This is a genomic window from Lysobacter antibioticus, from assembly GCF_000731095.1.
Classification (GTDB): Bacteria; Pseudomonadota; Gammaproteobacteria; order Xanthomonadales; family Xanthomonadaceae; genus Lysobacter; species Lysobacter antibioticus_B.
In genome coordinates, this window is the sequence record NZ_JMTZ01000030.1 from 53,950 (window position 1) to 111,062 (window position 57,113).

The window sequence follows — 57,113 nt, forward strand, 5'->3', positions numbered from 1 at the left end:
GCTGTCGTTGCCGACCAGGTCGACCCGATCGATGCCCAGGGCGTCGAGGAATTCGGCGAGCATCCGCGCATTGGCGGTGACCGACACGTCCTGGCCGGGCGCGATCTCGGTATCGCCGTGCGCCAACAAGTCGACGGCGATGCAGCGTCGCCGGTCGGACAAATGCGCGAGCTGGTGCCGCCACAGATGGCCGTTGAGCAACACACCGTGGACGAACAGCGCGACCGGGCCGGCGCCTTGCTCGCGGTAAGCGATGCGGCCCGACGGGGTCTGCACGCTGGCCTGGGTGGGGGAGGAAACGTTGCCGTCCATGATCAACCTTGATTCGGCGCTGCGGCGGAGCCGTAGGCTTCTTTGAGCTTGCGTGCGCAATCGTCGCAGCAGACTTCCACCGCCTTGCCGCCGATCTTGACCTGGTAGGAATTCTCGTCGAGCGGGCAATCGCAGGCCGCGCAGGTTTTTTCCGTCATGACAGCTTCTCCGAATCGCCCGAACGCCGGGCAGGTTCAGTAGGCCACGGGGGCCGGAAGGCCGCTGTCAGAATCTTTAGCGATTTGCCGCACCCGCTTGCCGAGCCCTTAGCGCTGCAGGGCCGATTGGCGGAATTCGGTCGGGCTGCGGCCGTAGGCCTGCTGGAACGCCGCGCTGAAATGGCTGTGGCTGGAGAAACCCAGTTCCAGGCTCAGCTGGGTCAAGTCGTCGTATTGCGCCAGCAGGTCCAGCGCGCGCGCCAGGCGCAGGCGCAGTTGGTAGCGATACAGCGGCAAACCTTCGACCTGCTTGAACACCTGGGTCAGGTACACCGGCGACACCCCGACCTCGGCGGCGATCTCATCCAACGCCCAGCGCCGCGACAGATCGCTGGCGAGGACCAGCTTGGTACGATCGACCAGGCGCTGCCGGCCGAGACTGGCGCCGGCCGCGTGCGAAGTGCGCGGCCCGAGCGAGCGCTGGACCAGGGTCAGGGCCAGGCTTTCGGCCTCCAGCGACTCGGCGATGCTCTCGCGCAGGCTGTGGCGCAGCAGCGCGACCAGCGCCTGCGCGCGCGGATCGATGCGCAAACGCGGCTGCCGGAACGCCAGCGCCGCGCCTGCGCGCAACAAAGCCGGCGGCGCCAGCTCGCGCAGCATCGCCTCGTCGACCCGCACCGCCAGGCTGGCGTCGCCGCCGGGCACCGGATGGACGATGCGGCCGTCCTCGCCGGCATTGAAGAACAAGACCTGCCCGGCCTCGGCCACCGCCGCATCCTCGCCGACCTGGCGCACGTACAGGCCGCGGTAGGGAAACATCAGGTGGGTGGCGCCCACGCAATCCTCGGCATGCGCATGCTCGCCGGTGCCGGGGCAGCACAAGTCCCAGACCGCGACGGTCGGCGTCTTCAGCAAGGGCGCTACGGTGAATTCGGACATGCCTGCGTCGTGATCCCGCCGGGAATCGATCCTCGCGCCCAACTTTTGGCTTCGTGGCGTGGATCGAGGCCGGTCAGGATAACGCCCGCAGCGGGCGAACAGGCTTCAGCGCGGGAATTCGATCACCGTGTTCGAGCCCGGCTGCTCGCCCTTGCGCTCGGCGACGAAACCTTCGGCAAGCGGTTGCCAGGGCTCCTTGCCGAGCCGGTCGAGGCGCTCGTAGCGTCCGAGCACGCGGAAGCCGCTCAGGCCGTAGGGTAGGCCTTCCGACGACAAGGGCGTGATGCCGTCGGCGACGTGGAAGTGCAGATGCGGCCCGGTCGCATCGCCGGTGAAGCCGAGCGCGGCGATGGTCTGGCCGCGGCGCACGCTATCGCCCACGCGCACTTTGAGGCTGCCCGGCTTCAGGTGTTCGTAAGCGACGTGGCGGCCGTCGGCCAGCGCCAGCACCACGTAGTTGCCGGGCGCTTCGTCGAAATCGTGTTTGGGGTTGGCGGAGACGCGTGCGGCCTCGACGGCGTCGTCGCGCACCGCCGCGACTCGCGCATCGGCCACCGCGAGCACCTCGGCGCCGTAACCCAGGTTGCTCGTCACCAGATCGGGGTCGCCGATGATGGTCTTCCCGGATGGGTCGACCTTCACCCAGTCGACCGCATGCCGGCCCGGCAGCCGCGCGCGCCCGTCCATCGTGTAGAACACGCGCCGATGGCCGCGCGGCCAGTCCGGCGAATGGATCGCGACCCAGGGGCCGCCGCGCAGGGGCGGCCCGAGCAATACCGGCGCAGGCTGGCCGACCTCGACACGCGCGCCTTCGACCGAGTTCGCCGTCGCCGCGGCGAGCCTGCGGAAGCCCAGCGCATGCCGCAGCTTGCGCGGCGCGCGCGTGCCGACGTCGAGTTCGAGATAGATCACGCCGCGCTCGCCCGGCCGCAAGGCCGCCAGGCTGGCGCCGGGGCGACCGATGACGCGGGAACGGTCGCTGAGATCCTTGCCGGCGAAACGCTGGATCACCGCGCCGCTGGCATCGTCGATCACGCGCAGCTCGTCCACCGCCAGTTCCGCTTCGTTGAAGCTGGTCAGGTGCAGTTCGTAATACAGCCGTTGCCGCCCTTCCTGGGTCACCGGTGTCGGCGCCTGCGGAACGGCCAGATCGAAGGAATCGACCAGGGCCGCATTCGCGGCGCGCGTGGTTGCCGGCAGCGCCAGCAGGGAAGACAGCGCAAGGCAAAGGGCGAGCGGTCGCAACATCGCAGGGAGTCCTGTCGAAAGCATGGGCGGTAGCGCTCGCACAGGCGGTAGCCGGTCGACGCGAGCGCAATGATCGAAGTCGCGACGCAGACGGCTGCTGCGCATCCGTCGTGTCGCGCGACCGGCATCATCCCATGCCGGATCGGCCGGCATGGGCATGACTCTCGACCTAGATTTGTACGCGTTGTGTTCGCGAGGAGGCGTGCCCTACCAGAGAACGCGCTTCGTCATCGGTCGCATTCGCCTCGCCGGCATCGCTTGCACAGCACGCCGTGGTTCGCGGTCGCGGCTCGCGCCGCTCCTACCCCAAAGCGGTACGCGGCTGCCGTTGCTTCAAACGGCTTGGCGTCGCGCCGAGCTCGCGAGAACGCCCGTAGACCCGGAGGGCGGCGCACAGGACGTGCGCCCGGCTGTGAAATGGAATGCAGCGATGAGACAGGGAGGTCCTATCGAAAAATACCGGCACGAGCTGCGGGCTCGCAGGGGAGCTTCGTCACAGCCACCGACGCCGCAGCGTGACACCGCGCGGTCGCGGCTTGCGCCGCTCCTACCCTAAAAGCATTTGTCGTTGCCGTTGCCGTTGCCGTGCCGTAAAGCTTGGCGTAGCGCCGAGCTCGCGAGAACGCCTAGAGACCCGGAGGGCGGCGCACAGGACGTGCGCCGTTTTCCGATAAGACAAGGATGTCTTATCGGAAAATCCCCGCGGACGCATCGAACTCGCATGGGAGCTTCGTCAAGGAAAGCCCTTTTCTTTGGTTACCTTTCTTTTGGGCTTAGCAAAAGAAAGTAACCCGGCCGCTTTAGCGGACGGAAGCTTTAGATTTTGATGTTGCTTCACCGATCTGCGGCCAGAGGCGCAACAATCGGCAACTGCGCGGTCGCGGCTTGTGACCTTAGGAAATCCAGCAGGACGCCGCTCCTGCCCTGGCTCAGCGAGCAGCCGCAGGCAGGTCGAGCTTGTAGACCTCCGGCCCGATCGCAAACACGCTGGTGCCCTTCGCGTCGCGCACGATGCGGAACTTGTTGCTGGTGGCGCCGAAGCGGCCGGGCGACCAGGTCTTGCCGCCGTCGCGGGTCTCGAAGCCGTTCGGCGTGGCGCCGACCCAGCCATGCAGTTCGTCGACGAAGCCGACACCGAATTCCCGGACCTTGTGATCGGCGACCAACGGCAGCTCGCTCCAGGTCTCGCCGCCGTCGACGGTCTTGGCCACGTAGCGTTGCACGACCGCGGTGTCGGGGTCGTAGTTCTGCACGGTGACGTAACCGACCTGCTCCGACGGGAACGACATCTTCCAGGTGATTTCGTACGGGCGCCGGCTCTCGTACACCGCGTGCCAGCTGCGTCCGCCATCGCGGGTCTTGAGAATGCGCGCATGCGACTGGGCGACATCGGAATGGCTGGCGCCTGCGATGAAGCCGACTTGTTCGTTGACGAACTTGACGTCGAGGATCATCGCCGTGTGCGCGCTCATGTCCACCGAGGTCCAGGTGCGCCCGAGATCGCGCGAGGTCGCCAGGAACGCCGGCCCGCCGACACGGCCGCCGGCGCGCAGGGTCGTGCGCCGGTCGAGCACGCCGGCGTTGATGTATTCGCTGTGCAGGACGTCGATCGCGCAGATGCCGACCGGCGCCGGGCCGTCGATGCGTTCGACCGGTGCCCAGCTCGCGCCGCCGTCGGTGGTGCGGTACAGCGGCAAGGGATCGGTCGCGCCCGGGAACGAATCCGGACCGATGTTGCCGAGAATGCCGACGTCGGCGTCGACGAAACCGAGCGCGCGCACGAAGGTGCCGGGCTGCTCCCACTGTTGGGTCCAGGTCTCGCCGCCATCGCGGGTCCGGTAAACCAGGCCCTTACCGTTGCCGTACCAGCCGATCGAACGATCGACGAAATAAATGTCGTCCTGCTTGCGCGCGAACGCTTCGGTGTTCAAACGCCGCCAGACCGGGGCAGTGTCCGGCGCAGTTGCTTTGAGCTGCGTTGCGGTGGCCGCCGGCGTCGGCGTGACGTCGGCTTGAGCCGTGTTCTGGCAGAGGGTCAATAACAACGCAGCCGCCAGCGCCTTACGCAGGCGGGCGATTTCGATTCCGGACATCGCAATGATCCTGTTCGCTGAGTGGACGCAGCCCCCCCGGCGCGGCGTCGGACGCCAAGTCTATCGATCGTCCTGCGCGAGTCGAGCCTGGCGACGACCGTGTCGATGCGGCCGAGAGCCGCGCATGATCGTCCGCCGCCGCGTCCGAAGCTGTAGCGAAACTGTGCGGGTGGCCAGCACAGGCCGTGTCGTATCTCGGCATGGAACCTGCCGGCCAAGGCGGCAGTGTTGTGACCGTCGCCACACTCTCCGCGGCGATAAAGCGCGCGATGGCCGCCGTGGACCGCGAGCCGCGTCTGTTGCTTATGTCGCCGCCGCAGCGCGCGACCGCTCGAATCGACCCGACCCGGGCGTCCCTCCCGCCATCCGCAAGCGCCACGAGGACGTCATGCCCCAGTCGCCTACCCCGCCTACCCCGCCCGGCCCGCCGAACCTGCTCGTCATTCTGGTCGACCAGTTGCGCTTCCCGCGCTTCGCTTATGGCCCCGATGGCGGCTTCGCGCCGGGCCTGAAGGAGATCGTGGGCTTCCAGGGCGAACCCGAAGCCGACAACGCCTATCGCGAATTCTTTCCCGGGCTGTGGTCGCTGCGCCAGCACTCGGTGGTGTTGCGCCGCCACACCATCGCGTCCTCGGCCTGCATTCCCAGCCGCACCGCGCTGATGACCGGACAATACGGCGCGCGCACCGGCGTGACCCAGACCGACGGTTTGTTCAAGAACGGCGATGCCGCCGCGTTTCCCTGGCTCGCCGCCGACGGCATTCCGACGCTCGGCCACTGGTTCCGCGGCGCCGGCTACAAGACCCATTACTTCGGCAAGTGGCACGTCAGCAATCCGCCCGGCCACAGCCTGCAGGAGTACGGATTCGACGACTGGGAGTTGTCCTGGCCGGAGCCGCACGGTTCCAGCATCAACAACCTCGGCGCCTACCGCGACATCGGCTTCTGCGACCTGGTCTGCGGCTTCCTGCGCGGCCAGGGACTGGGTCTGCCGTACAACCGCAGACTCGCGCAACACGATCAAAGCCATCCGCTATCGCCCGATCCGAGCACCGATCCGAAGCCCTGGCTCGCGGTCGCTTCGTTCGCCAATCCGCACGACATCGCCACCTATCCGGGTTTGCCGCGCGGGCTCGATCCGAACGCGCCGCCGCTCGGCCCGCTGCCGGTGCCGGCGCAAGGCACGCGCAGCAACCCGCCGACCGCCGGCAGCCTGCAGTTCGAGCTCAACCCGCAGGGCTTTCCGCAGGACAATGCCAACGTGCCGCCGAGCATGGACGAGGCGCTGCTCAACAAGCCGAGCTGCCAGTTCGACTACGCCTACAAGATGGGGCTGGCCCTCGCCGCCAAGAGCGGGCTCGCCGCGCAGGACCAGGCCGGCCTCGACGCGGTCAACGCCGCACTCGCCGCGGGCATTCCGTTCCAGCTCACCCGCGCCCCCGAACAGGCAGCGTTGCGCTTCGTCCAGTACTACGCCTGGCTGCAACACCTGGTCGACGGACACATCAAGCGGGTGCTGGATGCGCTCGACGAATCCGGACAGCGCGAGAACCCCATCGTCGTGTTCCTGGCCGACCATGGCGAGTACGGCGCCGCGCACGGCTACATGATCGAGAAATGGCATACGGCCTATCAGGAAGCCCTGCACGTGCCGGTGGTGATCCACTCGCCGCGGGTCAATGCGCAGGCCGACATGCGCCAGATCGATGTGCTGACCAGCCACGTCGACATCGTGCCGACCCTGCTCGGCCTGGCCGGTGTGGGCGAGGAAGAAGTCGCGAAGATCCGCGAAACCCTGCGCGAGACGCGCCCGGTGCCGCCGTTCCCCGGGGTCGACCTGAGCGCGGTGATCCACGGCCGCGAAACCGTGCCGAAGGAGCCCGACGGCCGTCCGCGCGAAGGCATCCTGTTCGCCACCGACGACGAGATCACCGAACGCCTGCGCGGCCATCTCGACCCGCATCAGCTGCATTCCGACCGCGAGTTCAAGACCTTCCTCGAGATGGTCGAGGTGGTACGCGACGGCAGCAGCCCGCTGCCCTACAACGGACCGGTGCCGCAGCTCGCCCCAGGGCCGGTGCGCCAGCCCAACCATGTGCGTTGCGTGCGCTCGGGCGAGTGGAAGCTGGCGCGCTATTGGGACCCGAGCGGTGTCGAAGCCGATCAATGGGAGCTTTACGATCTCGAACACGACGGCTGCGAGCTGACCAATCTGCTGGTCACCGATGCCCGCTTCCCGACGCCGATCCCGGCGCTGCCGCCGCCGTACACCGATGCGCAGATCGTCGACACCGCCGAGCGCTTGTACCGGCTGATGCAACGCTACGAAAAGGAAATGCTGTCCACGCCCGAGCAGGACACCGTGGCTGCAGCGGTCGCCTGAGCGCGCGCCCCAGCGTGGGTGTCATCGCCCCGACCCGGCGAACCGGGTCGGGAACTTACCCCGATCACTCCAATCCGGCGAACCGGATCGGGAACTTGCCCTGATCGCTCCAACCGGGCGAACCGGGTCGGTAGCCGGCCCTGATCACTCCGCCGCGGTGGCCCGGGCCGGAGCAGCGCCACGACAAGTCAGCCGCGGCCGCCTGCCCGCGCGCACGATGGCCCATCGGTTCGTCTACCCTGTGCCCAGCCCGCGCGGCCCCGGCTCGTGCCCGCAAGCGCGAGGCGCGCCCTCCCGCACTGCCTACGCGTCGACCGAGCCGCCGGCTCCGCGTCGCCGCGTTCCGATCGCTCAGCCCAAGGAAGCCGCATGACCGCTTACGTTCGCCCCGCACCGCGCGCCCGTCGTACCCGCACCGCGCTGGTCTGCGCGCTGGCCTTGCTGATCGGGCCGTGGTCGGCACAGGCGGCGACCGATATTCCGTCGCAGGCGCGGATCAAGGCCGCGGTCGATAAGGCCTATGCCGCGGCCAAGGACAACACCGCGGGCAAGAACGCCGACTACATCCCGGCCCTGGCCGAAGTGCCCTCGGGCCTGTTCGGCATCGCCGTGGTCACGGTGCAGGGCAAGGTCTACACGATCGGCGACGCCGGCGTCGAATTCGCCATCGAATCGGTGTCCAAGCCCTTCGCTGCCTCCTGGGTGATCGAGAAGAAAGGCGAGCAGTGGCTCGAAGACAAGATCGGCGTCAACCAGACCGGCATGCCGTTCAACTCCATCCTGGCGCTGGAAGCGCACGCCCAGACCAAGCCGGCGATGAACCCCTTGGTCAACGCCGGCGCGATCGCCATCGACAGTTGGATCGAACCGGCCGAACCGGCGCCGCGCTGGGCGACGATCTCGCAGCTGATGAACGACTACGCCGGCCGCACGCTCAGCCTCAATCAAGTGGTCTATGAATCCGAAGCCGGCAACAACGAACACAACCGCGCGATCGCGCGCCTGCTGAAAGGCTACGGCACGCTCGACGGCGATCCGGAAGTCGCGCTCGACCTCTACACCCGCCAGTGCTCGATCAACGTCACCGCTAAGGACCTGGCGGTGATGGGCGCGACCCTGGCCAACGGCGGCAGCAACCCGGTCACCGGCAAGCGCATCGTCGGCTCCGACACCGCCGAGCGGACGCTCGCGGTGATGTCCACCACCGGCCTGTACGAAACCACCGGCGCCTGGACCTGGAACGTAGGCCTGCCGGCCAAGTCCGGGGTCGGCGGCGGCATCGTCGCGGTCGCGCCCGGCAAGTTCGCCATCGCCACCTTCGCCCCGCCGCTCGACGAAGCCGGCAACTCGGTCAAAGGCCAACAGGCGATCGAATCCATCGTGCGCGAACTGATCGGCGCTGGCGTGTTCGAAACCGGGCATTGATCGGACGGCCGTCGAGCATTCGGCCGACGCGCCGAGCGCCGACTAGTCGACGACGCGCAAGGTGCCGCAGGCCCCTCGGCAAAACGAAGGGCTCCCGCGGGAGCCCTTCGTTCGTTCGATTCATCGATAGCCGATCTTCATCATCGGAAGGGTCGCGGCGGGATTAATTCTCCTTCGCCGCCGCCAGCTCCTCGAACACGCTCTTGCCGACCGAGGCCGACAGATGGTTTAGGCCCATGACGATGTTGGACGAGGTGTCGGAGACTTCGAACTCCTTGCCTGCATGGCGCACGCGCAGGCCGAGCCGATCGCGGCCGGCCATGATCCCGAACATCACCCGCACGCCGGGCGGGCGCTGGCGGATATCGATGATCGCGACGTCGGCCACGTCGGTCTCCGATACGTTCAGCCAACGCTCGTTCGCTTGTTCGACGTAGGCCTGCTCGATCAGCGGAGGCACCTTGTCGTTGTGCTCGCATTCGCCGCAGTCCCAGCGAATGTTCAACTTCGGCACAGTGCGGCGCGACGCCAAAACGTTGCTGGCGTCGGCAGCCGCGGTCGCGTGGGCCCTCGCGGCTTCGGCGGCTTCGGCCGCTGCCTCGGCGGCGGCCACAGCCGCCGATCGGCTCTCCGTCTCGGCGCCCTGCTGCGCCATCGCAAACGGCGACGCCGTCGCGGCAACGAACCACATCAAGGAAAACAGAACGTCCCTGCTCATACAGTCCCTCGTTCGAAGATTCGGCCCGGGGTCGGCCATGTCGCGGTCGGACTTACGCCTGTATTCGGCGTCCGATGCCCCCGCATCCCCGCGCGGATCATAGCAGCCGCTCCCAGGCCGGCAGAGATGCCGGACCCGCTCTCGGATGACTGCCCCGGCAGAGATGCCGAACCCGCTCTCGGATGACCGCCCCGGCGGAGATGCCGGACCCGCTCTCGGACGACTGCCCCGGATTCGCGAACGCATGCCATAAACATGCCGCTCGTCGATCGATTAGGCTCGCATCGTCGCCGCCTCGCTTCCCGCCGGAGGCGCCGCCGCCCGCCTTCGGCCTGCGTTCACTGACGGAGGCGCAAACCAGATGTCTGCTTCGATGGATGCCACGCCGTGACCAGAAAACTCGCCTGCCTGTGCCTGCTCGCGCTGCTGCTCGGCGGATGCCGCACCGGTCCGAATGAACGCACACCCGAGAAGACCCTGCCGATCGAAGCGCCGCTGCCGCCGAGCGTCACGCCCGGCGAGTTCCTGATCGAGGCCGACAAGCTCGACACCTGGAACGCGCTCGGCCAGATCGCGGTACGCACGCACGGCGTCGAGTACGAAGGCCGGGCGCAGATCATGGATCTCTACAGCCTGCGTTATCGCGGGGTCGCGTTCATGGCGCTGACCAAGTCGGTGCTGTTGTCGGACACGATCAAGCGCACCACCACCCGGGTCACCGCGACCACGCTGGACGGCAAGCCGATCGACAGCAAGCCGGTAACGGAGTTTCTCTCCCTGCTGCAGCGCGAGCTGCCGGCGGAGATCGAAAGCGTGCGCGCCAAACAGGCAGCGCAGAAGAAGGCCAAGGCTAAAGGCAAGGCGAAGGCGAAGAAGAAAAAGAAGAAGTGAAACGGGCGCGGGCCAAGCCCGGCCGGATCTGACCCAGGGGCGGGCATTCCAGTCGCGCCTTGATGCCCCGCGCGGTGCGCGGCTTGTTTCCGCTATCGTTGTTGCGGAGCCTTTGCAACACAACGCACCGCCCGAGTCATTACCGCCACGCAGGGGCTGCAGCGGCGCTGTCTACGCGGACGACCGTACTCGCTCAGGCCTGGTGGATCTCGATCTCGCCATCGAAGCCGTTCGCTTGCGCGGGCGGGACGTTGCCCGGGAGCGCGCCGAGCACGGCACCACCGGCGACCTTGCCCGGCGGCAGCGCCGCCTTGCCGTTCATCGCGCTCGGCAGTGACGGCACCACGAAACCCGCCGGAAAGGCCGCGACCGCGCTCATCAGGTAAGTACCGAGATTCGCTGCGGCCGTCGCGGTCGATACGTTGACCGGTTTCAAAATTCTCACCGCGCGCCAGAGGATGCGAATGAATTGGGGCGCGTAGGAATACAGGTTCTGCGTGTTGGTCGTAGCCGCATCCGAGAACGGATTCGCCGAGCTCTGCACGCAGCAATAGAGGCAGTACCAGGCGTCGCGCTGGCCGCCGATTTCGTAGTGATAACTCGCGGCAAGAAAGGCGTCCATATAGGCTTCGACGCTCGCCTTATTCGAGTGCGCCAGCGCAGTCAGCGGCACGAGGTTCTGCCAACTATTGCCGGCACCGCCCCAGCGCCCGTTGAGCATGTGCGCGCGGATCCAGGTGTTGAGGTTGTCCTGGGTAAACGTCAGCGGCGGCCCGCCGGCCAGCAACTGGTCCCAGGGCGCTCCGCCCGCGGTCGGCACGTTGTTGCCCTGCTGCCCGGGCATGATCAGATCGGGGCCGAGCACGGCCGTGGCCGACGTGGCGCCGAAAGTCGCGGCTTGGCGGATCGCGACCGGCCCGGTCCGATATTGCGTCGCGACGAAGATGGGCTGGTTGGTGCTCCAACGCGGGTTGTTGGGCGCACCGGTGTAGACGATCCTGCTCATGAGGGCTTCCTGTCGGTCATGGCCCCGGGGCATCGGACCCGGATACGCAACCGACACGTTACTCCCACGCTGGGCGACTGTCCGCAGCGCAGATCGCTTCAAGCCCCTTGCAGATGGACGCAAGGCCATCGCGAGGCGATGGCCTGCCCGGATACGCACCGCATCGGACGCGATGTCCTGATTCGGCTGCGCTTTGCGTTCACGAGATCGCCTTCGCAGGAAAGCGGAGTGGCCGCCGCCCTCGCACGCCGACCGACTCAGTTCTGGTGGACTTCGATGCCGCCGTCGAAACCGTTCCCTTGCGCGGCGGGGAAGTTGCCCGGCACCGCGCCAAGCACCGCGCCGCCGGCGGCATTGCCGGGAGGCAGCGTCGCCGTGCCGTTCATCGCGTTCGGCAGCGGCGGCACCGCGAAACCCGCCGGGAAAGCCGCCACAGCATTCATCGGATAAGCACCGATGTTCGCCGCGGCCGTCGCGGTCGATACGTTGACCGGTTTCAGAATCCTCACCGCGCGCCAAAGGATGCGGATGAACTCGGGCGCATAGGAATACAGGTTCTGGTTGTTGGTCGTGGTCGCATCCGAGAACGGATTCACCGAGCTTTGCACGCAGTAGTAGAGGCCGTACCAGGCGTCGCGTTGACCGCCGGTCTCGTAGGCGTAGCTCGCGGCGAGGAAGGCGTCCATATAGGCCTCGACCGTCGCGTGGTTGGCGTTCGCCCCGGTCGTGAGCGGCACCAGGTTCTGCCAGGTATTGCCCGGGCCGCCCCAACGCCCGTTGATCATGTGCCCGCGGATCCAGGTGTTGACGTTGTCCTGGGTGAAGGTCAGCGGCGGCCCGCCGGCCAATAACTGATCCCACGGCGCACCGCCGGCGGTCGGCACGTTGTTGCCCTGCTGCCCTGGCATGATCAGATCGGGTCCGAGGATCGCGGCCACCGCCGATGCGCCGAAGTTGGCGATCTGGCGGACCGCTACCGGTCCGGCCTGGTACTGCGCGCCGAGAAAAATCGGCTGGTTGGTGCTCCAGCGCGGATAGTTCGGCGCACCGGTGTAGATGATTCTGCTCATGATGGCTACCTGTCGGGTCGTGGAATCGGCGATCGAAACCGGATGCCGCACAGGGCACATCGCTCTCACGGTGCGCAGCGGTCCGAAGCGGCCGCCGTCGCACCGTCCCATCGTTGTGGGATTGGAATACGGAGTCGCGCGACGGCACGGGCTCGCTCGGTAGAAACGCAGAGGCCGTCGCGTTGTGAAATCAGCGCTGCGCAGCAGTTGCCGGGAAAGCTGCAGCGCGTATGCCCGAATCAGCGCAACACGATCAACAGCACGCCGGTGATGGCCAGGACTGCGGACCAGGCCCGGCTGGCCGCCGCTCCGCTCAGACGATGGGCCTGCGCGGCAATGCCGCGCGACACCGCAGCGGCGATGACGCCGGTGGTGGCCAGGGTCGCGGCCATGTGCGCCGCGACGGCGGCGAGCGCAAGAATCATCGAACCCGAGGCGGTGATCTCACGCGCCGGACTGCCGGACAAACACATCGGCACCAAGGCCGGCACCAGCATCAAGCCGCTGCCGTGCATGGTCGCCATCAGGAACGACCAGAGCGCGATGCCGGCGCCACCAACACGCACGTCGCGCGGCGCGCGCTGTCGGGCGCCGCGCAGCCACCGGTACGAGGCCACGCACAGCAGCAGGGCGCCGGCGACGCCCTGGACTTGCGCACGTTCCATCTTCAGCCCCTGCGCGAACGCACAGGCCACGATCGCGATCGACAGCGCGTGGCCGATCGCGATCGGCAACAGCGCGCGCCAGACCTGGGTCCTGTCGCGCACGCCGCAAGCGGCGGCGAACATCCAACCGGTCGCCGGGCTCAACCCGTGCAGGGCGCCGAGCCCGGCGACCACCATCCACGGCCACAGACTCGCCATGACGCCTTCCTCGAAACCAGATCGGCGGGCTCAGTCCGGCGGGTTCAGTCGTGCGTCCGGCAGCACGAACCGGGCGCGGCCGTCGGCGTTGCCGCGGATGCAGGCTCGTAGCGGTCGTGGTGCCGTACCCATTCCATCGGATAGCTCAACGCCTCTTCGTTGCGGCCCTTGGGCGTGAGATCGATCAGCGGATAGGCGCCCATCATCACCTCCACGCCGCGCCCGAACCGCGAGTAGGTATGGAAGACCTCGCCCGCCTCGTCCTTGTAGAACACGCTGACGCCGGGCGCTTCCACGTGCGGGAACGCTTGCACGGTGTAGTTGTAGGGCACCTCGCCGCTTGCGACTTCCTCGGCGGTGAAGCTGACGCCGAAGTCATGATTGAAATCGTTGCCGTGCGACGACACCCAGGAAAATTTCCAGCCCATGCGCTGACGGAAGCGTTCGATATCGGCCAGCGGCGCGCGCGAGACGACCACCAGGCTGACGTCGCGTTGCGCCAGGTGCGGGTTGGCGCCGTCGTTATGGTCGGCCATGTAGGAACAGCTCTTGCAGCCCTGCTCCCAACCCGGCGCGAACATGAAGTGCTGCACCAACAACTGACGGCGGCCGTCGAACAGTTCGGCGAGGCTGCGCGGGCCTTGCAAGGTATCGAAGACATAGTCCTTGTCGACGCGCACCCAGGGCAGCGCGCGTCGCGCGCCGGCGATCTCGTCGCCGAGGCGCGTCAGTTCTTTCTCGCGCGCTAGCAACTTCATGCGTTCGGCCGTCCAGCGATCCCTGGATACGACGGGGTGATGGAGGGCATTCAATTCGGCAGTGACGGTGTTCATGGCGTGCTCCCAGGCTCGATGAGCCGAATGATGTTGAAATGGCGTGGATTTCGATCGATGCACCGCTCACTCCGCGAGGCGTGGCGGTTGCGGGTACTCGATCGTCGAGGCGAACGCATCCATCGGCACAGGCGTGTTCGGCCTGTGCGCTGAGTTCGTCGGCAAGCTTCGCTTCGGCGTCGGCTGAAGAGCTCGGACGCTGCCCCGTGCTCGAGACAGGCCAAGCGAGCGATGTCGCTTCGCTGTCCGCCGCCTGTCGCGACGGCGGACGAGCGGCCTGCGATCAGGCCGCGGCGCGTCCCGGACGTCGCACGGCGCGGACTTTTCCGCTGCCTCCGCCGCCGCAATAGAACAGGTCCGCGCCATCGGATTCGAGCCCGCTGACGTTGACGCCCGGCGGCAGCTCCAGGCACTCCAGCACCGTGCCATCGGCAGGGTCGATGCGACGAAGCTCGCTGTCGTCGCCTTCCCAGGTGGCATGCCACAGCTCGCCGTCGACCCAGGTCACGCCGGTGACGAAGCGATTGGACTCGATCGAACGAATCACCGCACCGGTTTGCGGGTCGACCTGGTGGATCTTGCGATCGCGGTACTGGCCCACCCACAGGCTGCCCTCGGCCCAGGTGAGCCCGGAATCGCCGCCGTTGCCCGGCGCCGGAATCGAGGCGACGACCTTGCCGGTGGCGGGCTCGATCTTGTCGATGCGGGCCTCGGCGATCTGGTACAGGTAGGTGCCATCGAAGGCCGTGCCTGCATCGCAGGCGACGTCGAGCGAATCCATGGGCTCGCCGCTGGCCGGGTCGAAAGCGACCAACTTGGCCCCGGTCGCGGCCCATACCCGGCGGCCGTCGTAGGTCACGCCGCCTACCCGCTCGGTGCCGCCGAACGGCCCGTACTCGCGCACGACCTGCGCTGCACGCGTGGTGGCCGGGCGGCTGCCGGGTTTGTTTGCGTTGCTGCTCATCGCTGGCTCCTCGTGGCGCAAGTCGGGTCGGCGCCTGGAAACGACTCTATTCAATCGGCAGCGCGGCCGGGAGTAACAAGATCGTCGTGAATCCCGCCAAGGGCGGCGCCAACCAACGTTGCGCCCGCGCGCGGCCGATCGAACGCACCCGTCCGGCGGCTTCGAGCTCGGCCAGCGCACGCTGGACGGTGCGCTGACTGGCGCCCAGCGCCAGCGACAGGGCCGAAGTCGACCAGGCCGCGCCATCGGAAAGCAGCGCCACCAGCGAGGCCTGCTCGCCGTCGATCGGCGGCGCCAGCACGACGACGGCGCGCCCCTCATGCGGCTTGAGGACGAAGCCGCGCGCGCTCGCCTCGATCTGCGCGAAGCGGCCGATCAGCGAACGCAAGCGGCCGATCTCGACACGCAGCCGCGCGCGGTGGGTCTCGTCGGGACGGCGCGTGCGGAATGCACGCTCGATCAGGACTTCCCGCTCGACATCGCCCGGCCAGGCCTCGGCGAGTGCGAGCGCCAAGGCGAACAACACCGGCCGCCGCGTCAACGCTTGCCACGACCCGCCGGCGTGTATGCCGCGGCGGCAAGCGTCGACCACCATCGCATCCGAATCCATCAGCGCGGCCACTTCGTCGAGGCGCAGCGCCTGCTCGCCATCGGCGGAAAGCCGGCGGGCGGCGGGACGGTCGAGCGCCCGCCGCGCGGGCGGCGGGACGGTCGAGCGCCCGCCGCGCCTCGGCCACCTCGGCCGACAACGCCGGCACGCCGGCGCGAGCTGCGGCCGCCTGCGCGCGATCGAGCGCCGCGCGCGCGACCTCGGTATGCAACGAACGCAGCGACAACTCGGCGGAAGTCAGCTCTGCCATCGCCACAAGCGACGCCGGCAAAGGCTGCGCATCGAGCTTCGCCAACGCAGCCGCGGCCTCATCGAGCCGACCGAGCAACAACAGGCGGCGCGCCGCGATCAACCACGCCTGCAGCGCATTGGCGCGATCGGCCCGCGCCTCCAAGGTCGCTGCCGCGGCGGTCAAGGCCCGCGGCGAACCGCCGAGATCGCGCATCGCCAACGCCACCTCGGCCTCGGCCACGACGCAACGCGCCCGCGCCAATTCCTCGTGACTGCCGAAACCGCGCACCGCACGCCGCAACAGCTCGCGGGCGCGCGGATGATCCCCGAGCTGAGCCATGGCGATGCCGCGCAAGGCCAAGGCCGGCGGATCGTCGCGCAGCGCGACCCGCTTGAGCGCACCTAGCGCATCGCCGGCGGCGAGTGCGCGTGCGGAGGCGGCGATCAGGGAATCCATGGGGACAGGCTACCTCGCGGCAGTCTCCGGCGTTTGTGACTGTTTCGGTGCGGGGCGCCGGCAGTTCGAAATTCGCCGTATGACCACGCCAGCAGCGGGCTGCACCATGAATCTGCGACTGGTGCGCCGCCACGGCATCAACACTGATCCATCAGACGCTATTGGCAAGCTTCGGCAACAGAAAGAACCCGACCGCCACGGCCCCGAGCAGGAAAAAGCCGACGTGGTAGTTGACGATGGCGAGCGACGAAACCCAGTACAGCTTGGACTCGGGCGACTTGGCGCGAAGCACTGTCGATAGCGCCAGCGCGGCAGACACCAGCAGCGCGCCGAAGCACAACAGCGCGCTGTTCTGCATCAGCGAGACGGTCGTGACCGAGAACGCGGGCGTATGACCTCCCAGAGAGGCTGGATAGGCCGAGGTATAGCTGGCCAGTACGTCGGTAGCGATCGTATGCGCCGCAAACAGGACGGCACAGCTGGCGAGGTAGAAGAGCGTGGTCAGGACTACCTTGATCATTCCATTGCACCTCGTGTCCAAATCGAGCCACGGATAGCGCGATCCTGCCAGACGCCTGCGACCTCGTCGATCGACGGCTACCGCGCCTGCGGATGGTACCCGGGCGGAGGCCATCGCAGACGGCGGAGTCCTGATGGCACGCCGGGGTCGTCGGCATCGGTCGTCAGCCAGAGCCTGCCTTGTTCATCGAAAGCGATTCCCTCCACCTTGAAGCCGCCGTCCAACTGGCCCGTCCACGCCACCTTGCCGCTCGGGTCGCAGGCTACCAACACCGCCCCGGCGCATCGACCGTCGTCGTAGGCATTCGAGGTATTTTCCGCCACGGCGCTGAGCAACCAGCCGCCGTCCTTGAGAGGAGTCGCATCGGTAATGCCGATAGGCACCTCGCCTATCCGGCCCAGATCGAGTTCGGCGAAACGCACCGGCGGCACCTCTGCCGCGCCCTCATCGGTCAGTAGAAAATCGATCACCAGGCCCAGGTCGAGGCGAAAACATCCGTTCACCGGCGCGCTCCGGTTCGCCCGGCTGAACAAGCACAAGTCGTCGCCCTGCACGAGCCCGGCCTCGATGTTCAACTCTCCGACATGACGGCGCAGCACCTCATGCAGTCGCGCCAGGGAAACCGCTCGCACGGCGCCCTCAACGCTACCGCTCGCGGCAAGGCCGACGACATAGGCGAAGTCGCGTTGCGCGCGCGAACCGGAGCCCCAGGCAATCAACATCGGCGCACGACCCTTGTCCCCCGGCACATGGAAGAGCGCCTCCAGGTCTCTCTTATGGCGCTTCCGCTCCGCGGGATCCGTCGGCAGCGGCGCGTCCAGCAGCGGCAACATCCGCAACGCTCCGGCCTCTACATCGGCGCTTCGCAACGCGACCAGGTGATGCTCGTCGTCGGCGACGATGTAGAACCAATCGCCCACGATCGTCAGGCCGCTGGCCGAGCTGATATGCGGCTGTCCCCGGGGATGCGAGGCCGGGTCGATTTCCAGGGAGCGAACTAGCGTCGAGAGGATCATTGCTGGAGGGAATACGAGATTTCGCATTATGTCCACTCAGGGTCGTGGGCGGCCCTGGTTGGCCAATGCCCCGCTGCGTAACGGCCATGATACGTCGCTGGACCGACGCACCCGCTTCTCTCACCCGGCAATGAGGCGGCTAGGAAGACAGGCACCGTCGGTTCTGCGGTACGCCTTAGCCACGCTCCAGCCTATGGGGATCTGAGCAATCCGGAATCTACTTCGGTTGCCGAATGATGCCTTCGACATGGCGGGACAAACCGGGGCTTGCGAAGCTGCTCTCGGCCGCAAGCCGTGTGCCGGAAAAGGAAATGGGGCTCCATAGAGCCCCATCTGGTTACCAACAACGGCCGTGCGCCCAATTAGCGCCTACAGGGGCCATCCACAGCTATGGGCTTTCCCAGAAGCCCCTCCTCCGCATCGGGCGAGAGGGGCTGTTCCTGATGCTGCCGTCGAAGCCGGCGATTTCGAGCGGCAGTTTACTGATAGCGCGCAACGACGAAGGTCGCTGGCGAGTTGCCATAGCCCGCTACTACGATTTTGCCGTCGCCTTGCAGGGCGAGCCCTTGAACAGCGGCATTCGCGCTGCCGACGCTGGTGGCGACGGGCCCGAAGCCGGTGTCCTGGTTGCCGTACTGGTCGTAACGATTCAAGGTCAACTGGCGGTAGCTGCCCGCCTTGGAGTAGCCGCCGACAATGATTCCCCCGTTGGCGTCGATGGCGACATCGCTGCCGATCGCATCGCCGCTGCCGATAGCGGTAAGGACCTTGCCGGTGCCGGATCCAAAGTAGCTGTCCAGCGCGCCGGTGCTCGTGTAACGAACGGCAGCAAATCGGTAGTAGCCGGCGCTCGTGCTTTTCGCGTAACCAGCAGCGACGATGTTGCCATCGCTTTGAATCGCCAGCGAAGTGGCGATGGCGGAGTTGCCGGTGGAAGTGCCGTCCACATTGGTCAGGACTTTACCGCCGGTGCCGAACGTGGTGTCCAGCGCGCCATTCGTGGTGTACCGCGTCAACGCGAAGACGGTGCCGCCGCTCGACGCGTAGCCGGCCAACACGGGTTTGCCATCCGCCTGGACGACCAGGCTGTTGGCGAAGGCAGAGCTGGTACCCACCGTCGAGGTGACGGTGCCGGAACCGCTGCCGAAGCTGTAATCCAAGGTCCCGCCGCTGGTAAGACGCGCCAGCGCAAAGCCGGAACCGGCATAGCCCGCAACCCAGATCGAGCTGCCCTGTACGGCAACGGCGTTGGCTTCCGAAGCGCCCGCGTAGAAATTGACGGTCGCCTTGCCCGAGCTGCCGAAAGTGGTGTCCAGCGAACCGTCCGTGTTGTAGCGATAAACGGTGAAGTTGCGGGTGGAGGTGAAGTTCGGGCACGAGGTGCCTGCGACGACGATCTTGCCGTCCGCCTGCAGGGCGAGTGCGCGCGCCTGTCCCGAGCAACTGCCCGATGGCGTGGTGGTGACCTTGCCGGTGCCGTTGAAGCTCGTATCCAGCGCGCCACTGGTCGTATAACGCGCGAGTGCGAACTCGCCGAGGGCGGTCTGGCCGGCGGTGACGATCCGTCCGTCCGGCTGGATGACCACCCGGGCGGCAGCGCCGTAGTTGCCGAATGCCGCGGAGGTGATGCCTGCCGAACCGAACGTCGGGTCCAGCGAGGCGGCCTGTGCGGGTGTTGCAAGTGCGCTGATGGCGCTGATGGCGATGCCAAACGATATCTTCATCGTGTCGCTGATCACTGCTGACTCTCCTTGTTGACTGCGATTGAATCCATTCTTGGCTCGACTCATACACCGCCGCCTGCCGTACAGCGGCGGTGTGACGAGTGCGCAAGATATTGCAGGCGGCTGCGAGGCGGCGCTGCTTGCCAAAGGTATCCGTGTTTGATTACGGCTATCGCGCAAGTAGCCGTGCAGCGCGGTGTGGATTGATCTCTCGCATTGACGGTCCGTTCCCGTAGTCGCACTGCCCTTTTACTGCCCCTGTTTCCCGGTTCAGAACATGCTTATGTATGCGATGCCGAACTGGCTCCAGGCTCTGCGCGACATTCACTGGATACCCCGTTGCTAAGTGTGCCCCAGGCAAGTCTCCGTCGTTGAGACGTTCCGGAGACAGCGACCACCCAACGCTTGGGTGCACTGAACCCAATCTTTCGTAGCCACCGTAGTCCGCTTTAGGCAGAAGCAGTTCGTCAAAAAAGAGTGGGGCTCCGGAGAGCCCCACAGGTACTGGCAACTTCTAGGCAACCGTATTAGCGACTTCTGGGTCCCCACAGCGGCTTAAGGCTCGCGCATATCAGATGCACTTCGTCGCGAGCCAGGCCACCCTCACCCGCACTTCGAATACCCGCAATTCAAGCAGGTCGCGCAGCCGTCCATCAGGACCAGGGCCTTGGTGCTGCACTTGTGGCACAGGGTCGCGGTCGGCGGGAAGGAGGCGCCTTCGCCGGTCACGGCGACGTCTTCGCTGCGCGACTCGACGGCCGCGGATGCGGCGGCCGGGGTTACGTCAGAGTTTTTTTTTGAGCCGCGCTGCTCGTAGGCGGCGCGCTTTTCGGCGATGAGGGCGCGCTGGGCGTCGCTCATTTCCGGGTCGTGGATCATGCCGATCGACTTGAGGTGGTCCTCGACGATGGCGCCCATCTCGGCGACCAGAGACGGCATGTAGACGCCGCCGGCCTTGAAATAACCGCCGCGGGGGTCGAACACGGCCTTCATTTCGTCGACCAGGAAGGTCACGTCGCCGCCCTTGCGGAACACGGCGGACATGATGCGGGTCAGCGCGACGATCCACTGGAAGTGGTCCATGTTCTTCGAGTTGATGAAGATCTCGAAGGGACGGCGCGACTCGTGCTCGGTGCCGGCGTTGAGGACGATGTCGTTGATGGTGACGTACAAGGCGTGCTCGAACAGCGGCGATTTGATCTTGTAGGTGGAGCCGATCAGGATCTCGGGGCGCTCGATGCGCTCGTGCATCTGGATGACGTCGGCGACCGGCAGTTCGTCGGCCTTGGCGGCCGCGGCGGCGCTGGCTGCGGAGGCCTTCGCGGCTTCCTTGGTCTTGTCTTCCAGGCTGACGACGCTGTAGCCCTTGATTTTCTTTTCGATCTTGACGGCCATGGGCCCGACTCCTGGTGCTTCGTGCTTGTTCTTGTGTGGTGGCGCTGAACGGGTGACGCGGATACCTCAGGGGACCGGACGGTTCCGGCCGGCGGCCGTCGCCCCGACCCTCTCCCGCGACGCGGGAGAGGGCGGAAACGCGAGGCGCCTATCGATCAACGCTTCTTCGCGGCTTTCTTGGCGGCCTTCTTCGCCGGCGCCTTCTTCGCGGTCTTCTTTACCGCAGCCTTCTTGGCGGCCTTCTTCACTGCAGCTTTCTTGGCGGGCGCCTTCTTGGCCGCGGCCTTCTTCGCCGGAGCCTTCTTGGCGGTCGCCTTCTTGACGGCCTTGGCCGCCTTCTTCGCTACCTTCTTGACCGCCTTGGTCGCCTTCTTCGCGGCCTTCTTCACGGCTTTCTTGGCCGTGGCTTTCTTGGTCGCTTTCTTGGCGGCCTTCTTCGCAGCCTTCTTGGCCGGCTTCTTGCCGGTGGCCTTGGCCTTCAGCGCGGTCGCTTCCTTCTTCGCCTTGGCGCTGGCGGTCGCGAGCTTCTTCTTGGCCGTACCGACGGCCTTCTTGGCGGCCTTGCGGGCCTTGGTCGCGGTCTTCTTGACCGAAGCCACGGCTTCCTCGGCGCGGTTGGCGATGGCGCTGCCGATGTTGGACGCCGTTTCTTTGACGTTCTCGGCGGCCTGGGTCAGGGTCGCCGTCACTCCATTACCGTTGCTCATGGTGCCCTCCTCGTGGGCGTTTTTTCTAATGGGCGGTACGTACGCGGTACGTGTAATCGGGGTCTTGCCGGAGCGATGCTATACCTGCTGCGCGGGCGTAGACAGGGGTCGGTCTTCAGCGCCCGAGGCCGTCGCGGCGAAACCTGGCGGATGAACGCGGAATCGGCCTGAATTCCGCGTCCGGCGTAACGGCCGCCGTGCCCGTACTGCGTGATCGTACTGACTTGCCGCGCGCGCCCGGCGGACCGGGCGGGCGCTCAAGTGCGCCGATCAGAACTTGCCGTAATAGCCTTCCTTGAGCGCGTCGAACAGGTTCGCGGCGGTGTGCATCTCGCCGTCGTACTCGATCTGCTCGTTGCCCTTGACCTCCAGCACGCTGCCGTCTTCGAGCTCGAAGCGGTAGGTGGTGTTTTCCAGGTCGGCTTCCTTGACCAGCACGCCCTGGAAGGCGGCCGGGTTGAAGCGGAAGGTGGTGCAGCCCTTGAGGCCCTGCTCGTGGGCGTAGCGGTAGATGTCCTTGAAGTCCTCGTACGGGTAGTCCGTGGGGACGTTCGCGGTCTTGGAAATCGAGCTGTCGACCCACTTCTGCGCGGCCGCCTGGACGTCGACGTGCTCCTTCGGGGTGATGTCGTCGGCGGAAATGAAGTAGTCGGGCAGCTTGGCCTCGGCTTCCTCGCTGAACGGCATCGCCTTGGCGTTGATCAGCTCGCGGTAGGCCAGCAGCTCGAAGGAATAGACGTCGACCTTTTCCTTGGACTTCTTGCCTTCGCGGATGACGTTGCGGCTGTAGTGGTGGGCGAACGAGGGCTCGATGCCGTTGGAGGCGTTGTTGGCCAGCGACAGGGAAATGGTGCCGGTCGGGGCGATCGAGCTGTGGTGGGTGAAGCGGGCGCCGATGTCGGCCAGTTCCTCGACCAGCTCCGGGGCCACACCGGCCACCCGCTGCATATAGCGCGAGTACTTGGCGTGCAGGACCTTGCCCGGGATCTCCTGGCCGATCTTCCAGCCGTCGGCCTTCATCTCCGGGCGCTTGCGCAGCATCTCGGCGGTGACGGCGAAGCGCTCTTCCATGATCGGGGCCGGGCCCTTCTCCTTGGACAGGGCCAGGCCCATTTCCCAACCGGCCACGGCCATTTCGCGGGCGATGCGGTCGGTGAACTCGCAGGACTCGGCCGAACCGTACTTCATGCACAGCATGGTCACGGTGCTGCCCAGGCCGAGGAAGCCCATGCCGTGGCGGCGCTTGCGCATGATCTCGGCGCGCTGCTGTTCCAGCGGCAGGCCGTTGACCTCGACCACGTTGTCGAGCATGCGGGTGAACACGCGCACGACTTCCTTGTATTCCTCCCAATCGAACTCGGCCCGGTCGGTGAAGGCGTTGCGGACGAATTTGGTCAGATTGACCGAGCCCAGCAGGCAGGCGCCGTACGGCGGCAGCGGTTGCTCGCCGCAGGGGTTGGTCGCGCGGATGGTCTCGCACCACCAGTTGTTGTTCATCTCGTTGACGCGGTCGATCAGGATGAACCCGGGCTCGGCGTAGTCGTACGTCGAGACCATGATCATGTCCCACAGGTGGCGCGCGCGGATGTGGCCGTAGATCTTGCACGCGACCAGGCCGTCCTCGCGGACCACGTAGTTGCGGGTAGTCGGCCAGTCGCGCCAGACGACCTGGTTCGGGTCTTCCAGGTCGACGTCGCCCTGTTCCTTGATGTTGACCGGGAACACCAGCGGCCAGTCGGCGTCGGTCTTGACCGCCTCCATGAAGCCGTCGGTGATCAGCAGCGACAGGTTGAACTGGCGCAGGCGGCCGTCTTCGCGCTTGGCGCGGATGAAGTCCTTCACGTCCGGGTGGCTGACGTCGAAGGTGCCCATCTGCGCACCGCGGCGGCCGCCGGCCGAGGACACGGTGAAACACATCTTGTCGTAGATATCCATGAAGGACATCGGACCGGAGGTATAGGCGCCGGCGCCGGCGACGAAGGCGCCGCGCGGACGCAGGGTGCTGAATTCGTAGCCGATGCCGCAGCCCGCCTTGAGGGTCAGGCCGGCTTCGTGGACCTTCTCGAGGATGCCGTCCATCGAGTCTTCGATGGTGCCCGAGACGGTGCAGTTGATCGTCGAGGTGGCGGGCTTGTGCTCCAGCGCGCCGGCGTTGGAGGTGATGCGGCCGGCCGGGATGGCGCCGCGGCGCAGCGCCCAGACGAAACGCTCGTACCAGTACTGTTGCTTCTCGGCGCTGGGCTCGGCGTCGGCCAGGGCGCGCGCGACGCGCTGGTAGGTGGCGTCGATATCGCTATCGACCGCTTCGCCGCTCTTGGTCTTGAGGCGGTATTTCTTGTCCCAGATATCCTGGGACGCGGGTTGCAGGGCGATGTCTTTATCTGCCACCGCGTTCTTGACCGCCTCGAGGCGCACCGTGCTCATGCCTGTTTCGTCTCCTGAATCTTGACGGCGGGCCGTTCGGTTGCGCCCGCCATCGGTGGTTTCTTTTTGTACGTGGTAACCGGGGTTTATCTAAAGCCGGTGTCTGTCTGAGGTGGTGCGTGTTGCGGGTGGAACGGGTCTTCGTCGAGACCTGGGTCGAATCGGTAACCGGGGCGTTGCGTTCGCTCTACTGCCGTCAGCTGATCCATGTATCTATCGAGTCGCGCGTGTACAGCGTGTTGCGGGATGTAGCGGTTATTGCCGCCTGGCGCCGGCAGGCCGGAACCGGGTGTCGGAGCCGCCGCCCGCCCCCCGCCGACGGCGACGCACGCGTTCGCGTTGATTACGCGCCACGTGCGGTATTTGGCTGGTCTTTGCGGTTCGCGCCTGTTCCCGTCATGCGCCCGCTCGCTATCAAGGCTACGCACCGACCGACCCAAGCTGAACCCCTATGCTTGGGCTCCTTCCACGAAGCCGACCACTAGATGTTGTGGCGCCGCAGAGACTTCAAGCTACGCCCGGTGTTTCTGGAAGTCAACGGCTTTTTGATGGCTATCACGCTTTGTCGGTGTTGGCGCGGTCACGCATTCCAATTTCGGCGCGACCCGGTGCGGCGTCCGCGCGGACGCCGTGGCGACACGATACGCGCGGGTACTTCATCGGCTATTTATTCGCATTCTCCGACACTGGCCGCGACACTGAACAAGATCGCTCCGACGCGGTCCAAGCTCCTGCCGGCGCCCCCTGCCGGCGCGCGGGCTTGATCGCCCGCGGCAGCGCCACGATCTGGGTTCTGCCCTCTTTCCCTTCCACCGTTGACCGGAACAGCGACTCGATGCGCCCCTTGCCGACCCTGCTGACCCTTGCCCTCGCCGCCGCCTTCGGCGGCTTCGCCGCCACCGCGATCCGCGAGGGGCTGCAAACGCCGGCCCAGGCGTCGCCGGCCGCCGCGGCCCTGCCGCTGCCGACCGCGGGCGCGTTGCCGGCCTCGGTCGGCGGCCAGCCGGTGCCGTCGCTGGCGCCGATGCTGCAGCGGGTCACCCCGGCGGTGGTCAGCGTGCACACCAAACAGACCGTGCGCATCCGCAACCCCTTCGCCAACGACCCGTTCTTCCGCCGCATGTTCCCGAACATCCCACAGGAGCGGATCAACGAATCGCTGGGCTCGGGCGTGATCATCGACGCCAAGAACGGCTACGTGCTGACCAACCATCACGTCATCGAAGGCGCCGACGAGGTCTCGGTGACCTTGGCCGACGGCCGCACCATCAAGGCCGACTTCGTCGGTTCCGACCCCGACACCGACATCGCCCTGATGCGGGTGCCGGCGCAGAACCTCAGCGCGATCAGCCTGGCCGACTCGGACGCGCTGCGGGTCGGCGATTTCGTGGTCGCGGTCGGCAACCCCTTCGGCATCGGCCAGACCGTGACCTCGGGCATCGTCTCGGCGGTCGGCCGCAGCGGCCTGCGCGGCCTGGGCTACCAGAACTTCATCCAGACCGACGCCTCGATCAACCCGGGCAATTCGGGCGGCGCGCTGGTCAACCTCAACGGCGAGCTGATCGGCATCAACACCGCCAGCTTCAACCCGCAAGGCAGCATGGCCGGCAACATCGGCCTGGGCTTCGCGATCCCGGCCAACCTGGCGCGCAACATCAAGGACCAGCTGATCGCCAACAACGGCGTCGTGCGCCGCGGCAGCCTCGGCCTGGAATCGCAGGACGTGACCCCGCAGCTCGCCGCCGGCCTCAAGCTCGGCGAACCGCGCGGCGCTCTGGTCTCGCGCGTGTTCGCCGGCAGCGCCGCGGCCGCGGCGGGCCTCAAGCCCGGCGACGTCATCCTGACCGCCAACGGCCAGCGCGTCGACGGCCGCGACGCCTTGCGCAATTTCGAAGGCCTGCAGGCGATCGGCAGCAAGATCGCCTTGGAAGTGCTGCGCGACGGCCAGCCGCTGCAGCTCACCGCAAGCCTGCGCGAACAGGCCAAGGCGCTCGCCGGCGCCGAACTCGATCCGCGCCTGGGCGGCGCGACCTTCGCCGAGCTGCCCGAACGCCTGCGCCAGTCCGGTTTCTCCGGGGTGGTGGTCGAAAGCGTGGCCCGCGGCAGCCGCGCCGAAAAGAACGATCTGCGCAAGGATGACGTCATCGTGGCCGCCACCAGCGGTCAGTTCGACGATCTTCCGGGTTTCCGCGCGAGCTTCACGCGGGCTCCGGCACAGTTGGTATTGCGAATCGTGCGCGGCAATCGTCGCGGCGATCTGCAGATGCAGTAACGTCGCGGGGCATCCTGCGCCGTTGCCATCGGCATGAATGCGCGTCGCACCGCGGCGCGATCCGATCAATGCCGCCGAGGGCCGGGACCGCCCGGCACGTCGACGGCCCGCTCGAACCCTGGACTCGTTCAGCGGTTCATCCATGCAGCACGGAGGAACACCACGATGACCCCCACTTCGACCGACGCCATCAAGACCAACCTCGGCCAGGCCGGCACCCACCTCAAGCAGGCCGCCAGCGACGCAGGCGAAGCCATCCGCAGCGCCGCCGGCGTCGCGGGCGAGGAGCTCAAGCTCGGCAAGGCCAATGTGAAGTCCGACCTCGCCGACAGCGCGCTGGCCGGCATCGCCGCCGCCGAACATGCCGGCGGCGCCGCGCGCGAGCAGGTCGACGCACTCATGGACAAGGGCCGCGACCTGATCGAAAGCGCCGCCGAACTCGTGCGCGAACGGCCGCTGGCTTCGTTCGGCGTCGCCTTCGCGGCCGGCTTCATCATCGCCAAGCTCGCCCGCGGCAGCGACAAGTAAGCGTGAGCGACCCCAGCCGCAGCGGTCCGGACTCCGCTTCGGGCGGCGACGACAGCCCCGACGCTGCCGGGCGGGGCCGGGGGCCGTCGATCGAGGACTCGTACCGCGAGATCCGCGACGCCGGCCGCGAAGGTCTGTCGGCGGCGATCGACACCGGCCGCGCCCTGCGCGGTCTGTTGATCGCCGACTTCGCCCTCGCCCGCAGCGCGCTCGGCCGCGCCTTGCTCTGGGTCAGCGTGGCGATCGTGTTCGGCGCCTCGTCCTGGCTGCTGTTGATGGCGGCGCTGATCGCGCTGCTGCAGGGCGTGCTGGGCTGGTCGTGGTTGGCCTCGATGTTGGCCGCGGCCGGTTTGAGCCTGGTGGTGACCGCAGTCGGGGTCTGGCAGGCGCTGCATTACTTCGAGTTCACCCGCCTGCACGCCACCCGGCGCCAATTGCGGCGCCTGGGGATGGGCGACCTCGACGACGAGGAACTGCAGGCGCATCTGGCCGCCGACGCCGGTCACGCGGCCCGCTATCACGGCAAGGACGACGGGAAGGCGCCATGAGCCGGTTCGAACGACTGCAACGACGCGTGCACAAACGCGAACACCTGCTCGAAGGCCGCTACGAGCAGGCGCTCGAACGCAAGGCCTTGCTCAAGGCGCGTTGGCACGAGGCCTGGACGCCCGGGCGGATCGTCGTCGCCGGCCTGGTCAGCGGCTTTTTGATGGGGCGCGCCGAGCCGGCCAAGATCGCGGCCAAGAGCAGCAACCTGATGCAGATCGTCACCATGCTGTCGGGCCTGTTCGCCGGCAGCAGCGCACAGAGCGCGGCCGACCAGGCAGCCAGGGCCGCCGGTGAGGCCGGGCATGCCGCCGGCCAGGCCGGACACGCCGCCGACAACGCCGAGGCCGTCGCCGAAGCCAGCGGCGCGGTCGCGCCCGGGCTGACGACAGTGGCGCCGCCGCGGACGACGGCGCACAGTGCGCGCAACGACCGCACCGAATCGATCGAGCCTTGAGCACCTCCGCACCGCAACCGCCTGCCGCGCCCATCGAGCCGGATTCGGCCGAACCTCCGCCGGGCGATAGCGCGCCCGAGCCCGAACCCGCCGCAGCGGCGACACCCGCCGCAGCGACGCGCCCGAAGGCGCCGGTGCCGCTGTACGTACTCGCCGTGCTCGCGGTCGGCTTCACCCTGTGGGCCGCCCAGGAACTGATCCTGCCGATCCTGTTGGCGGCCTTCTTCGCCCTGGTCGGCAACCCGATCCTGCGCCTGCTGCAGAAGCTCTATCTGCCGCGCGTGATCGGCGCGGTGGCGGTGATCGTCGGCGGACTGGCGATTTCCGGCGTGCTCGCCCTGCAACTGGTCGAGCCGGCCAGCGAGTGGGTGCGCCAGGTGCCGCGCGAGATGAAACAACTGGCGCCGAAACTGCGCGAGATGACCAAGCCGATGCAGGAAGCCAATCGCGCCGCGCAGAACATCGCGCGCGCCGCCGGCGGCGAAAGCACCAGCAAGCCGGTGCAGGTGATCAAGACCGAACTCAACGATCCCTACCGCGCGCTGACCTCGACGCCGAAATACATCGCCCAGGTGCTGGCAGTGGTGCTGCTGACCTTCTTCTTCATGGTTTATGGCGAGTCCCTGCAACGCAACGCGATCGCGCTGCTGCCGGGGCCGCAGCAGAAAAGACTGACCATCGACATCCTGCATTCGATCGAGCACGAGATCTCGCGCTACGTGCTCACCATCACCCTGATCAACAGCGGTCTCGGCCTGGCCCTGGCCGGCGCGCTGTACGCGCTCGGGGTGCCGCTGCAGGAGTCGTTGCTGTGGGGCACGATGGCGGCGATCCTCAACTTCGCCCCCTTCGTCGGCCCGCTGATCGGCATGCTGATCATGCTGATGACCGGCCTGGTGGCGTTCGACGAATTGCTGCCGTCGCTCTTGCCGGCCGGCGTCTATCTGCTGCTGCACGCGATCGAGTCGCAGGCGGTCACCCCGATCGTGCTCGGCCGCAGCATGCGCCTGTCGCCGCTGGTGCTGATCCTGGCGCTGATGTTCTTCGGCTGGCTGTGGGGCATCATCGGCCTGCTGCTCGCCGTGCCTATGCTGGTCTGCGTGAAACTGGTGCTGGCGCGCATCGAGGGCATGGAAGGCTGGTCGAAGCTGCTGGAGTGACGCGACGGCGATCCGCGCGCCGCTCCGCCAGGGCCGGCCTTGGCGTACGTTCCTGAATACCGCAGCACGACGGCAGCCGCCCGTCCGCGGCCTCGTGCAGCACATTATCCCGCCCCGATCCGCCCACCCCTGTCGGCGTTTCCTGCGCGGCATCGCCCAAACCCCGGACCGCGGCGCGCTAAAATGCCGCCATGAGCTTTCCCGTACGCGCCATCACCCTCGACCTCGACGACACCATCTGGCCGATCGGCCCGGTCATGATCCGGGCCGAAAGCGTCCTCGACGCCTGGCTGCGCCAGCACGCGCCGCGCGCCGCCGAGCGTTTCCCGATCGAAGCCATGCGCGAGCTGCGCGACCGCATCGCCGCCGAGCGCCCTGACCTGGCCCACGATTTCACCCAGCAGCGCCGCCTGACTCTGGAGCACATGCTGCGCGAGACCGGCGAAGACCTCGCCCTGGTCGCGCCGGCCTTCGACGTGTTCTTCGCCGCGCGCTGCGAGGTCGAGCACTACGCCGACAGCGAGGAAGCACTCGCGCGCCTGGCCGCACGCGTGCCGCTGGCCGCGTTGAGCAATGGCAACGCCGACCTGCAACGCATCGGCCTGATGCCGCTGTTCCGCTTCCAGCTTGGCGCGCGCGAGCACGGCCGCGCCAAGCCCGACGCCAGCATCTTCCACGCCGCCTGCAGCCGCCTCGAAGTCGAGCCGGCGCAGGTGCTGCATGTCGGCGACGACATCGAGATGGACATCGTCGGCGGCGCCCGCGCCGGCCTGCGCACCTGCTGGATCAACCGCGAAGGCCGGCAATGGCCGCACGCCGAACTGCGCCCCGATCTCGAATTCACCACCCTTGCCGCCCTGGCCGACTGGCTGGACACGGCGCATCGCACGGATACCGCTGCCGCATGACTTTGCCCCTGGGTTTCACCGACGACGCCAGCGACGCCCTGCCGCTGGTCCTGGTCAGCCGCGCCTCGCTCAAGACCTGGCGCGAAACGCTGGCCGATTCGGCCGTGGCCTGGCTCGACGCGCAAGGCTTCGACGGCACGCCCGGCAGCACCGTGGTGGTTCCGGGCGGCGACGGCCGCATCGCCGCCGGCGTGCTCGGGGTCGGCGATCCGCTCGATCCGTATTCCTACGGCCATGCGCCATTCGCGCTGCCGGCGCGCACCTGGCGCATCGAAGGCCAGCACGACGCCGCCACCCTGGACGCACTGCGCCTGGGTTGGGGCATCGGCAGCTATCGCTTCAGCCGCTACAAGGCGCCGCCGCGCGCGCCGGCGCAGCTGCTGGTCGACGCGCCCCCGGAAGGCGGCAACGAAATCTTCGACCTGGTCGCCGCGAGCTGGCGCGTGCGCGACCTGATCAACACCCCGACCGAGCACATGGGCCCGGCCGAGCTGGAAGCGATCGCGCGCGAGATCGCCGCGCGCCACGGCGCCGACATCGAGGTCGTAACCGGCGACGAGCTGATCGCGCAGAACTTCCCGGCGATCCACGCGGTCGGCCGCGCCTCGCACCGCGCGCCGCGGCTGATCGCACTGCGCTGGGGTAACCCGGCGCATCCGCACATCGCCCTGGTCGGCAAGGGCGTGTGCTTCGACACCGGCGGCCTCGACCTCAAGCCCGCCGAAGGCATGCGCTGGATGAAGAAGGACATGGGCGGCGCGGCGCACGCGATCGCCCTGGCCGAGTTGATCATGGCGCGCAAGCTGCCGCTGCGGATCACCCTGCTGGTGCCGGCGGTCGAGAACGCGGTCGGCCCGGACGCGTTCCGCCCCGGCGAAGTCATCGCTACGCGCCAGGGCGTCAGCGTCGAGATCGACAACACCGACGCCGAAGGCCGGGTGATCCTGTGCGACGCCCTCACCTATGCCGGCGAGCAAGCGCCGGAGCTGCTGCTGGATTTCGCCACCCTGACCGGCGCGGCGCGCATCGCGCTCGGCCCGGACCTGCCGGCGCTGTTCGCCAATCGCGACGAACTCGCGGCCGAATGGCTCGATGCCGGCATCCAGCAGCGCGACCCGCTGTGGCGCATGCCGTTGTGGCGCCCCTACCTGCGTTACCTGACCAGCCACATCGCCGACCTCGCCAACGGCGGCCCGTCGAAGATGGCCGGCTCGGTGACGGCCGCGTTGTACCTCGAGCGTTTCGTCCCGGCCGAGCTGCCCTGGGCGCATCTGGACGTTTACAGCTGGAACGACGCCGACCGCCCCGGTCGCCCGGCCGGCGGCGAGGCCCAGGGCCTGCGCGCGGCTTACGCCATGCTCAAGGCGCGCTCGGCGCGCTGACCGCCCGGCAATGCGGCGGGGGCGTCCCGCCGCATCCAGTTGCTTGGCCAGGGACCGCACACACACCGCAACCTCGCACGCAGCGCTCGTCCCGGCGCGAATCCGCAAGCCCTGCACAAAACGGATGGCGCCCGCGAATTGGCGCGGAAGTCGTGTATCGCCGCGCGCAAAGAGCGTGAAACCATGACGTTTGTCATGAAAAACCGCCGACACCGGCGCTGACAAAAACTGACTTTCTGCACGTTGGCGCGCAAGGGCTACCGCAGTCACACTAGCCAATATCTGGCGTCTTGGTTGTGACCATGAGTGCATCCGCTGATCTGCTGAAAGAGCTCCGCATCGACCGCAATCGTCCGCCCGAGCGCTCCGGCCCGGGTCGTGGCCTGTTCATCGGCATCGCCGTGCTGATTCTCGTCGTACTCGGCATCGCCGCCTGGGCGATGTTCGGCCGCAACGGCGGCCCCCGCGTGGAAACCGCCACGGTCACCGCGATCGGCGGCGGCAACGGCGCCGGCGCCTCGGTGCTCGATGCCTCCGGCTATGTGGTCGCGCGGCGCATGGCCACGGTCTCGGCCAAGATCACCGGCAAGGTCCGCGAGGTCATGATCGAGGAAGGCCAGCGCGTCGAGGAAGGCCAGATCATGGCGACGCTCGACCCGATCGACGCCAACGCCCAGCGCGAGCTCAGCGCCGCCCAGCTCGGCGCGGCGCAGAGCGAGACCGCGCGCGTGCAGGCGCAGCTCACCGAGGCCGAAGCCAACGCCAGGCGCCTGGCGACGCTCGCCGGCCAGCAGCTCGTGTCCAAGTCGCAATACGACCAGGCCGTGGCCACGCGCGATGCACTGCGTGCGCAACTGCTGACCGCGCAGCGCAACGTCAAGGTCTCCGGTGACGGCTTGCGCATCGCCGACATCGGCGTCGACAACACCATCGTGCGCGCGCCGTTCTCCGGCGTGGTCACCGCCAAGGCCGCCCAGCCCGGCGAAATCGTATCGCCGCTGTCGGCCGGCGGCGGCTTCACCCGCACCGGCATCGGCACCATCGTCGACATGGATTCGCTGGAGATCGAGGTCGACGTCGGCGAAGCCTTCATCGGCCGCGTGCAGCCCAAGATGCCGGTCGAGGCCGTGCTCAACGCCTACCCCGATTGGAAGATCCCGGCCGAGGTGATCGCGATCATCCCGACCGCCGACCGCGGCAAGGCCACGGTCAAGGTGCGCGTGGCGATCAAGAACCGCGACCCGCGCATCGTCCCGGACATGGGCGTGCGGGTGAGCTTCCTGGAGGCGGCCAAGCCGGCCCAGGCCGTCGCGCGCAAACCCAGCGCGATGGTGCCGGCCGCGGCCATCGTCCAACGCGACGGCAAGGACAACGTGTTCGTCGTCGCCGACGGCAAGGTCGCGCAGACCGCGGTGACCCTGGGCCGCAAGCTCGGCGAAGACCAGGAAGTGACCCAGGGCCTGAGCGGCGGCGAGACCGTCGTGCTCGCCCCGCCGGATTCGCTCGCCGACGGCGGCCCGGTGCGTGTCGAAAACGACGCCCCCGGTTCGTCGGATAGCAAAGACTGAGCGAGCGCGAGCCGCTCGCCTGCCGAATCCGCCTGCCAAATCCGCGAGCGGCGCCGCCTCCGGCGCCCTCGCTCCTTCACCGATCCACGTTCGAGGAAGTCGAAGATGGACACCCTGGTTTCGATCAACAACCTCACCAAGACCTATCAGCGCGGCCCGGAAAAGGTCGAAGTGCTGCACGGCATCAACCTGGACATCGCCAAGGGCGATTTCGTCGCCCTGATGGGACCGTCGGGTTCGGGCAAGACCACCTTGCTCAATCTGATCGGCGGCCTCGACAACCCCAGCGGCGGCGAGATCTCGATCGAAGGCGAGCGCATCGACCGCATGAGCTCCGGCCAGCTGTCGCAGTGGCGCAGCCGCCACGTCGGCTTCGTGTTCCAGTTCTACAACCTGATGCCGGCCTTGAGCGCGCAGAAGAACGTCGAATTGCCGTTGCTGCTGACCCCGCTCAACGGCGCCCAGCGCAAGCGCAACGCCGAGATCGCCCTGACCCTGGTCGGCCTGGCCGACCGCGGCAAGCACCGCCCGAACGAACTGTCCGGCGGCCAGCAGCAGCGCGTGGCGATCGCACGCGCGATCGTCTCCGACCCGACCTTGCTGATCTGCGACGAACCGACCGGCGACCTCGACCGGCATGCGGCCGAGGAGATCCTCAATCTGCTGCAGCTGCTCAACCGCGAACACGGCAAGACCATCGTGATGGTGACCCACGATCCGAAGGCGGCCGAATATGCCACCCACACCCTGCATCTCGACAAGGGCACCCTGGTCGAGCAGCAGTCGCACGCGGCCTGAGCCGGGAGCGGCCCTCATGAAATATTTCCATCTGATCTGGGCGGAGCTGATGCGTCGCAAGACGCGCACGCTGCTGACCCTGCTGTCGATCATCGCCGCGTTCCTGCTGTTCGGCCTGCTCGACGGCGTGCGCGAGAGTTTCGAGCAAGCCGGCAACAGCGCCAACGGCGCCAAGCGCCTGCAGACCGGCTCGCGCCTGTCCTTCATCCAACCGCTGCCGATGTCGCTCAACGACCGCATCGGGCTGGTGCCGGGCGTCAGCCAGGTGTCGTACGCGAACTGGTTCGGCGGCGCCTACCAGGACCCGCACAACCAGATCTTCAGCTTCGCGGTGGCGCCGAACTACCTCGACCTGTATCCGGAAATCGCCGTCGACAAGGCGCAGCGCAAAGCCTTCGAGGCCACCCGCACCGGCGTGCTGGTCGGCGAAGGCCTGATGAAGCGCTTCAACTGGAAGGTCGGGCAAAAACTGCCGCTGCAATCGACGATCTTCCCGAATCGCGACGGCAGCAAGAACTGGATCTTCGACATCTCCGGGGTGATCTCGGCCACCGACAAGAAATCCGGGGCCTGGTTCGACCAGATGATCCTGCTGCACTGGAAGTACTTCGACGATTCCACGCCGTACAACACCGGCCAGGTCGGCTGGTACGTCACCGAGGTCAAGGACGTCAACCAGGCCGACCGTATCGCCAAGGCCATCGACGCGATCTCGGCCAACTCCGATCACGAGTCCAAGACCCAGACCGAAGCCGCAGCCTCGGCCAGCTGGATGAAGCAGATGGCCGACATCGGCCTGATCGTCGGTTCGATCATGGGCGCGGTGTTCTTCACCTTGGTTCTGCTGACCGGCAACACCATGGCCCAGGCGGTGCGCGAGCGCACCTCCGAGCTGGCGGTGTTGAAGACGATCGGCTTTTCCAGCCACAGCGTGCTGTGGCTGGTGTTGGCCGAATCGGTGCTGCTGATGTTGATCGGCGGCGTCGTCGGCGTGGCCATCGCCGGCGTGCTCGGCCCGATCGTCAGCACCGCCAGCGGCGGCGCGATCAGCGTGCCGCCGATCGGCCTCAACAGTTGGTCGCTGGGCCTTGGCCTGATGATCGCCATCGGCCTGCTGGTCGGCGCCTTGCCGGCGATCCGGGCGATGCGCCTGAACATCGTCGATGCATTGGCCGGACGCTGAGGAGACTACTGAAATGATCAACAGATTCTTGCGCTTCCTCATGCGCTTCGCGCTTCGGGCCATGCGCTGGCTCGTCTGCTCGCTGGTCGGCCTGGCCCTATTCGCACCGCCGTTCGCGATCGACCAGATGTCGGTGAAGCTGACCAAAGGCGCGTTAAACACCCATGGACTGGTCTATCCGGCCATCTACATCGTCATCGCCGCCTTGTGGAACATCCTCGCTCCCGAAGCGGCGGAAAGTTTTCGCAAATGGCGCAATGGCTCCGGATTTGTGCGGCAATTGGCCCGTTATCCGATACGTATCGCCTCTTTCCTGGCGGGCACGGCGGCAATCCTGTTCGTGCTGCGCTACAACAGCATGTTCGCCAATCTCGTGTTAGCTGCGATCGCCCTCGTGTTCCTACTGTGGCTGGTGTTGTTCGAGCGAGGCCGTCAGGCCATAGCGGTAGCGAAAATCGGCATCAGCACGCTAACGCAACGTTTGGGTTCGTCTTCCGTCGTCGTGATCGGCATCGCCGGCGTCACTGCGGTGCTGATCGCGATGTTGTCGATGGCCGAGGGCTATCAGCAGACGCTGCGCCGCACCGGCAGCGACGACAGCGTCATCGTGCTGCGCGGTGCGTCGGCGGCCGAGGTGATGTCTACCCTCAGCCTGGACAGCATCAACGTCATCGCGCAGGCGCCGGGCATCGCCCGCAGCGCCGACGGCCGCCCGCTGGCTTCGGCCGAGACGGTGGTCGCGGCGAACCTGCCGATCAAGGGCGGTGCGCCCGACGAGGACGGCAGCGTGCAGTTGCGCGGCGTCGGCGACCGCGCCTTCGACGTGCGCCCGCAGCTGAAGATCGTGGAAGGCCGCAAGTTCGAATCCGGCAAACGCGAAGTCGTGGTCGGCAGCGGCGCGGTGCGCCAGTTCACCGGCATGCAGGTCGGCAAGCAGATCCGTCTCGGCAGCGAACTGTGGACCGTGGTCGGCGTGTTCCGTTCCGGCGACGCGATGGATTCGGAGCTGTGGGCCGATGCGGAAATGGTCGCCTCGACCTACCGCCGCGGCGCTTCGCGCAATTCGGTCATCGCCAAGCTCAGCGACGCCAAACAGTTCAAGAGCTTCAAGGCGGCCCTGGCCGGCGATCCGCGCTTGCAGGTCGACACCACGACCACCGCCGAATACTTCGCCAAGCAATCCGAAACCATGACCAAGGTGATCCGGGTGATCGGCATCGTGGTCGGCTCGATCATGGCGATCGGCGCCGTGTTCGGCGCGCTCAACACCATGTTCGCCACCGTGGCGACGCGGGCGCGCGAGATCGCGACCCTGCGCGCGATCGGCTTCCGCGGCGTGCCGGTGGTGGTGGCGGTGATGCTGGAAACGATGTTGCTGGCCTTGCTCGGCGGAGTGATCGGCGGCGCCTTGGCGTGGCTGATCTTCAACGGCTACACCGCCTCGACCATCGCCGGCGGCGTCGGCCAGCTGACCTTCGATTTCCGCGTCACCGGCGAACTGCTGTGGAGCGGCCTGAAGTGGGCGCTGGCGATCGGCTTCGTCGGCGGCCTGTTCCCGGCGTTGCGCGCCGCCAACCTGCCGGTGACTTCGGCCCTGCGCGCACTGTGAGGGATCGCACGGCGGGCCCCTCGGCGACGATGGGCCCGCCGCTTTTGCCGGATTGACCGGTGCGCTAGCGTAGGCGCCGGCGCATGGAAGCCGAGCCGTAATGAACGCAACGATCCGCCGACGTTTTTACCGTGTCCTCAGCATCGTGCTCGGCGCGATCGCCCTGCCGCTCGCCTTCAACGAGCAAGGCCTGTCGCCGCAGCACCCGCCCTGGCTCACTCTGGCGCTGTTGCTGGCATGCCTGGCCGGCCTCTGCGCCAGCGTCGTTGCGGTATATCGCATCGACCGTCGCGAAGACGATCACCTGCACCGTTCGACCCGCGAGGCACTGGGCACTGGTTCGGTGCGCGGTATCGCCCATCATCCACGCACGACCTTGTGGTGGCTGACCGGGGCGAGTGCGGCGACGGCTCTGCTCGCCTGGGTAGCCTGGGGCCCCGGCCATTACGGCGCATCGGCAATGCTCGGCGCGCTCGCGGCGCTGCTGGCGGGCAGTGCGTTCGTGCTGCGGCGTATCAACCGGGCCGAGCTCGAGTTGCGCATCGACGCCGCCGGCATCCATTGCCCCGATTTCGGCCTGATCGTCTGGCACGACGTAGTCGGATTGCGGCGCTATCGCGACGACCGGTTCGAGGTGCCGCGCGAAGGCCTGCAGGTCTGCCTGAGCGCGCCCGGCCGCTACCTCGCCCGGCTGCCGGCCTGGCAACAGGATCTGCTTTCCTTCGACGGCGCCTCGGCGCGGCGCTACGCACCAGTGCTGCTGTTTCTCGATCGCTATCGAATGCCGGTCGACACCGCCTATACGACGGCCTTGTCGCTGCGCCGGCGGGTGCCGGCGCCGTTCGTCGACGACTGGGAACCGCAGATGGACGATGCCGAGGTCGCCGAGTACCTGCTCGCGCGCGCTCCGGCCCTCGCATCGACGCACCAGGCGAATGCGCCTGCGTTTACGCCTGCGCTGATCGATGCCAACGGCGATGCGACGGCCGCCGCGCCCGACTTCGCGCGACGTCTGCAGGCGCAGCAAGAGGCCGCCGCGCTCGCGACGGTTTCGCAGCGCCGCCAGCAGGTTCGCCAGCGCACGCGCCAACGGCGCTGGCATGAAGGCGCGCTCGGCCGCGGCCTGCTCGCAACCGCAATAGTGACGGCGTACGTACTGGCGAAGGCGTTCTCGGAGGGTTTGATCGGCTGAGAGCGGGCGCACGGCGGCGGCGCTGTCCGTGGGTTGCTCGCGACTCAGAAGCGAGGGAGGGCGATGTGTGCACTGTCGGCTTCGCAAGGCGCTGTCGCTGAAGAGACTGCCCGCATCCAGCGAACTGGGATCGCCTCGCACATCTCAAGCTGTTGCAGCGACCCCCACCCGCCGCGAGCGCAGCACGCCCTCGCCGGCGAAGATCATCAGACCGACCCAGATGATGACGAAACCGATCGCGCGCTCGGCGTTGAACGGTTCGCGCAGGATCAGCACGCCGATCAGGAACTGCAGGGTCGGGGCGACGTACTGCAGCAGGCCGATCGCGGTCAGCGACACGCGCCGCACCGCATAGGCGAAGCCGATCAGCGGCAGCGCGGTCAGCGCACCGGCGACCACCAGCAGCAGCGCGGTACCGAGCCCCCAGCCGCCGATGAAGCTGCCTTGCCCGTGGGTTTCGCCCCAGAACATCAGGGCCAGCGCCGGCAAGAACAGATAGACGTTCTCGACGCCGAGGCCGGTCACCGCCTCGACCGCGACCAGCTTGCGGATCAATCCGTACAAGGCGAACGACACCGCCAGGCCGATGGCGATCAGCGGCGGCCGGCCGTACTCGAAGGTCAGCCAGGCCACGCCGGCGAAGGCGAAGGCGATTGCGATCCACTGCGCCGTGCGCAGGCGCTCGCCGAGGAAGACCACGCCGAGCATCACGCTGACCAGCGGGCCGATGAAATACCCCAGGCTGGTCTCGATCACATGCCCGGCGTTGACCGCCCAGATGTAGAGGCCCCAGTTGAAGGCGATTAAGGCGCCGCTGACGCCGAGCATGGCGGCCTTGCGCGGCTGGCGCAGGACCTCGCGCAGCCAATGCCGGCCCAAGGTCCAGCCGAGCCAGGCGGCGACCAGCAAGGTGCTCCAGACGACGCGATGGGCGACGATCTGCAGCGACGGCACCGCCTTGAGCAGATGCCAGTACAGCGGCATCAGGCCCCACAGGACGAACGAGGCGACCGCGATCCACAGTCCGCGGCGGTCGGTGGCAGCATTCATGCGCGTGTTTCCTTTTCCGCCGGTGCGCCGGGCTCGATCGCATCGATCGCGTCGATTCTGCTTTCCACGAGCTTGGGCACGGCCGGCTTGGCCGCGCGGGCGCGGGCCAGGGTGATGATGACGACGCCGACCAGGATCACCGCCATGGCGCCGAGGTCGTGCGAGGTGAAACGTTCGCCGGCGAGCAAGGCGCCGAACAGCACCGCGATCGGCGGGTTGACGTAGGCGTAGCTGGTCGCCAGCGCCGGGCGCACGTGGTGCAGCAGCCAGATGTAAGCGGTGAAACCGAAGATCGAACCGGCGACGACCAGGTACAGCATCGCGCCGGTGGCGGCCCAGGTCGGCATCGCGGTGATGCGCTCGCCGGTCACGACCGCGGCACCGAGCATCCAGATGCTGCCGGTCAGCATCTGCGCGCTCGCGGCCATGAACGGCGACGGCAGGTCCTGGTCGCGGCTCCAGATCGAACCCCAGGCCCAGGCGATCGGCGCGACGGTCAGGCACACCAAGCCGAGGATCGAGGCCGACAGCTTGCTGCCGGCGTTGAGCCAGATCACCCCGAGGAAACCGATCGCCAGGCCGATCCACTCGATCTTCGAGGGATGGCGCCCGCGCAACATGGCGAACACGCCGGCGAACAACGGCATCGAGGCGACCGCGATCGCGGCCAAGCCGGAATCGACCTCGGTCTCGGCCAGGTTCACCAAACCGTTGGACAACAGCACCATCCAGATCGACAGCAGCCATAGGGTGCGCCACTGCTTGCGGCTCGGCGGGGCGACGCCGCGCCAACGCAAGACCGCATACATGATCGCGCCGGCGAGGAACATGCGGCCGGCGCCGAGCAGGAACGGCGGATAGCTTTCGAGGGCGAAACGGATCGCCAGGTAGGTCGATCCCCACAGCACATAGACCGACCCCAAAGCGAAGGCGACCGCGAGGGCGCCAGGGGCCAGTCGTTCAGCGGTCGGTGAAACGGCGCTCATGACGCGGATTCCGGGGGAAGAGCAACAGCGGAGGGACGGACGACGCGGGTCGGCCGGTGGTGACGTGCATTCGGGTCGAAACGGCGAGGAGCGAAAACACCGGCGTCGCGATCTCGACGATCGCGCCGCCTTCGATCAGGGATGCGGCCCGTAACGCGACACCGCCGTCCTGCGGCTGCCTACGTCGCGGCGACGCGGATCGTCGAATACGTCGATCACCACGAAGCCGGCCTTGCGCATCATTCCGGCCGAACCTTGGTTTTCCTCGTGGCGCTCGACGTAGATCTCGATCAAACCCATTTGCAACAGGCGCGAGACCGCCGCCTTCAACAATCGAGTGCCGAGTCCTTGTCCGCGATGACCGCGGTGCACTACGACTTCGCCGACATGACCCTGCCATTCGATCTCGCGACCGGACGGCTGGTAGCGATGAAAGGCATCGCTCGGCTCAAATGTGACGACGGCCACGATTTCTCCGTCGTGCAAAGCGACGACCGCCTGCGTTCTTCCTCGCCGGATCGCCGACAGATGTGCGGCGAGCTCGACGTCGGGCAGGAAATTCCAGGGATTGGGGCCGTGTTCGCGGATCAGCGCGAGAATCTCGCCGACCTGCTCGGGCATAGCGGCTTGCATCACGTACCGGGACATCCCGGGGGCGTCCGTATCGAATAGGTCGGGGGAGCGATCCCGCACATAAAAATTCCTCATGCGACGGGATCGTGAATAGCGTATCGATGTCAGTCAAATTGCGGTTGAATATTTGCCCGCATCAACGCAAAAATCTTGCATGAGCACCCCACCCCTGGTTTTGGACGAGTTCGACCACAAGCTGCTCGAACTGCTGCAGCGCGACGCTTCGGCGACCCTGAGCGAGCTCGGCGACGCCATCGGGCTGTCGCCGAGCGCGGTACAGCGGCGCATGACCCGCTACCGCCAGGAAGGCCTGATGCGCCAGGTGGCGGTGCTCGACCCGCTGTCGCTCGGCAGCACCCTGGCCGCGGTCTGGGTCACGATGGAGCGCGAGTCGGCCGAACGCCATGCGGCCTTCCACGCCCGCGTGCGCGCCGCGCCCGAGGTCCAGCAGTGCTACACCCTGGCCGGCGAGTGGGATTACCTGGTGATCCTGGCCACGACCGGGGTCTCGCACTGCCGCCAGGTGGTCGACCGCCTGTTCCTCGACGAAGGCAACATCAAGCGCTACGACACCCACCTGGTGTTCGACGTGGTCAAGCACGGCCTGGAACTACCGACGCGCGATGCGCCGCGGGCCGCACGCAAGCGGAGGGGCTGAGCCCAGCGGCGGCGCCGCTGGGCGGGAATCGGGAATGGGGAGTCGGGAATCGTAGAGGCACGAGCTCGGCAATCGCTTTTTACGATTCCCGACTCCCCATTCCCGATTCCCGCTTCTCAGGCCGCCCGCTCGCGCTGCAGCAGGCGCTCCTTGAGCGGCAGGCCCCAGCGGTAGCCGCCGAGCGAACCGTCGCCGCGCACCACGCGGTGGCAGGGCACGACCACGGCGACGCGGTTGTTGGCGCAAGCCTGCGCCACCGCGCGCGCGCCACGCGGCGCACCGACCTGTTCGGCGATCTGCGCATAGCTGCGGGTCTGCCCGGCCGGAATCTTCATCAGCGCGTCCCAGACCTTCTTCTGGAAGGCGGTGCCGATCAGGTCCAGCGGCACGGCATGGCCCTGCCCGCCCAGGGTATCGGCGACCGCGCGCAAACGCGGGGCCAGGAATTCGTCGCGGCCGGCATCGACGCGCTCCAACAGCGCCTGCGGGAACTCGCTGCGCAATTTGGCCTCCAGCGCCTGCGGGTCGTCGCCGAGCTCGACCATGCAGATGCCGCGCGCGGTGGTGGCAACCAGGGCGGTGCCGATCGCGGTCGGCGCCAGGCTCCAGCGGATCTGCTCGCCGGCGCCGCCGGCGCGGTAACGCCCCGGGGTCATGCCGAGCTTGGCCGCGCCGCTTTCGTAGACCCGCGACGGCGAGCCGTAGCCGGCGTCGTACAAGGCGGCGCTGACGTCGTGGCCTTCGCGCAACGCCGAACGCAGGCTGCCGAGCTTGCGTTGCGCCAGGTACTCGGCCGGGCTCAGGCCGAAGCGCGCGCTGAAACGCCGCTGCAGGTGCGAGGGGCTGAGGCCGACGGTCTCGGCCAGTTCGGTCAGGGAAGGCTCGCCGCCATCGAGCAGCGCGCGGGCCTGTTCGAGCTTGTCGTTGTGGGGTTTGCTGTTCATAGCCGACAGACTAGGCCTCGTGCCGCGGCCTCGCTATCCGGATCTTGCGCGGCGCCGGGTCGGATTTTCGGCCGTGGTTCATCGGGGCGGAAGAAGCAGCCGATGACCCGGCCTGGCGCGGCGAGACGAGACGGTCGCTACGCGGTCGCGGCACGTGAGCGAAGGAAATCCCGCTGAGACGCCGCTCCTGCCCTTCAGCTTCGGGGGCTATCGCTTTACCCGCGACACAAAGAAAAAGCGCGCCACACGGGCGCGCTTTTCGTTTCGCGATGCGGAACCCGGCTCAGTCGGCCCAGTGCCCCGGCATGGTCGCGGTCGGCAATACCTGCGCCGACAGCTGGCGGTCGTTGTTGAGCAGGCGCACCGCGTCGGCCAGGATCGAAGCCGACTCGCGCAACAGCGGGTCCGGACGCTTCTCGGCCAGCTTCTCGCGCGCCGCATCCTTGGCGATATCGCGCTCGGCGGCGGCCAGGCCGTCGTCGTTGGCGTCGTCGGCCAGCGGATCGAGCTCCAGGCCCAGTTGCTTGCGTTCGGCCTGGCGCTGCTTACGCTTGGCGTCGTCGCGGTCGCGCTCGGCGCGGCGCTCGGCCTCGTTGAGCGAGATCCACTTCTTGGCGCGCTCTTCGCGGAACTGAGCGACGTCCTGCGACCACCACTGGAACTCCTTGTCGCCGGCGATACGGCTGCTGTGCAGCGTCTCCAGCTTGGGCAGCAGCGGTGCGAAGTTGCCGTAGCTGGTGTGCGGCACGGCGGCGATCTTGGTCCACGGCAGGGCGTTGTCGTAGGTGCTCTCGCCGTACTCGGTGGCGTCGACCGACACCGGGAACGCCAGGTCGGGCACCACGCCCTTGTTCTGGGTCGAGCCGCCGCTGACGCGGAAGAATTGGGCGATGGTCAGCTTGACCTGGCCGAAGCGCGGACCTTCGTTGGCCGGCCAGCGGTCGAGATCGACCAGGTTCTGCACCGTGCCCTTGCCGAAGGTGGTCTCGCCGATGACCAGGCCACGGCCGTAGTCCTGGATCGCGCCGGCGAAGATCTCCGAGGCCGAAGCCGAGCCGCGGTTGATCAACACCGCGAGCGGGCCTTCCCAGGCGATGCCGGTGTCGCTGTCGCCTTCGACGCTGACGCGGCCGCCGGATTCGCGCACCTGCACCACCGGGCCGCGGTCGATGAACAGACCGGTGAGTTCGATCGCTTCGTTGAGCGAACCGCCGCCGTTGTTGCGCAGGTCGAGGACCACGCCGTCGACCTTGTCGCCGCGCAGCTTGGTCAGCAGCTTGGCGACGTCGCGGGTGGCCGAGGCGTAGTCGTTGGCGTTCTTGCGGCGGCCTTCGAAGTCCTGGTAGAAGCCCGGCAGCTTGATCACGCCGATGCGCTTGGCCGGTGCGTCGCCGGCGGCGGGGATGTCGATGACCTCGGACTTGGCGGCCTGGTCTTCCAGGCGCACCTTGTCGCGCACCAGCACGATGCGGTTGGGCTTGCTGTCCAGGCCCGACTCGGCCGGCACCACGTCCAGGCGCACCTTGGTGCCCTTGGCGCCGCGGATCTTGGCGACCACATCGTCGATGCGCCAGCCGATCACGTCTTCCATCGCACCGCTGTCGCCCTGGCCCACGCCGACGATGCGGTCGCCGGCCTTGAGCAGGTTGCTGCGCGCGGCCGGGCCGCCCGGGATCACTTCGCGGATCGCGACCACGTCGTCCTGCTTCTGCAGTTGCGCGCCGATGCCGTCGAGCGACAACGACATGGTCATGTTGAAGTTGTCGGCCGACTTCGGCGTCAGGTAATCGGTATGCGGATCGATCGCGTTGGCGTAGCTGTTGACGAAGGTCTGGAAGACGTCTTCGCCCTTGAGCTCGGCGATGCCCTTGGCCATGTTGGCGTAGCGCTTGTCGAGGGTCTTGGCGATGTCTTCGGGCTTCTTGCCGGCCAGCTTCAGGCGCAGCCAGTCGTTGCGCACCGACTGCTTCCACAGCGCATCGAGCGCGGCGGTGTCGGCGACCCAGGGCGCGTCCTTGCGGTCGTAGTCGTAGCGGTCGTTGCCGGTGAACTCGAAACCGGCGGGCTGCTTGAGCAGGCCGCGCGCGTAGGCGACGCGTTCGTCGACGCGCTGCTTGTAGGTGGCGAAGATCGCGTAGGCCGGCGACAGGTCGCCGCTCTTGATCGCGTCGTCGAGCTTGTTCTTGCTGGCGTCGAAGCGGGCGATGTCGACGGCGCTGAAGAACTGCTTGCCGCCGTCCAGCGATTCGAGATAGCGCTTGTACATATCGGCCGACAGCGCATCGTCGAGCGCGCGCGGCCGGTAGGCGTAGCGGCTGTCGGACAACAAACCGTAGACGAGTTTCGCCGCCGTGGTCTGGTCCGCGGTCGGCGCGCTCGGCAATGCCGTGGACGCCTTGGGAGCGCTGACTGCGTCGGGCCGCGCCAGCAGCGCCAGCGGAGCGGTCAGCAGGAAGCCTGCTAGCAGGGTAACGGCACGCTTGTTCTTGAGGGTCATCGCGAAGTCTTCTCGGCCAAGAGGGCCGATATCTAGGATGTAGCGGCTTTGGACAAGACCACAGTGCCGAAAGTTGCCGGCCCTGTCACGTCCGCAACGCGCGATTAAGCGTTACCGGCGTGAAAGCGGTTCAGTTTGAGCGTGATCGGCGTTAGCGAGTCGTTATCGCGGCCGGCAAACGCCTGTTTCGGCGTTCATGTCGGGCCGTCCCGGCCGTCGCGGCGGGACGAGACCGTGCCACTGGAGCAGCCTTGCGCGAAGCAACGGCGCCGGTCGCTGCGACCGGATACCAGCCGCCGGCGATGTCGGCCGGCCGGCTTTGCGCGGGCCGGCGTTCGAGGCGGCCCTGCGGCTGCCATGCGGCTCGGGCGAGCCGGGAAGGATCAGACCGCGGCGCGGTCGGTCCAGTCGTTCGAGGTCTCGGCGAAGCCGGCTTCGATCGCCTGGCGGTCGGCATGGTACGAGGAACGCACCAGCGGGCCCGAAGCGACGTGGGTGAAGCCCAGCGACAGACCGTAGACCTCGAGTTCCTTGAACTCTTCCGGGGTCCAGTAACGCAGCACCGGGTGGTGGTGCGCGGTCGGCTGCAGGTACTGGCCGATGGTGATCATGTCGACGTCGTGCGCGCGCAAGTCGCGCAGGGTCGACTGCACCTGCTCCATGGTCTCGCCGAGGCCGAGCATGATCCCGGACTTGGTCGCGACCTGCGGATGCTGGGCCTTGAACTTCTGCAGCAGGGTCAGCGACCACTGGTAGTCGGCGCCGGGGCGGACATTGGTGTACAGGTCCGGCACCGTCTCGACGTTGTGGTTGAACACGTCCGGCGGATTGGTGTCGAGGATGTCCAGCGCGCGCTCCATGCGGCCCTTGCCGCGGAAGTCGGGCGTGAGGATCTCGATCTTGGTGCGCGGGCTCTCGCTGCGGACCGCGGCGATGCAGTCGACGAAATGCTGGGCGCCGCCGTCGCGCAGGTCGTCGCGGTCGACGCTGGTGATGACCACGTATTTCAGGCCCATGTCGGCGACGGTGCGCGCCAGGTTGGCCGGCTCGCTCGCATCCGGCGGCTTCGGCCGGCCGTGGGCGACGTCGCAGAACGAGCAGCGGCGCGTGCAGACCTCGCCGAGGATCATGAAGGTCGCAGTGCCGTGGCTGAAGCACTCGTGGATGTTCGGGCAGCTGGCTTCTTCGCAGACAGTGACCAGGCGGTTCTCGCGCAGCTTCGCCTTGAGCTGGGCGACCGAATTGCCCGAGGGGATACGCACCCGGATCCACGAGGGCTTGCGCAGCGCCGGCACGTCGGCGAACTGCACCGGCGAGCGGCTGATCTTGTCGCTGCCGATCTGCTTGGCGCCGGGCGTCATGGTGGTCGACTCCAGCACCGCCGGCACGAGCGCCTCGGGCGCGCCGCCGCTGACGACGGTGAGCGGGATGGACTTGGAGACGGGGTTGGTCATGACGTTGCTTCGACTCTTGGCTGTTGAATCCCTCGCCCGCGAGCGAGAGAAGGCTGGGGCGAGGGCATGGCTACCGCGAGTCGCGGCGGCTGGCGGATAGGCGCGCCCTCATCCGCCCTGCGGAAATCAAAAGCTCAACGGCGCCGCATCCTCGACGGTCAGTCCGAACTGGCGCGCAAGCTGCGCGACCAGCACCGGCTTGACCTGATCCAGGCCCGAGGGGCCGCCCAAGTCTACCACCGAGGTCACCTGCAACCCCTGGTAACCACAGGGATTGATGCGCCGATACGGCTCCAGGTCCATGGCGATATTGAAGGCCAGGCCGTGGAAGGTGCAGCCGCGGCGGACCCGGATGCCCAGGGCCATGACCTTGGCCCCGGCCACGTAGACGCCGGGGGCGCCGTCGCGGCGGGCGCCCTCGATGTTCCACTCGGCCAGGGTGTCGATCACCGCCTGCTCGATGCGGTCGACGTACTCGCGTACGCCCACCTTGAGGCGGCGCAGGTCCAACAGCGGGTACAGCACGATCTGGCCGGGGCCGTGATAGGTCACCTGGCCGCCGCGATCTACGTGGATCACCGGGATATCGCCCGGCATCAGCACGTGTTCGTCCTTGCCGGCCTGGCCGAGGGTGAACACCGGCTCGTGCTCGACCAGCCACAGTTCGTCGGGGGTGTCGGCGTCGCGGGCGTCGGTGAAGGCCTGCATCGCGCGCCAGACCGGTTCGTAGGGCTGGCGGCCGAGGTCGCGCAACTGTGCGCGCGGCGGCGCGCCTACGCCGCCGAGCACGGCGGCGACGGCGTCGATTACAGCGTCCACTTCACTTCCGGATGCTCGCGCAGGACCTGATGGGCCAGGTCGTACTGCTCGCGATTCTCGGCGCGAAAGCTCAACCGTACCGACACGTATTTGCCGGTCGAGGAATGCTTCCACTGGATGGTTTCGGTTTCCACGCTGATCCCGGCCTGGAACAACAGCTGCGGCAGTTCGCGCTCCAGGCCGGCGTCGGCCGCTCCCATCGCGCTGAGCTCGAACGAGCCGGGAAACTGGAAGCCGTGGTCGGGGTTGTCGGAATGAATGTCCATGGGCGCCATTATGGGTCCGCTGGCGGGGCAACCCAAGCGCAGGGATGGGACGGCGGCGTGCCGGGGGTGGAACGGCTGGCGCGGCCTGAATCGGGCCTGGCGATGCGAGGTGGCCCGCATGGAAACCCATGCGTCCACCTTGCTGTGGCGCCATCCGGGCTGCCAAATTCAGCAAGGCCGCTGCAACGACAGTGCATGGCCCGCTACTGCTCCGCAGCCGCTCGCTCCCCTCGTCCCCGCGATGCGGCCCTGCCCCCGAACGGATTCACGACACGACATGCCAGCGCCTCACGCCACGCAGGAAGCCTCGACCGATCGCCTGCTCCTGGTCCTCGATCTCGACGAAACCCTGGTCCATGCCAGCGAAGTCGAACTCGATCGCGCCGCGGATTTTCGCGCACTGAGCTACCACGTCTATCGGCGTCCGCACGCCGAGCGCTTCATCGCGTATGCCCTGGCGAACTTCGACGTCGGCGTGTGGACGTCGTCCGGGCGCTTTTATGCCGAAGCGGTCGTCGCGGCCTTGTTCCCGCCGCAGTCGCTGCGCTTCGTCTGGTCGAGCGAACGCTGCTCGATCAGCCGCGACTGGACCACCGGCGAATACCTCAACCGCAAACGGCTGAAGAAGCTCAAGCGCGACGGCTATCGCCTCGAACGCATGCTGGCCATCGACGACACCGCGAGCAAGCACGCCTATAACTACGGCAACCTGGTCTGCGTACGCGAGTACCTGGGCGAGGACGAGAGCGATGACGAGTTGCTGCGGCTGATGGCTTACCTGGATCGCCTGGCGCACGAGCCGAACGTGCGCACGATCGAGAAGCGGCGTTGGCGCGAGCGGCTGTCGCTGGCGATGCCCTAGCCGCAACGCAGCCGCGTGTCGGCGATGATGAACTGAACAGGGATTCCGAGCCCGGCCGAACCGTGGACAATGACCGCGAATCGCGCGCGCCGTCGTTCTCACCCGATGAGTGTCGAGTGGGTTATCAAAGCAATTGCAGTCGAAAAAATCAGGAAGGACGCGCCATGCCCGCCAGCCAATCCGTCGCCCTGCCCTTGCGGGGCCAGTTCCGCAGTCTTTACACCTCGCTCAAGCGCGCTCGTCTGTTGGAACGCACGCCGGTGATCTTCTGTGAAGGCGATTCGTGGTTCTCCACGCCTCTGGCGATGAACCTGCTCGACTGGATCGTCTCGCCGGCCCCGGAGGACGAGGAGCGCGGCATACCGCTGCTCGGCCAGGGCGGCCTGTTCTTCCGCGCCGAGCACAGCGGCGACCACGCCTCGCGCAACGAGGACCATCCCAAGCGCTCGATGTTCGTGCCCGAGAACATCGAGGACATCATCGGCTGGTACGGCAGATTCGAGTTCGACCTGATCCTGCTCAGCGCCGGCGGCAACGATTTCGTCGACCAGTTTCTCAAGCGCACCTTCGCCGGCCAACAGAATCTCTCCGCCGAAGCCGCGTTCCAGCGCGTGCTCGACACCGGCAAATACGAGAAGGTCCGCCAGGCCTATGCGCTGTTCGTGCAGGCGGCGCTGGCGGCCCGGCCGAATGCGCCGATCCTCGCCCATAGCTACGACTATCCGCAGCTGGTCGGGCGGCCCGGTGCGCTGACGCCGGGCAATATCGGCGTCGCCGCGCTGCTCAAGAAGAGCGTCGGGCCCTGGATCGGGCCGCACATCAACGCCATCGTCCATGCCGACCCGGCCAAGACCCCGGACGAGCGCCGGCGCTTCGGACGCATGCTCATCGACGGCTTCGAGAAGCACGTGCTGCGCGAGCTCAAGCACGATGCGCGCTTCGCCGGGCGCTTCGATTACGTCGACCTGCGCGGCACGCTGTCCGCCGAAAGCCAGTGGTTCGACGAAATGCATCCCAGCGAAGCCGGCTTCCACGCCTTGGCGACGAAGTTCCGCAGCGCGATCATCGCCAAGCTGCCGCTCGCCAAGCGATAGCTTTCGATCCTGCGGCGCCGCCTCCGTGGCGCCCCAGCGCGCACCGATGCCTAACGCTCGAGACCGCGCGGGCCGCGACCTCGCGGCCCCGCCCGTCTTCACAAATCCCCCTGCGAAACGCTTAACACGGTGCCGCACCGGCATGGGCCGGTGCACGCGATCCCGTGTGGCGAGGGCCGGACGACTCGCCTCGACGTCACCCGCTATGTTCGCAGGAAGATTGCTCATGAAGAACGTGTTCTTTGGCCTCGGTCTCGAGTACGAAAAAGGCATCCATGCCCGTGTCGCCTTGGGCCGCGACGGTCGCATCATCGAAGTCCACGAATCGGCCGACGCCAACGGCCTGAACTATTGCAGCGGCCGGCTCAGGCAGATGGCGATCGAATGGGACGACAGCGTGGCGTTCGGCGAAGGCGCCGAGCCGGGCATCGCCATCGAGGGCCGGGTCATGGTCGAGGTGCATCGCGCGGCCGGCGGATCGGACCTGTATTGCCGCATCGGCGTATGGGACGAGGACGGCATCGTCTTCGGCGAGAGCGTCAAATACGCCAGCGGCGAAGCCCCCTGCGTGGCGATGAACCGGCAGGCCATCGTCGAGGTTCACGAATCGTCCTGGAACGCCAAGATCTGGTGCAACCTGGGCCGGCTGGACGAGGACACCGACTCGATCGTCTGGCAGGGCAATACCTATCTGGATGCCGGCATCCAGCCCGGCATCGCGATCAACGCCCAGAACGACGTGGTGATGGTGCGCGGCAACACCTCGGACTCCGATCTGCACTACCGCGTCGGCAAACTCGGCCTCAACGGAATCAGCTGGGGGCCACCGACTCTCTATGGCGCCGGCAGCCACGCCTCGGTCGCGCTGACCCCGGAAGGCGAGGTCATCGTCGTCTACGAAAACACCGACGAGAAGACCGTGCTGCAGCGGTTCGGCAGGATCCGCGGCAAGAGCATCGACTGGGCCGGCGAAGCGGTGTACTTCGACGACGGCGCCCGGCCCAGCGTCGCCTGCAACGGCGGCATGGCGATCCAGGTGCACCAATCGGAAAACTTCAATGCGTTGTGGGCGTCGACCTCGCGCGTCGCCGACCGCTCGCGCTGGATGCAGGACAATCTGCGCGTGCTCGGCGATCTCACCCTGCCGTGGCTGACCACCGGCGCCTCGCACGACGCCGGCATGTACCAGCACGGCCTGCTGATGTCGCTCGGCAAGACCCAGAACCTCGATCTGTACCAACAGCTCAGCAACGGCATCCGCTACTTCGACCTGCGGCCCAAGTGGGACGGCAGCGCGCTCTACGTCAGCCACGGACCGATCACCGGGCCGGCCTTGGCGGAAATCGTCGACGACGTCAGGCGCTTCATGAACGAAGGCAACCGCGAGCTGGTCATCCTGAAGTTCTCGCACTACGCCAAGTTCACCGACGGGATCTACGAGCAACTCGTCGAGATGCTGCAGGACAAGCTCGGCCGCTGGCTGTTCCAGAACCTCCCGCAGGGCGCACGCCTGTCGGATATCCCGCTGGGCGAGTACCTGCGCCAGTCCGGCGTGGTCCTGGTCGTCTGCGACGAGGACTATCCCGTCGACATCCCCGCCGCCGGCATCTGGGTGTATCGCGATTCCGACTCGCCCACGGCCGAGCTCGGCGATCTGCGCATGTACGACAAGTACTCGAACACGACCAGCTACGACACCATGAGCACCGACCAGATCGCCAAGTTCCAGGCCTACGACGGCACCTGCGTCGACCGCCCCGAACTGCCCTGCGATCAGTTCCTGTTGTCGTGGACGCTGACGCCGCCGACCGGCGTGTGGCTGCTGTCGAAGGAGGCCAACCGCAACCTGGGCGCGGCGATGGCCGCCCTGCCCCGCGAGAACGCCAGCGGCCGCGTGATCAATCAGCTCTACGTCGATTACGCCGAGTATTCGCGCGCCACCGACGTGGCGATGTCGATGAACAGGATCCCGTGATCGGCGCAACCGCGCGTCGCAGCACCAGGCCCCAAACGCGACGAGCCGGCAATGCCGGCTCGTCGTTTCAACTCGTGCGGGATCGCTGGAAGCGATCGGTCACTCCGACTCCCACCACATCCAGAACTCGTCCCACAGGCGCTTGAAGAAACCGCCTTCCTCGACCGCGGCGATGGCGACCAGCGGCCGCTGGGCGACGACCTTGCCGTCGAGCATGACCTTGACCGTGCCGAGGGCCTGGCCCTTCTTGATCGGCGCGACCAGCGTCTTGGGCACGTCGATACTCGGCTTGAGCTGGGCGTACTTGCCGCGCGGCACGCTGACCAGCATCGGCTCGGCGACGCCGAACTGCACCTCGTCGGCCTGGCCCTTCCAGACCTTCTGCTTGGCGATCACCTTGCCGGTGTCGTAAAGCTTGTGGGTTTCGTAGAAACGGAAGCCCCAGTTGAGCAGCGCCTGGCTGTCGGTCGCGCGCTGGGCTTCGGAGGTCGAGCCCATCACCACCGAGATCAGGCGCTGGTCGCCGCGCTGGGCCGAGGCCATCAGGCAGTAACCGGCCTTGGAATGGTGACCGGTCTTGATGCCGTCGACCGTGGAATCGCGCCACAGCAGCAGGTTGCGGTTGGGCTGGGTGATCGGCCCGACCTTGAGTTCCTTGATCTTGTTGTACGAGTACGCGACCGGGAAATCGTGAATCAGGGCGCGGCCGAGCAAGGCCAGGTCGTGCGCGGTCGAGTAATGGTTCGGATCCGACAGGCCGTGCGGATTGACGAAGTGCGAGCCCTTCAGGCCGATGCGCGCGGCGTACTGGTTCATCAGCGCGGCGAAGGCGTCTTCGCTGCCGGCGACGTGTTCGGCCAGGGCGATCGCGGCGTCGTTGCCGGACTGCACCACCATGCCCTTTTCCATGTCGACCAGCGCCGCGGTCTTGTTGACTTCGAAGCCGGAGTAGCTGCCGTCGGTGGCCGCGCCGCCCTTGCGCCAGGCGTTCTCGGTCATCATCACCTGGTCGGTGTCCTTGACCTTGCCGCCGGCCATTTCGGCGGCAATCACATAACTGGTCATGACCTTGGTGATGCTGGCCGGCTCGACCCGGACGTCGGCGTCCTTGCTGGCCAGGATGTTGCCGCTGGCGGCATCCATGAGCACCCAGGCGGTGCCCTGGATCGCCGGCGGCGGCGGCACCGGCAAGGCGTCGCTGGCCGGTCGCGCGGCAGCCGGCGCGGCGGTCGCGGCGGCGGGCGTCTGCGCCCAGGCCGAGGCGGCGCCGACGGCGGTGGTGACCAGGAAGGCCGAGGTCAGCGCGGCGAAGGCGGCGGCGCGCGGGGTGAAGCGGACTTTCATCGTTGAACTACTCCGGGAGCCGGCGCTGCGCCGGTCAAGGTGTTGGGTGGTCTCCGGCGCGGCCGTCCTGGCGCCCGCCGCTGAAATTGCCGGAACCAGACGATCCTTCCGGTTCCGCGAAACCGTGCATCCTGCCTCAGATGCGCGGTCGCTGCAGCCGCCGGCGGCGCCGGGGGCGGCATGAATCGATCAATCGCGCACGCGCTGCGGCTGTCCGAACCCCAGACCGACGATACGCGCCGCAAGTTCCGGCGCGGCCGAGGCCTGCAGCGGGCCGACCCGCAAGCGCCAGACTTTCTGGCCGTTGGAGGCGTTGCCGTCGAGCAGGCGGGCGGCGCCGATGCCGGCCCCACGCAGCATCGACAGGGCCCGGTCGGCATTGCTGCGGGCCGAGAAACTGGCGACCTGCAGGGTCACGTCGCTGCCGCTGGGGGCGGCGTTGCCTTCGACCGCGGCGGCGACCACGGCCGCGGCCTTGGACGGGCTCGGCGGCGGCGGCGCGGCGGCGGGCGCCGGCAAAGTGGCCGCGGACGCGGCGGCGACGGCGGTCGCGGGCGGCAGCTTGCCGGCCTTCTTGGCCGCCTTTTGCGCGGCGGTCAGGGCACGGGCCTGCTCTTTCTGCTGCTTGGCCATGGCGCGTTGCTCGGCCCGGGTCAGCGGCTTCGGCGGGGCGATGTCGGCGCCCTTGCCGGTGGCGACCCGGACCTGGCGCGACTTCATCCAGGTGTCGAACTCGTCGGCCGTCATCGACTTGCCGTTCTGCATCATGTCGAAGCGGTAGTCGTTGCCCGGCAGCAACTTGCCGCCGGAAGCGGCGGACGGCTTGGCCGCGGCGACGGTGGTCGCCGGCTTGGCTGCGACAGCGGATGCGGCGGGCTTGCCGGTCGCGACCGTGGTCTTGACCGCGGCGCTGGCGGGCGCGCTGGCGAGCGTGGCCGGCTTGCCGGTGGCGATGCGCACGCCCGGCGGCAGTTCGCCGGCATTGGCGCTGGCGATCGGCATGGCTGAGACCAGCCGGTCGATCGCCGACGGCGAGCTCGGCTTGGCCGCGGCCGGCGGCGGGTTGTTGGCGGCGCTGGCGTAGACCGGCGGCGCGGCATCGCCCGGGTGCAGCGCGCGCACCTCGACCCGGCCGGTGCCGCGCTGGGTGATGCCGAGCTTGACCGCGGCGGCGTAGCTGAGGTCGATCACGCGGCCGTCGTGGAACGGGCCGCGGTCGTTGACGCGCACGGTCACCGACTTGCCGTTGTCGAGGTTGGTGACGCGGGCGAAGCTCGGCAGCGGCAACGACTTGTGCGCGGCGGTGAAGGCGTACATGTCGTACACCTCCAGGTTGGAGGTGCGCCGGCCGTGGAATTTCTGGCCGTAGTAAGAGGCCGTGCCGCGCTCGAGATAGTCCTCGTGCGAATCGAGCACCTTGTAGCTCTTGCCGAGCACCTTGTACGGCGAACGGTTGCCGAACTGCGAGCGCGCCTCGGCGACGACCTCGGGCTCGGGAATCGCGTCGACGTCGGGGATATAGGTCGGCGTGGTGTCGGACACGCCCGGCGCGTACAGGCCGCCGGCCTTGTAGTTGCCGCGCTTGCTCAGGTCTTCCTGGGCCGGCGCGTACGGCGACTTCTTGCGGCCGCCGTGCGACTGCGCCGACGGCAGGCCGCTGGCGTGGACGCGATCGCGCTCCGGCAGGGCCAAGGCCTCGGAGGAGCCTTTCTTCGGTGCGCTGGCGCAGGCGGCCAGGGCCAGCGGCAGGACGGCGGCGGCCAGTCGCCCGATCATCGCGATCGGCAGCCGCTTCGTGCCCGGCCCGCTCATGCCCCGCCTGTCCATGCATGCACCGCATTGGCCGCAGGAGCGTTGGCTGCGGGGGCCTTGCCGGCAGCGGCGTTGCCTGCCGGAGCGGCGGGCTGGGCCAGCACGGCGGGCGGAGTGGCGATATCGGTGGCCAAGGGATTCTCCCGTCCGGCGATCGCCTCGGCCAGCTGGTACACCGCCATCGCGTAGTGCTTGGAGATGTTGTAGCGGGTGATCGCGTAGAAGTTGCGGAAACCGAGCCAATACTCGGGACCGTTGACGCCGTCGAGGTTCAGCAGCGTCGCGGTCTCGGTCGGCGCCACCGTGCCCAGCGGACGATAGCCGCGCGCGGCCAGGTCGCTGAGCGAATACACCGGGTCCATGCTCTCGGGTACGAAATCCTGCGCGGTCGCGTCGCGGTTGGCGCGCACCGTCACCGGCCCGCCGCGCACCCAGCCGCCCTTCTTGACGAAGTAGTTGGCGACCGAGAAGAACACGTCGTCCAGGTCGGTGAACAGATTGCGCTTGCCGTCGGCGTTGCCGTCGACCGCGAACTCGCGATAGCTGGACGGCATGAACTGACCCCAGCCCATCGCCCCGGCGTAGCTGCCGATCAGGGTGGTGATGTCGATCTGCTCTTCCTTGCCGAGCGCGAACAACTGCGCCAGCTCGCCGCGGAAGAAGGCCTCGCGGCGGTTCTCGCGGTCGGCCTTGGCCGGGTCGCCGCTGCGCGGATAGGCGAACGCCAGGGTGTAGAGCGCATCGACCACCGAGTACTTGCCGGTGTTTTTGCCGAAGCTGGTTTCCACGCCGATGATCGAGACGATGATCTCGGCCGGCACGCCGGTCGCGGCCTCGACCCGCGCCAACTGGGCGCGGTGCTCGGCCAGGAAGGCCTGGCCGCCGTCGATGCGGGCCTGGGTGATGAAGATCGGGCGGTAGTCCCGCCACGGTTTGGCCTCGGCCGGGCGCGACATCGCCGCGACGATGCCCTCGCGGATCTGCGCCTTGGCCAGCACCGATTCGATGTAGACCGGATCGACGCCGTAGCGGCTGGCGGTATCGCGCACGAACTCGGCGCGCGCCTGCGCCAGCGGCATCGGCTTGACCGGCTCGGGCAGCGCGGGCGTGCCGACGACGGGCGTCGGCGCGGCGACCGGGGCCGGCGGTTTCGGTGCCGGGGCGGCCGCGAGGGTAGACGTCGGGATCGGCGGCGTCTGCGTGGCGCAGGCAGCCAGGGCGATCATGAGTGCGCAAAACAAGGCGCGACGGGCAGTTTGGCGTCGGGTCATCGCGGCGAGGTTAGCACGCGAAAGCGGGGCAAAAAACCTTGGGTTTGCGGGACTTAACCGATTTTATTCATGTCAGGTTGTCGAATCGGAAGCGGGCGGCGCGAGGCGACGGCGCCGCCCGCACCGTCATGCTCAACATGAATAGCGCTCGTCGAGACTGTCGTCTCGGCGCGGCTCATCCGAGCAAGGCGTTGCCGATGGTGAGGTGCAAGGCCGGTTGCGACTCGCGCGGCAGGCCGAGTTCCTCGCGCAGGTCGAGCAGCGCGGGACAGCGCACCTCGCACCAGACATAGCCCTGTGTTTCTTGTGGATACGGGTCGTAGTCGAAGGCTATCGTCGCCCCGTCCAAGCGTTTCCACGCCGCCGGTTTCGGCGGCGTTTCGCCGCGCACCACCGAGACATGCGTCCCCCACAACGGCGCCTGCAGGCTGCGCGTGCGGCGATGGCCGATCCAGAACTGCTGGCGCAGGTAGCGGCCGAGCTCGGGGTCGCCGTCCACGATCAGCCACCACAAGGTGCTGCCGCCGTCGCAGCGGGTGTGGCCACCGCGGCCCAATGGCGGGCTGTAGCGCAGAGTGCCGCTGGAGGGAAGCCAGATGGACGACATGCGATGGTCCACGAAAACAGGCATCAAAAACGATACCCGGATCTGCGCATGGTGATGCGCGCACTCAAACATCCGATGTGATCGAAGCCGTGCGCGACGGCCCGGGCCAGGACGCCGAGCGTACGCGCGTTGCTGGCGGAACCCGCGGCCACGACGACCGCCGGCGCTTGAGCGCAGTACGCGGCAGATCGCTCAGGCTCGTACCCACAGCGGACACGATCGCCGCCGGCATCAACCCCGATTGAAGAACGACGCCTGCAGGAACCGCATCCCCGCCAGCACCTGGGCCACGCGCTCCTCGGACAACGCCCCGATCCGCTCGCCCAATCGCGTCTTGTAGATCGACGACACCTGCGAAACGATCACCACGCTCTGCTTGAGCAGGCCGCCCTCGCCGGGTTCGAGCAACACGTTGCCGGGCTCGCTGATACGCCCGATGTTGGAGCTGAGCGCGCACACGACCACGGTGCTGATGCGCGAATGGTTGAACAGATCGTCCTGCACCACCACGTGCGGATGCGCGACGCCGGGCACCGAACCTCTCGACGGGTCCGGTGGCAGCCAGAACAGATCGCCGCGGTTCACGGTTCCGCGGAAAACGCTGCGGTGGGCCTCTTCTTCTCTATCCATCGGATGCATCGCTCGGCATGTCTGCGGTTCGCTTCGCTAACGGATCGGACTGGGAACCAGCGAAGCCGGACTCCGCCCGATCAGGCAGATCACCTGGACTGCCTGACGAAACGCCAGCCAAGAATGCCGGTGCCGGCCGAGAATACGACGAACAGCCAGAAAGCGATCCTTCCGTTGCTCAAGCGCGCCTGATGGGCCGCTTGCGGCTGCACGACTATCTGCTCGTTGACGGTGAGGGCCCAGACCCCGGAGGGGTCGGCCGGCGAAAAACCGACCGTTGCCGTATTGCCTGGTTTGAGCAGGCTGCGCGCAAGCGCCGCCTTCGGCAGGATGCTCGTGTAGTCGAATTCGCGCCCGGCGACGAAAAACTCGATGCTGTTGCGATGCACCTCCGTATTGGAGATCACGCCCGTCAGATACTCGAAATGAGTCGGCATCGGCTCCAGCGACGCTCGCCAGCCCCACAGCGCGGCCAGCGATACCCCGACGCCCAGCGCAACGTGATACCAGGCAGTCCGCTCCGCCTTGCTACGAAATGCTGCTTTGTCAGTCCTGATGATCATCGAACTTGCCGACACAACGAACCCGGCAGTTTAGCGGCTTCGCTACCGAAGTTCGTCC

Annotated in this window: 50 protein-coding genes and 2 pseudogenes (1 of these 52 running past the window's edge); 20 read left to right on the top strand and 32 right to left on the bottom strand. The window is 67.4% G+C overall.

What is annotated here, in order from left to right; all coding sequences use genetic code 11:
* The 5 genes from EX88_RS0110905 to EX88_RS0110925 all read right to left on the bottom strand — a co-directional run.
* Positions 1 to 312: the 5' portion of an alpha/beta fold hydrolase gene (locus EX88_RS0110905; RefSeq protein WP_031372024.1), read on the bottom strand. It extends 555 nt beyond the left edge of the window; 312 of the gene's 867 nt are visible here — the first part of the coding sequence; its start codon is at positions 310 to 312; its stop codon lies off the left edge, out of view.
* A gap of 2 nt (positions 313 to 314) precedes the next feature.
* On the bottom strand, positions 315 to 470 hold the full coding sequence (locus EX88_RS26695) for a hypothetical protein (RefSeq protein ID WP_162835523.1): 156 nt from the start codon (positions 468 to 470) through the stop codon (positions 315 to 317).
* A gap of 108 nt (positions 471 to 578) precedes the next feature.
* On the bottom strand, positions 579 to 1,409 hold the full coding sequence (locus EX88_RS0110915; protein ID WP_031372025.1) for a helix-turn-helix transcriptional regulator: 831 nt from the start codon (positions 1,407 to 1,409) through the stop codon (positions 579 to 581).
* Positions 1,410 to 1,514: 105 nt separating this feature from the next.
* Positions 1,515 to 2,657, bottom strand: coding sequence for a M23 family metallopeptidase (locus tag EX88_RS0110920; RefSeq protein WP_031372026.1), 1,143 nt, complete (start codon positions 2,655 to 2,657; stop codon positions 1,515 to 1,517).
* 929 nt (positions 2,658 to 3,586) lie between these two features.
* Positions 3,587 to 4,750: a WD40/YVTN/BNR-like repeat-containing protein gene (locus EX88_RS0110925; RefSeq protein ID WP_031372027.1), complete on the bottom strand. Its 1,164-nt coding sequence runs from the start codon at positions 4,748 to 4,750 to the stop codon at positions 3,587 to 3,589.
* Positions 4,751 to 5,138: 388 nt separating this feature from the next.
* Here EX88_RS0110925 and EX88_RS0110930 point away from each other — a divergent pair, with 388 nt between their 5' ends.
* Positions 5,139 to 7,133: a sulfatase-like hydrolase/transferase gene (locus tag EX88_RS0110930; RefSeq protein WP_051884951.1), complete on the top strand. Its 1,995-nt coding sequence runs from the start codon at positions 5,139 to 5,141 to the stop codon at positions 7,131 to 7,133.
* A gap of 369 nt (positions 7,134 to 7,502) precedes the next feature.
* Positions 7,503 to 8,558 (top strand): glutaminase A, encoded by a 1,056-nt coding sequence (gene glsA / locus EX88_RS0110935; RefSeq protein WP_081930867.1) that lies wholly within the window; start codon positions 7,503 to 7,505, stop codon positions 8,556 to 8,558.
* A 163-nt stretch (positions 8,559 to 8,721) separates the two neighbouring features.
* Here the strand turns inward: glsA and EX88_RS0110940 are convergent, their stop codons facing one another.
* Positions 8,722 to 9,315, bottom strand: a complete 594-nt coding sequence (locus tag EX88_RS0110940) for a hypothetical protein (protein WP_152566221.1) — start codon at positions 9,313 to 9,315, stop codon at positions 8,722 to 8,724.
* Positions 9,316 to 9,663: 348 nt separating this feature from the next.
* Here EX88_RS0110940 and EX88_RS0110945 point away from each other — a divergent pair, with 348 nt between their 5' ends.
* On the top strand, positions 9,664 to 10,167 hold the full coding sequence (locus tag EX88_RS0110945) for a hypothetical protein (protein WP_031372031.1): 504 nt from the start codon (positions 9,664 to 9,666) through the stop codon (positions 10,165 to 10,167).
* A 193-nt stretch (positions 10,168 to 10,360) separates the two neighbouring features.
* Here the strand turns inward: EX88_RS0110945 and EX88_RS0110950 are convergent, their stop codons facing one another.
* The 6 genes from EX88_RS0110950 to EX88_RS27105 form a co-directional block, all read right to left on the bottom strand.
* On the bottom strand, positions 10,361 to 11,173 hold the full coding sequence (locus EX88_RS0110950) for a hypothetical protein (RefSeq protein ID WP_031372032.1): 813 nt from the start codon (positions 11,171 to 11,173) through the stop codon (positions 10,361 to 10,363).
* Positions 11,174 to 11,430: 257 nt separating this feature from the next.
* A complete protein-coding gene (locus EX88_RS0110955) occupies positions 11,431 to 12,243 on the bottom strand; it encodes a hypothetical protein (protein ID WP_031372033.1) in 813 nt (270 codons plus the stop codon).
* Between the two features lie 239 nt (positions 12,244 to 12,482).
* The gene (locus EX88_RS0110960; protein ID WP_036148594.1) at positions 12,483 to 13,106 is read right to left on the bottom strand and encodes a hypothetical protein; all 624 of its coding nucleotides are present in this window, start codon (positions 13,104 to 13,106) and stop codon (positions 12,483 to 12,485) included.
* Between the two features lie 44 nt (positions 13,107 to 13,150).
* Positions 13,151 to 13,939, bottom strand: coding sequence for a DUF899 domain-containing protein (locus tag EX88_RS0110965; protein ID WP_031372035.1), 789 nt, complete (start codon positions 13,937 to 13,939; stop codon positions 13,151 to 13,153).
* A 283-nt stretch (positions 13,940 to 14,222) separates the two neighbouring features.
* Positions 14,223 to 14,903: a PQQ-binding-like beta-propeller repeat protein gene (locus EX88_RS0110970; RefSeq protein WP_051884953.1), complete on the bottom strand. Its 681-nt coding sequence runs from the start codon at positions 14,901 to 14,903 to the stop codon at positions 14,223 to 14,225.
* A 46-nt stretch (positions 14,904 to 14,949) separates the two neighbouring features.
* Entirely contained in the window at positions 14,950 to 15,291 is a 342-nt protein-coding gene (locus EX88_RS27105; protein WP_235186242.1) for a hypothetical protein, read from the bottom strand.
* 52 nt (positions 15,292 to 15,343) lie between these two features.
* On the opposite strand from EX88_RS27105, the gene EX88_RS27110 reads away from it, so the two are divergent.
* Entirely contained in the window at positions 15,344 to 16,150 is an 807-nt protein-coding gene (locus tag EX88_RS27110; RefSeq protein ID WP_235186243.1) for a hypothetical protein, read from the top strand.
* A gap of 202 nt (positions 16,151 to 16,352) precedes the next feature.
* On the opposite strand, the gene EX88_RS0110980 is transcribed toward EX88_RS27110, so the two are convergent.
* From EX88_RS0110980 to EX88_RS0111005, 6 genes are all read right to left on the bottom strand, one after another.
* On the bottom strand, positions 16,353 to 16,721 hold the full coding sequence (locus EX88_RS0110980; protein ID WP_031372037.1) for a hypothetical protein: 369 nt from the start codon (positions 16,719 to 16,721) through the stop codon (positions 16,353 to 16,355).
* 77 nt (positions 16,722 to 16,798) lie between these two features.
* On the bottom strand, positions 16,799 to 17,737 hold the full coding sequence (locus EX88_RS0110985) for a DUF6910 family protein (protein ID WP_051884955.1): 939 nt from the start codon (positions 17,735 to 17,737) through the stop codon (positions 16,799 to 16,801).
* Between the two features lie 479 nt (positions 17,738 to 18,216).
* Positions 18,217 to 19,476 (bottom strand): delta-60 repeat domain-containing protein, encoded by a 1,260-nt coding sequence (locus tag EX88_RS0110990; RefSeq protein ID WP_031372039.1) that lies wholly within the window; start codon positions 19,474 to 19,476, stop codon positions 18,217 to 18,219.
* A 588-nt stretch (positions 19,477 to 20,064) separates the two neighbouring features.
* Entirely contained in the window at positions 20,065 to 20,856 is a 792-nt protein-coding gene (locus EX88_RS0110995; RefSeq protein WP_031372040.1) for an NrdJb, read from the bottom strand.
* Positions 20,857 to 21,011: 155 nt separating this feature from the next.
* The gene (locus tag EX88_RS26520) at positions 21,012 to 21,563 is read right to left on the bottom strand and encodes a hypothetical protein (RefSeq protein WP_031372041.1); all 552 of its coding nucleotides are present in this window, start codon (positions 21,561 to 21,563) and stop codon (positions 21,012 to 21,014) included.
* 270 nt (positions 21,564 to 21,833) lie between these two features.
* Positions 21,834 to 23,987, bottom strand: a complete 2,154-nt coding sequence (locus tag EX88_RS0111005; protein WP_031372042.1) for an adenosylcobalamin-dependent ribonucleoside-diphosphate reductase — start codon at positions 23,985 to 23,987, stop codon at positions 21,834 to 21,836.
* An 835-nt stretch (positions 23,988 to 24,822) separates the two neighbouring features.
* On the opposite strand from EX88_RS0111005, the gene EX88_RS0111010 reads away from it, so the two are divergent.
* From EX88_RS0111010 to EX88_RS0111065, 12 genes are all read left to right on the top strand, one after another.
* On the top strand, positions 24,823 to 26,259 hold the full coding sequence (locus tag EX88_RS0111010) for a Do family serine endopeptidase (RefSeq protein ID WP_031372043.1): 1,437 nt from the start codon (positions 24,823 to 24,825) through the stop codon (positions 26,257 to 26,259).
* A gap of 165 nt (positions 26,260 to 26,424) precedes the next feature.
* Positions 26,425 to 26,787 carry a hypothetical protein gene (locus tag EX88_RS0111015; protein WP_031372044.1) on the top strand — a complete coding sequence of 121 codons (363 nt, stop codon included), beginning with the start codon at positions 26,425 to 26,427 and terminating at the stop codon, positions 26,785 to 26,787.
* 2 nt (positions 26,788 to 26,789) lie between these two features.
* Positions 26,790 to 27,335, top strand: coding sequence for a hypothetical protein (locus EX88_RS0111020; RefSeq protein WP_031372045.1), 546 nt, complete (start codon positions 26,790 to 26,792; stop codon positions 27,333 to 27,335).
* A complete protein-coding gene (locus EX88_RS24515) occupies positions 27,332 to 27,790 on the top strand; it encodes a hypothetical protein (RefSeq protein WP_051884957.1) in 459 nt (152 codons plus the stop codon). Before EX88_RS0111020 ends, EX88_RS24515 begins: the two co-directional genes overlap by 4 nt.
* Before the next feature lie 32 nt (positions 27,791 to 27,822).
* Positions 27,823 to 28,950, top strand: a complete 1,128-nt coding sequence (locus tag EX88_RS0111030; RefSeq protein ID WP_031372047.1) for an AI-2E family transporter — start codon at positions 27,823 to 27,825, stop codon at positions 28,948 to 28,950.
* A gap of 191 nt (positions 28,951 to 29,141) precedes the next feature.
* Positions 29,142 to 29,858, top strand: coding sequence for an HAD family hydrolase (locus EX88_RS0111035; protein ID WP_031372048.1), 717 nt, complete (start codon positions 29,142 to 29,144; stop codon positions 29,856 to 29,858).
* Entirely contained in the window at positions 29,855 to 31,240 is a 1,386-nt protein-coding gene (locus EX88_RS0111040; protein ID WP_031372049.1) for a leucyl aminopeptidase family protein, read from the top strand. The genes EX88_RS0111035 and EX88_RS0111040 overlap by 4 nt, the downstream gene beginning before the upstream one ends.
* A 302-nt stretch (positions 31,241 to 31,542) precedes the next feature.
* On the top strand, positions 31,543 to 32,808 hold the full coding sequence (locus tag EX88_RS0111045) for an efflux RND transporter periplasmic adaptor subunit (protein ID WP_051884959.1): 1,266 nt from the start codon (positions 31,543 to 31,545) through the stop codon (positions 32,806 to 32,808).
* Between the two features lie 105 nt (positions 32,809 to 32,913).
* Positions 32,914 to 33,606, top strand: a complete 693-nt coding sequence (locus EX88_RS0111050; RefSeq protein WP_031372051.1) for an ABC transporter ATP-binding protein — start codon at positions 32,914 to 32,916, stop codon at positions 33,604 to 33,606.
* 16 nt (positions 33,607 to 33,622) lie between these two features.
* Positions 33,623 to 34,789 (top strand): ABC transporter permease, encoded by a 1,167-nt coding sequence (locus EX88_RS0111055; protein WP_031372052.1) that lies wholly within the window; start codon positions 33,623 to 33,625, stop codon positions 34,787 to 34,789.
* 358 nt (positions 34,790 to 35,147) lie between these two features.
* Positions 35,148 to 36,398: an ABC transporter permease gene (locus EX88_RS0111060; protein WP_051884986.1), complete on the top strand. Its 1,251-nt coding sequence runs from the start codon at positions 35,148 to 35,150 to the stop codon at positions 36,396 to 36,398.
* A 100-nt stretch (positions 36,399 to 36,498) separates the two neighbouring features.
* Entirely contained in the window at positions 36,499 to 37,590 is a 1,092-nt protein-coding gene (locus EX88_RS0111065; protein ID WP_031372054.1) for a hypothetical protein, read from the top strand.
* A gap of 144 nt (positions 37,591 to 37,734) precedes the next feature.
* Here EX88_RS0111065 and rarD read toward each other — a convergent pair whose 3' ends face one another.
* From rarD to EX88_RS0111080, 3 genes and pseudogenes are all read right to left on the bottom strand, one after another.
* The gene (rarD, locus tag EX88_RS0111070; protein WP_031372055.1) at positions 37,735 to 38,640 is read right to left on the bottom strand and encodes an EamA family transporter RarD; all 906 of its coding nucleotides are present in this window, start codon (positions 38,638 to 38,640) and stop codon (positions 37,735 to 37,737) included.
* Positions 38,641 to 38,735: 95 nt separating this feature from the next.
* Positions 38,736 to 39,626, bottom strand: a pseudogene (yedA, locus tag EX88_RS0111075) (drug/metabolite exporter YedA); the annotation flags it as partial.
* Positions 39,627 to 39,761: 135 nt separating this feature from the next.
* Positions 39,762 to 40,259 carry a GNAT family N-acetyltransferase gene (locus EX88_RS0111080; RefSeq protein ID WP_235186244.1) on the bottom strand — a complete coding sequence of 166 codons (498 nt, stop codon included), beginning with the start codon at positions 40,257 to 40,259 and terminating at the stop codon, positions 39,762 to 39,764.
* 154 nt (positions 40,260 to 40,413) lie between these two features.
* On the opposite strand from EX88_RS0111080, the gene EX88_RS0111085 reads away from it, so the two are divergent.
* Positions 40,414 to 40,917 (top strand): Lrp/AsnC family transcriptional regulator, encoded by a 504-nt coding sequence (locus EX88_RS0111085; RefSeq protein WP_051884961.1) that lies wholly within the window; start codon positions 40,414 to 40,416, stop codon positions 40,915 to 40,917.
* A 116-nt stretch (positions 40,918 to 41,033) separates the two neighbouring features.
* Here EX88_RS0111085 and EX88_RS0111090 read toward each other — a convergent pair whose 3' ends face one another.
* The 5 genes from EX88_RS0111090 to EX88_RS0111110 form a co-directional block, all read right to left on the bottom strand.
* A complete protein-coding gene (locus EX88_RS0111090) occupies positions 41,034 to 41,861 on the bottom strand; it encodes a bifunctional transcriptional activator/DNA repair enzyme AdaA (protein WP_036148599.1) in 828 nt (275 codons plus the stop codon).
* Positions 41,862 to 42,144: 283 nt separating this feature from the next.
* Positions 42,145 to 44,358 (bottom strand): carboxy terminal-processing peptidase, encoded by a 2,214-nt coding sequence (locus tag EX88_RS0111095; protein WP_036148601.1) that lies wholly within the window; start codon positions 44,356 to 44,358, stop codon positions 42,145 to 42,147.
* Between the two features lie 383 nt (positions 44,359 to 44,741).
* A complete protein-coding gene (gene lipA, locus EX88_RS0111100; RefSeq protein ID WP_036148603.1) occupies positions 44,742 to 45,812 on the bottom strand; it encodes a lipoyl synthase in 1,071 nt (356 codons plus the stop codon).
* Positions 45,813 to 45,938: 126 nt separating this feature from the next.
* Positions 45,939 to 46,619, bottom strand: a complete 681-nt coding sequence (lipB, locus tag EX88_RS0111105; protein WP_031372062.1) for a lipoyl(octanoyl) transferase LipB — start codon at positions 46,617 to 46,619, stop codon at positions 45,939 to 45,941.
* Positions 46,619 to 46,897: a DUF493 family protein gene (locus tag EX88_RS0111110; RefSeq protein WP_031372063.1), complete on the bottom strand. Its 279-nt coding sequence runs from the start codon at positions 46,895 to 46,897 to the stop codon at positions 46,619 to 46,621. The genes lipB and EX88_RS0111110 overlap by 1 nt, the downstream gene beginning before the upstream one ends.
* Before the next feature lie 277 nt (positions 46,898 to 47,174).
* Between EX88_RS0111110 and EX88_RS0111115 the strand changes: the two genes are divergently transcribed.
* From EX88_RS0111115 to EX88_RS0111125, 3 genes are all read left to right on the top strand, one after another.
* Positions 47,175 to 47,759: an HAD family hydrolase gene (locus EX88_RS0111115; RefSeq protein ID WP_051884964.1), complete on the top strand. Its 585-nt coding sequence runs from the start codon at positions 47,175 to 47,177 to the stop codon at positions 47,757 to 47,759.
* A 164-nt stretch (positions 47,760 to 47,923) separates the two neighbouring features.
* The gene (locus tag EX88_RS0111120) at positions 47,924 to 48,853 is read left to right on the top strand and encodes a hypothetical protein (protein ID WP_031372065.1); all 930 of its coding nucleotides are present in this window, start codon (positions 47,924 to 47,926) and stop codon (positions 48,851 to 48,853) included.
* 226 nt (positions 48,854 to 49,079) lie between these two features.
* Positions 49,080 to 50,828: a hypothetical protein gene (locus EX88_RS0111125; protein WP_031372066.1), complete on the top strand. Its 1,749-nt coding sequence runs from the start codon at positions 49,080 to 49,082 to the stop codon at positions 50,826 to 50,828.
* Positions 50,829 to 50,927: 99 nt separating this feature from the next.
* Here EX88_RS0111125 and EX88_RS0111130 read toward each other — a convergent pair whose 3' ends face one another.
* The 6 genes and pseudogenes from EX88_RS0111130 to EX88_RS0111155 all read right to left on the bottom strand — a co-directional run bounded on the left by EX88_RS0111130 (position 50,928) and on the right by EX88_RS0111155 (position 57,055).
* Positions 50,928 to 52,172: a D-alanyl-D-alanine carboxypeptidase family protein gene (locus EX88_RS0111130; RefSeq protein WP_036148605.1), complete on the bottom strand. Its 1,245-nt coding sequence runs from the start codon at positions 52,170 to 52,172 to the stop codon at positions 50,928 to 50,930.
* A gap of 189 nt (positions 52,173 to 52,361) precedes the next feature.
* Positions 52,362 to 53,984: a septal ring lytic transglycosylase RlpA family protein gene (locus tag EX88_RS0111135; RefSeq protein ID WP_051884967.1), complete on the bottom strand. Its 1,623-nt coding sequence runs from the start codon at positions 53,982 to 53,984 to the stop codon at positions 52,362 to 52,364.
* Positions 53,985 to 54,112: 128 nt separating this feature from the next.
* A pseudogene (mltB, locus tag EX88_RS0111140) lies at positions 54,113 to 55,255 on the bottom strand (lytic murein transglycosylase B); the annotation flags it as partial.
* Positions 55,256 to 55,430: 175 nt separating this feature from the next.
* Positions 55,431 to 55,862, bottom strand: coding sequence for a hypothetical protein (locus EX88_RS0111145; RefSeq protein WP_031372070.1), 432 nt, complete (start codon positions 55,860 to 55,862; stop codon positions 55,431 to 55,433).
* A 231-nt stretch (positions 55,863 to 56,093) separates the two neighbouring features.
* Positions 56,094 to 56,492 (bottom strand): type II toxin-antitoxin system PemK/MazF family toxin, encoded by a 399-nt coding sequence (locus tag EX88_RS0111150; RefSeq protein ID WP_051884989.1) that lies wholly within the window; start codon positions 56,490 to 56,492, stop codon positions 56,094 to 56,096.
* A gap of 89 nt (positions 56,493 to 56,581) precedes the next feature.
* Positions 56,582 to 57,055 carry a hypothetical protein gene (locus tag EX88_RS0111155; protein ID WP_031372072.1) on the bottom strand — a complete coding sequence of 158 codons (474 nt, stop codon included), beginning with the start codon at positions 57,053 to 57,055 and terminating at the stop codon, positions 56,582 to 56,584.
* Positions 57,056 to 57,113: the final 58 nt, after the last annotated feature.

Bases quoted from the DNA above. Each gene is read 5' to 3' on its own strand.
- EX88_RS26695 (WP_162835523.1), bottom strand. From the start codon at position 470: ATGACGGAAAAAACCTGCGCGGCCTGCGATTGCCCGCTCGACGAGAAT.
- EX88_RS0110915 (WP_031372025.1), bottom strand. From the start codon at position 1,409: ATGTCCGAATTCACCGTAGCGCCCTTGCTGAAGACGCCGACCGTCGCG.
- EX88_RS0110920 (WP_031372026.1), bottom strand. From the start codon at position 2,657: ATGTTGCGACCGCTCGCCCTTTGCCTTGCGCTGTCTTCCCTGCTGGCG.
- EX88_RS0110925 (WP_031372027.1), bottom strand. From the start codon at position 4,750: ATGTCCGGAATCGAAATCGCCCGCCTGCGTAAGGCGCTGGCGGCTGCG.
- EX88_RS0110930 (WP_051884951.1), top strand. From the start codon at position 5,139: ATGCCCCAGTCGCCTACCCCGCCTACCCCGCCCGGCCCGCCGAACCTG.
- glsA (WP_081930867.1), top strand. From the start codon at position 7,503: ATGACCGCTTACGTTCGCCCCGCACCGCGCGCCCGTCGTACCCGCACC.
- EX88_RS0110940 (WP_152566221.1), bottom strand. From the start codon at position 9,315: ATGGCCGACCCCGGGCCGAATCTTCGAACGAGGGACTGTATGAGCAGG.
- EX88_RS0110950 (WP_031372032.1), bottom strand. From the start codon at position 11,173: ATGAGCAGGATCGTCTACACCGGTGCGCCCAACAACCCGCGTTGGAGC.
- EX88_RS0110955 (WP_031372033.1), bottom strand. From the start codon at position 12,243: ATGAGCAGAATCATCTACACCGGTGCGCCGAACTATCCGCGCTGGAGC.
- EX88_RS0110960 (WP_036148594.1), bottom strand. From the start codon at position 13,106: ATGGCGAGTCTGTGGCCGTGGATGGTGGTCGCCGGGCTCGGCGCCCTG.
- EX88_RS0110965 (WP_031372035.1), bottom strand. From the start codon at position 13,939: ATGAACACCGTCACTGCCGAATTGAATGCCCTCCATCACCCCGTCGTA.
- EX88_RS0110970 (WP_051884953.1), bottom strand. From the start codon at position 14,903: ATGAGCAGCAACGCAAACAAACCCGGCAGCCGCCCGGCCACCACGCGT.
- EX88_RS0110980 (WP_031372037.1), bottom strand. From the start codon at position 16,721: ATGATCAAGGTAGTCCTGACCACGCTCTTCTACCTCGCCAGCTGTGCC.
- EX88_RS0110985 (WP_051884955.1), bottom strand. From the start codon at position 17,737: ATGATCCTCTCGACGCTAGTTCGCTCCCTGGAAATCGACCCGGCCTCG.
- EX88_RS0110995 (WP_031372040.1), bottom strand. From the start codon at position 20,856: ATGGCCGTCAAGATCGAAAAGAAAATCAAGGGCTACAGCGTCGTCAGC.
- EX88_RS26520 (WP_031372041.1), bottom strand. From the start codon at position 21,563: ATGAGCAACGGTAATGGAGTGACGGCGACCCTGACCCAGGCCGCCGAG.
- EX88_RS0111005 (WP_031372042.1), bottom strand. From the start codon at position 23,987: ATGAGCACGGTGCGCCTCGAGGCGGTCAAGAACGCGGTGGCAGATAAA.
- EX88_RS0111010 (WP_031372043.1), top strand. From the start codon at position 24,823: ATGCGCCCCTTGCCGACCCTGCTGACCCTTGCCCTCGCCGCCGCCTTC.
- EX88_RS0111015 (WP_031372044.1), top strand. From the start codon at position 26,425: ATGACCCCCACTTCGACCGACGCCATCAAGACCAACCTCGGCCAGGCC.
- EX88_RS24515 (WP_051884957.1), top strand. From the start codon at position 27,332: ATGAGCCGGTTCGAACGACTGCAACGACGCGTGCACAAACGCGAACAC.
- EX88_RS0111035 (WP_031372048.1), top strand. From the start codon at position 29,142: ATGAGCTTTCCCGTACGCGCCATCACCCTCGACCTCGACGACACCATC.
- EX88_RS0111040 (WP_031372049.1), top strand. From the start codon at position 29,855: ATGACTTTGCCCCTGGGTTTCACCGACGACGCCAGCGACGCCCTGCCG.
- EX88_RS0111045 (WP_051884959.1), top strand. From the start codon at position 31,543: ATGAGTGCATCCGCTGATCTGCTGAAAGAGCTCCGCATCGACCGCAAT.
- EX88_RS0111050 (WP_031372051.1), top strand. From the start codon at position 32,914: ATGGACACCCTGGTTTCGATCAACAACCTCACCAAGACCTATCAGCGC.
- EX88_RS0111055 (WP_031372052.1), top strand. From the start codon at position 33,623: ATGAAATATTTCCATCTGATCTGGGCGGAGCTGATGCGTCGCAAGACG.
- EX88_RS0111060 (WP_051884986.1), top strand. From the start codon at position 35,148: ATGTTCGCCAATCTCGTGTTAGCTGCGATCGCCCTCGTGTTCCTACTG.
- EX88_RS0111065 (WP_031372054.1), top strand. From the start codon at position 36,499: ATGAACGCAACGATCCGCCGACGTTTTTACCGTGTCCTCAGCATCGTG.
- rarD (WP_031372055.1), bottom strand. From the start codon at position 38,640: ATGAATGCTGCCACCGACCGCCGCGGACTGTGGATCGCGGTCGCCTCG.
- EX88_RS0111080 (WP_235186244.1), bottom strand. From the start codon at position 40,259: ATGCAAGCCGCTATGCCCGAGCAGGTCGGCGAGATTCTCGCGCTGATC.
- EX88_RS0111085 (WP_051884961.1), top strand. From the start codon at position 40,414: ATGAGCACCCCACCCCTGGTTTTGGACGAGTTCGACCACAAGCTGCTC.
- EX88_RS0111090 (WP_036148599.1), bottom strand. From the start codon at position 41,861: ATGAACAGCAAACCCCACAACGACAAGCTCGAACAGGCCCGCGCGCTG.
- EX88_RS0111095 (WP_036148601.1), bottom strand. From the start codon at position 44,358: ATGACCCTCAAGAACAAGCGTGCCGTTACCCTGCTAGCAGGCTTCCTG.
- lipA (WP_036148603.1), bottom strand. From the start codon at position 45,812: ATGACCAACCCCGTCTCCAAGTCCATCCCGCTCACCGTCGTCAGCGGC.
- EX88_RS0111110 (WP_031372063.1), bottom strand. From the start codon at position 46,897: ATGGACATTCATTCCGACAACCCCGACCACGGCTTCCAGTTTCCCGGC.
- EX88_RS0111115 (WP_051884964.1), top strand. From the start codon at position 47,175: ATGCCAGCGCCTCACGCCACGCAGGAAGCCTCGACCGATCGCCTGCTC.
- EX88_RS0111120 (WP_031372065.1), top strand. From the start codon at position 47,924: ATGCCCGCCAGCCAATCCGTCGCCCTGCCCTTGCGGGGCCAGTTCCGC.
- EX88_RS0111125 (WP_031372066.1), top strand. From the start codon at position 49,080: ATGAAGAACGTGTTCTTTGGCCTCGGTCTCGAGTACGAAAAAGGCATC.
- EX88_RS0111130 (WP_036148605.1), bottom strand. From the start codon at position 52,172: ATGAAAGTCCGCTTCACCCCGCGCGCCGCCGCCTTCGCCGCGCTGACC.
- EX88_RS0111135 (WP_051884967.1), bottom strand. From the start codon at position 53,984: ATGAGCGGGCCGGGCACGAAGCGGCTGCCGATCGCGATGATCGGGCGA.
- EX88_RS0111145 (WP_031372070.1), bottom strand. From the start codon at position 55,862: ATGTCGTCCATCTGGCTTCCCTCCAGCGGCACTCTGCGCTACAGCCCG.
- EX88_RS0111150 (WP_051884989.1), bottom strand. From the start codon at position 56,492: ATGGATAGAGAAGAAGAGGCCCACCGCAGCGTTTTCCGCGGAACCGTG.
- EX88_RS0111155 (WP_031372072.1), bottom strand. From the start codon at position 57,055: ATGATCATCAGGACTGACAAAGCAGCATTTCGTAGCAAGGCGGAGCGG.